Origin of the sequence: Actinomadura sp. WAC 06369 (genome assembly GCF_003947565.1) — a bacterium.
Classification (GTDB): Bacteria; Actinomycetota; Actinomycetes; order Streptosporangiales; family Streptosporangiaceae; genus Spirillospora; species Spirillospora rifamycini.
Genome location: NZ_QHJN01000017.1, coordinates 1 through 56,748, shown reverse-complemented (window position 1 = coordinate 56,748; position 56,748 = coordinate 1). Strand labels below are relative to the sequence as shown.

At 75.7% G+C, this 56,748-nt stretch carries 49 protein-coding genes and 2 riboswitches (1 of these 51 only partly in view); of the genes, 29 read left to right on the top strand and 20 right to left on the bottom strand.

Annotation, left to right across the window (positions count from 1 at the left end; translation table 11 throughout):
- A riboswitch (glycine riboswitch) is annotated at positions 1 to 89 on the bottom strand (it extends 6 nt beyond the left edge of the window).
- A gap of 319 nt (positions 90 to 408) precedes the next feature.
- Entirely contained in the window at positions 409 to 2,880 is a 2,472-nt protein-coding gene (locus DMH08_RS07525) for a lysylphosphatidylglycerol synthase transmembrane domain-containing protein (protein WP_233617459.1), read from the top strand.
- A gap of 54 nt (positions 2,881 to 2,934) precedes the next feature.
- Here DMH08_RS07525 and DMH08_RS07520 read toward each other — a convergent pair whose 3' ends face one another.
- From DMH08_RS07520 to DMH08_RS07500, 5 genes are all read right to left on the bottom strand, one after another.
- The gene (locus DMH08_RS07520) at positions 2,935 to 3,534 is read right to left on the bottom strand and encodes a MerR family transcriptional regulator (protein ID WP_026406114.1); all 600 of its coding nucleotides are present in this window, start codon (positions 3,532 to 3,534) and stop codon (positions 2,935 to 2,937) included.
- Positions 3,535 to 3,989: 455 nt separating this feature from the next.
- Positions 3,990 to 4,460: a bifunctional nuclease family protein gene (locus tag DMH08_RS07515; RefSeq protein ID WP_026406115.1), complete on the bottom strand. Its 471-nt coding sequence runs from the start codon at positions 4,458 to 4,460 to the stop codon at positions 3,990 to 3,992.
- Between the two features lie 154 nt (positions 4,461 to 4,614).
- Entirely contained in the window at positions 4,615 to 5,310 is a 696-nt protein-coding gene (ftsR, locus tag DMH08_RS07510; RefSeq protein ID WP_233617458.1) for a transcriptional regulator FtsR, read from the bottom strand.
- 88 nt (positions 5,311 to 5,398) lie between these two features.
- Positions 5,399 to 5,929 (bottom strand): FHA domain-containing protein, encoded by a 531-nt coding sequence (locus tag DMH08_RS07505; protein ID WP_026406117.1) that lies wholly within the window; start codon positions 5,927 to 5,929, stop codon positions 5,399 to 5,401.
- A 789-nt stretch (positions 5,930 to 6,718) separates the two neighbouring features.
- Entirely contained in the window at positions 6,719 to 7,369 is a 651-nt protein-coding gene (locus DMH08_RS07500; protein WP_026406119.1) for a LysE family translocator, read from the bottom strand.
- A gap of 100 nt (positions 7,370 to 7,469) precedes the next feature.
- Between DMH08_RS07500 and DMH08_RS07495 the strand changes: the two genes are divergently transcribed.
- Complete coding sequence (locus DMH08_RS07495) at positions 7,470 to 8,810, top strand: aminotransferase-like domain-containing protein (protein WP_125612576.1); 1,341 nt, start codon at positions 7,470 to 7,472, stop codon at positions 8,808 to 8,810.
- A gap of 25 nt (positions 8,811 to 8,835) precedes the next feature.
- On the opposite strand, the gene DMH08_RS07490 is transcribed toward DMH08_RS07495, so the two are convergent.
- The 3 genes from DMH08_RS07490 to DMH08_RS07480 form a co-directional block, all read right to left on the bottom strand.
- On the bottom strand, positions 8,836 to 11,334 hold the full coding sequence (locus tag DMH08_RS07490; RefSeq protein WP_026406121.1) for a mannose-1-phosphate guanyltransferase: 2,499 nt from the start codon (positions 11,332 to 11,334) through the stop codon (positions 8,836 to 8,838).
- Positions 11,331 to 12,068, bottom strand: a complete 738-nt coding sequence (locus DMH08_RS07485; protein WP_051301642.1) for a CDP-alcohol phosphatidyltransferase family protein — start codon at positions 12,066 to 12,068, stop codon at positions 11,331 to 11,333. The genes DMH08_RS07490 and DMH08_RS07485 overlap by 4 nt, the downstream gene beginning before the upstream one ends.
- Positions 12,069 to 12,159: 91 nt before the next feature.
- Positions 12,160 to 13,440 carry a sensor histidine kinase gene (locus DMH08_RS07480; RefSeq protein ID WP_199747664.1) on the bottom strand — a complete coding sequence of 427 codons (1,281 nt, stop codon included), beginning with the start codon at positions 13,438 to 13,440 and terminating at the stop codon, positions 12,160 to 12,162.
- 272 nt (positions 13,441 to 13,712) lie between these two features.
- Between DMH08_RS07480 and gdhA the strand changes: the two genes are divergently transcribed.
- The 3 genes from gdhA to DMH08_RS07465 all read left to right on the top strand — a co-directional run bounded on the left by gdhA (position 13,713) and on the right by DMH08_RS07465 (position 18,099).
- Positions 13,713 to 15,089 (top strand): NADP-specific glutamate dehydrogenase, encoded by a 1,377-nt coding sequence (gdhA, locus tag DMH08_RS07475; protein WP_034521833.1) that lies wholly within the window; start codon positions 13,713 to 13,715, stop codon positions 15,087 to 15,089.
- A gap of 197 nt (positions 15,090 to 15,286) precedes the next feature.
- Positions 15,287 to 15,401: riboswitch (TPP riboswitch) on the top strand.
- The gene (thiC, locus tag DMH08_RS07470) at positions 15,393 to 17,126 is read left to right on the top strand and encodes a phosphomethylpyrimidine synthase ThiC (protein WP_125612572.1); all 1,734 of its coding nucleotides are present in this window, start codon (positions 15,393 to 15,395) and stop codon (positions 17,124 to 17,126) included. (Overlaps the previous riboswitch by 9 nt.)
- 307 nt (positions 17,127 to 17,433) lie before the next feature.
- The gene (locus tag DMH08_RS07465; RefSeq protein ID WP_125612570.1) at positions 17,434 to 18,099 is read left to right on the top strand and encodes a TetR/AcrR family transcriptional regulator; all 666 of its coding nucleotides are present in this window, start codon (positions 17,434 to 17,436) and stop codon (positions 18,097 to 18,099) included.
- Here the strand turns inward: DMH08_RS07465 and DMH08_RS07460 are convergent.
- The 3 genes from DMH08_RS07460 to DMH08_RS07450 all read right to left on the bottom strand — a co-directional run bounded on the left by DMH08_RS07460 (position 18,096) and on the right by DMH08_RS07450 (position 20,409).
- Positions 18,096 to 18,938 carry a metallophosphoesterase family protein gene (locus DMH08_RS07460; RefSeq protein WP_125612568.1) on the bottom strand — a complete coding sequence of 281 codons (843 nt, stop codon included), beginning with the start codon at positions 18,936 to 18,938 and terminating at the stop codon, positions 18,096 to 18,098. The genes DMH08_RS07465 and DMH08_RS07460 overlap by 4 nt on opposite strands.
- Before the next feature lie 19 nt (positions 18,939 to 18,957).
- Positions 18,958 to 19,461, bottom strand: a complete 504-nt coding sequence (locus DMH08_RS07455; RefSeq protein ID WP_026406125.1) for an anthrone oxygenase family protein — start codon at positions 19,459 to 19,461, stop codon at positions 18,958 to 18,960.
- Between the two features lie 75 nt (positions 19,462 to 19,536).
- Positions 19,537 to 20,409, bottom strand: coding sequence for an NAD(P)H-binding protein (locus DMH08_RS07450; protein WP_084551282.1), 873 nt, complete (start codon positions 20,407 to 20,409; stop codon positions 19,537 to 19,539).
- Positions 20,410 to 20,490: 81 nt separating this feature from the next.
- On the opposite strand from DMH08_RS07450, the gene DMH08_RS07445 reads away from it, so the two are divergent.
- Positions 20,491 to 21,441, top strand: a complete 951-nt coding sequence (locus DMH08_RS07445) for an AraC family transcriptional regulator (protein ID WP_125612566.1) — start codon at positions 20,491 to 20,493, stop codon at positions 21,439 to 21,441.
- A 55-nt stretch (positions 21,442 to 21,496) separates the two neighbouring features.
- Here DMH08_RS07445 and DMH08_RS07440 read toward each other — a convergent pair whose 3' ends face one another.
- Positions 21,497 to 22,627, bottom strand: a complete 1,131-nt coding sequence (locus tag DMH08_RS07440) for a carbohydrate kinase family protein (RefSeq protein WP_233617457.1) — start codon at positions 22,625 to 22,627, stop codon at positions 21,497 to 21,499.
- Between the two features lie 137 nt (positions 22,628 to 22,764).
- Complete coding sequence (locus DMH08_RS07435; RefSeq protein WP_051301609.1) at positions 22,765 to 24,096, bottom strand: hypothetical protein; 1,332 nt, start codon at positions 24,094 to 24,096, stop codon at positions 22,765 to 22,767.
- Positions 24,097 to 24,281: 185 nt separating this feature from the next.
- Between DMH08_RS07435 and DMH08_RS42315 the strand changes: the two genes are divergently transcribed.
- The 6 genes from DMH08_RS42315 (at position 24,282) to DMH08_RS07405 (ending at position 28,576) form a co-directional block, all read left to right on the top strand.
- Positions 24,282 to 25,013, top strand: a complete 732-nt coding sequence (locus DMH08_RS42315) for a GntR family transcriptional regulator (RefSeq protein ID WP_281173520.1) — start codon at positions 24,282 to 24,284, stop codon at positions 25,011 to 25,013.
- Between the two features lie 167 nt (positions 25,014 to 25,180).
- Positions 25,181 to 26,632: a PTS ascorbate transporter subunit IIC gene (locus DMH08_RS07425; RefSeq protein WP_026406130.1), complete on the top strand. Its 1,452-nt coding sequence runs from the start codon at positions 25,181 to 25,183 to the stop codon at positions 26,630 to 26,632.
- Between the two features lie 32 nt (positions 26,633 to 26,664).
- The gene (locus DMH08_RS07420; RefSeq protein WP_199747663.1) at positions 26,665 to 26,967 is read left to right on the top strand and encodes a PTS sugar transporter subunit IIB; all 303 of its coding nucleotides are present in this window, start codon (positions 26,665 to 26,667) and stop codon (positions 26,965 to 26,967) included.
- Positions 26,964 to 27,413, top strand: a complete 450-nt coding sequence (locus DMH08_RS07415) for a PTS sugar transporter subunit IIA (RefSeq protein WP_051301610.1) — start codon at positions 26,964 to 26,966, stop codon at positions 27,411 to 27,413. Before DMH08_RS07420 ends, DMH08_RS07415 begins: the two co-directional genes overlap by 4 nt.
- Positions 27,406 to 28,182 carry a sugar isomerase domain-containing protein gene (locus DMH08_RS07410; protein ID WP_051301611.1) on the top strand — a complete coding sequence of 259 codons (777 nt, stop codon included), beginning with the start codon at positions 27,406 to 27,408 and terminating at the stop codon, positions 28,180 to 28,182. The genes DMH08_RS07415 and DMH08_RS07410 overlap by 8 nt, the downstream gene beginning before the upstream one ends.
- A gap of 136 nt (positions 28,183 to 28,318) precedes the next feature.
- Positions 28,319 to 28,576: an EF-hand domain-containing protein gene (locus tag DMH08_RS07405; RefSeq protein ID WP_026406133.1), complete on the top strand. Its 258-nt coding sequence runs from the start codon at positions 28,319 to 28,321 to the stop codon at positions 28,574 to 28,576.
- Between the two features lie 104 nt (positions 28,577 to 28,680).
- On the opposite strand, the gene pgi is transcribed toward DMH08_RS07405, so the two are convergent.
- Positions 28,681 to 30,327 carry a glucose-6-phosphate isomerase gene (gene pgi / locus DMH08_RS07400; protein WP_125612564.1) on the bottom strand — a complete coding sequence of 549 codons (1,647 nt, stop codon included), beginning with the start codon at positions 30,325 to 30,327 and terminating at the stop codon, positions 28,681 to 28,683.
- 191 nt (positions 30,328 to 30,518) lie between these two features.
- Here pgi and DMH08_RS07395 point away from each other — a divergent pair, with 191 nt between their 5' ends.
- The gene (locus DMH08_RS07395; protein ID WP_158642267.1) at positions 30,519 to 31,331 is read left to right on the top strand and encodes an acyl-CoA thioesterase; all 813 of its coding nucleotides are present in this window, start codon (positions 30,519 to 30,521) and stop codon (positions 31,329 to 31,331) included.
- 30 nt (positions 31,332 to 31,361) lie between these two features.
- On the opposite strand, the gene DMH08_RS07390 is transcribed toward DMH08_RS07395, so the two are convergent.
- Positions 31,362 to 32,711 (bottom strand): MFS transporter, encoded by a 1,350-nt coding sequence (locus tag DMH08_RS07390; protein ID WP_158642266.1) that lies wholly within the window; start codon positions 32,709 to 32,711, stop codon positions 31,362 to 31,364.
- A gap of 217 nt (positions 32,712 to 32,928) precedes the next feature.
- Here DMH08_RS07390 and DMH08_RS07385 point away from each other — a divergent pair, with 217 nt between their 5' ends.
- From DMH08_RS07385 to DMH08_RS07375, 3 genes are all read left to right on the top strand, one after another.
- Complete coding sequence (locus DMH08_RS07385; protein ID WP_026406136.1) at positions 32,929 to 33,963, top strand: lactonase family protein; 1,035 nt, start codon at positions 32,929 to 32,931, stop codon at positions 33,961 to 33,963.
- A 113-nt stretch (positions 33,964 to 34,076) separates the two neighbouring features.
- The gene (locus tag DMH08_RS07380; RefSeq protein ID WP_125612558.1) at positions 34,077 to 35,459 is read left to right on the top strand and encodes an NADP-dependent succinic semialdehyde dehydrogenase; all 1,383 of its coding nucleotides are present in this window, start codon (positions 34,077 to 34,079) and stop codon (positions 35,457 to 35,459) included.
- Between the two features lie 143 nt (positions 35,460 to 35,602).
- Entirely contained in the window at positions 35,603 to 36,034 is a 432-nt protein-coding gene (locus DMH08_RS07375; RefSeq protein ID WP_233617456.1) for a hypothetical protein, read from the top strand.
- A gap of 6 nt (positions 36,035 to 36,040) precedes the next feature.
- On the opposite strand, the gene DMH08_RS07370 is transcribed toward DMH08_RS07375, so the two are convergent.
- Complete coding sequence (locus tag DMH08_RS07370; RefSeq protein WP_125612556.1) at positions 36,041 to 39,382, bottom strand: hypothetical protein; 3,342 nt, start codon at positions 39,380 to 39,382, stop codon at positions 36,041 to 36,043.
- Positions 39,383 to 39,480: 98 nt separating this feature from the next.
- On the opposite strand from DMH08_RS07370, the gene mgrA reads away from it, so the two are divergent.
- The 3 genes from mgrA (at position 39,481) to DMH08_RS40895 (ending at position 41,376) form a co-directional block, all read left to right on the top strand.
- Positions 39,481 to 40,506, top strand: coding sequence for an L-glyceraldehyde 3-phosphate reductase (gene mgrA, locus DMH08_RS07365; RefSeq protein ID WP_026406139.1), 1,026 nt, complete (start codon positions 39,481 to 39,483; stop codon positions 40,504 to 40,506).
- Positions 40,507 to 40,576: 70 nt separating this feature from the next.
- Entirely contained in the window at positions 40,577 to 41,029 is a 453-nt protein-coding gene (locus DMH08_RS07360) for a YbhB/YbcL family Raf kinase inhibitor-like protein (RefSeq protein ID WP_125612554.1), read from the top strand.
- A gap of 2 nt (positions 41,030 to 41,031) precedes the next feature.
- Entirely contained in the window at positions 41,032 to 41,376 is a 345-nt protein-coding gene (locus DMH08_RS40895; protein ID WP_199747662.1) for a DUF6343 family protein, read from the top strand.
- A gap of 41 nt (positions 41,377 to 41,417) precedes the next feature.
- Here DMH08_RS40895 and DMH08_RS07350 read toward each other — a convergent pair whose 3' ends face one another.
- Together DMH08_RS07350 and DMH08_RS07345 are read right to left on the bottom strand one after the other, a co-directional pair.
- Positions 41,418 to 42,293 (bottom strand): glycosyltransferase family 2 protein, encoded by an 876-nt coding sequence (locus tag DMH08_RS07350; protein WP_125612552.1) that lies wholly within the window; start codon positions 42,291 to 42,293, stop codon positions 41,418 to 41,420.
- Positions 42,294 to 42,314: 21 nt separating this feature from the next.
- Positions 42,315 to 43,202, bottom strand: coding sequence for a glycosyltransferase family 2 protein (locus DMH08_RS07345; protein WP_125612549.1), 888 nt, complete (start codon positions 43,200 to 43,202; stop codon positions 42,315 to 42,317).
- A 224-nt stretch (positions 43,203 to 43,426) separates the two neighbouring features.
- Here DMH08_RS07345 and DMH08_RS40015 point away from each other — a divergent pair, with 224 nt between their 5' ends.
- From DMH08_RS40015 to DMH08_RS07300, 10 genes are all read left to right on the top strand, one after another.
- Positions 43,427 to 45,064, top strand: coding sequence for a carbamoyltransferase family protein (locus tag DMH08_RS40015; RefSeq protein WP_158642265.1), 1,638 nt, complete (start codon positions 43,427 to 43,429; stop codon positions 45,062 to 45,064).
- Entirely contained in the window at positions 45,064 to 46,878 is a 1,815-nt protein-coding gene (locus DMH08_RS07340; protein ID WP_158642264.1) for an HAD-IIIA family hydrolase, read from the top strand. Before DMH08_RS40015 ends, DMH08_RS07340 begins: the two co-directional genes overlap by 1 nt.
- The gene (locus tag DMH08_RS07335; RefSeq protein ID WP_125612547.1) at positions 46,875 to 47,888 is read left to right on the top strand and encodes a glycosyltransferase family 9 protein; all 1,014 of its coding nucleotides are present in this window, start codon (positions 46,875 to 46,877) and stop codon (positions 47,886 to 47,888) included. The genes DMH08_RS07340 and DMH08_RS07335 overlap by 4 nt, the downstream gene beginning before the upstream one ends.
- Positions 47,885 to 48,880 (top strand): glycosyltransferase, encoded by a 996-nt coding sequence (locus DMH08_RS07330; RefSeq protein ID WP_125612545.1) that lies wholly within the window; start codon positions 47,885 to 47,887, stop codon positions 48,878 to 48,880. The genes DMH08_RS07335 and DMH08_RS07330 overlap by 4 nt, the downstream gene beginning before the upstream one ends.
- Entirely contained in the window at positions 48,877 to 50,112 is a 1,236-nt protein-coding gene (locus DMH08_RS07325; RefSeq protein WP_125612543.1) for a glycosyltransferase, read from the top strand. The genes DMH08_RS07330 and DMH08_RS07325 overlap by 4 nt, the downstream gene beginning before the upstream one ends.
- A 290-nt stretch (positions 50,113 to 50,402) precedes the next feature.
- Entirely contained in the window at positions 50,403 to 50,951 is a 549-nt protein-coding gene (locus DMH08_RS07320; protein ID WP_034522034.1) for an SIS domain-containing protein, read from the top strand.
- Positions 50,948 to 52,348: a D-glycero-beta-D-manno-heptose 1-phosphate adenylyltransferase gene (rfaE2, locus tag DMH08_RS07315; protein ID WP_026406149.1), complete on the top strand. Its 1,401-nt coding sequence runs from the start codon at positions 50,948 to 50,950 to the stop codon at positions 52,346 to 52,348. Before DMH08_RS07320 ends, rfaE2 begins: the two co-directional genes overlap by 4 nt.
- The gene (locus DMH08_RS07310; protein WP_026406150.1) at positions 52,345 to 53,022 is read left to right on the top strand and encodes an SDR family oxidoreductase; all 678 of its coding nucleotides are present in this window, start codon (positions 52,345 to 52,347) and stop codon (positions 53,020 to 53,022) included. Before rfaE2 ends, DMH08_RS07310 begins: the two co-directional genes overlap by 4 nt.
- Positions 53,013 to 54,083 carry a glycosyltransferase family 9 protein gene (locus tag DMH08_RS07305; protein WP_233617455.1) on the top strand — a complete coding sequence of 357 codons (1,071 nt, stop codon included), beginning with the start codon at positions 53,013 to 53,015 and terminating at the stop codon, positions 54,081 to 54,083. The genes DMH08_RS07310 and DMH08_RS07305 overlap by 10 nt, the downstream gene beginning before the upstream one ends.
- The gene (locus DMH08_RS07300) at positions 54,083 to 55,039 is read left to right on the top strand and encodes a UDP-glucuronic acid decarboxylase family protein (protein WP_199747661.1); all 957 of its coding nucleotides are present in this window, start codon (positions 54,083 to 54,085) and stop codon (positions 55,037 to 55,039) included. The genes DMH08_RS07305 and DMH08_RS07300 overlap by 1 nt, the downstream gene beginning before the upstream one ends.
- A 140-nt stretch (positions 55,040 to 55,179) precedes the next feature.
- Here the strand turns inward: DMH08_RS07300 and DMH08_RS07295 are convergent, their stop codons facing one another.
- Both DMH08_RS07295 and DMH08_RS07290 read right to left on the bottom strand, forming a co-directional pair.
- On the bottom strand, positions 55,180 to 55,581 hold the full coding sequence (locus tag DMH08_RS07295; protein WP_026406152.1) for a DUF2267 domain-containing protein: 402 nt from the start codon (positions 55,579 to 55,581) through the stop codon (positions 55,180 to 55,182).
- 70 nt (positions 55,582 to 55,651) lie between these two features.
- Positions 55,652 to 56,563, bottom strand: coding sequence for a polysaccharide pyruvyl transferase family protein (locus DMH08_RS07290; RefSeq protein WP_233617454.1), 912 nt, complete (start codon positions 56,561 to 56,563; stop codon positions 55,652 to 55,654).
- Positions 56,564 to 56,748: the final 185 nt, after the last annotated feature.

The window sequence follows — 56,748 nt, the reverse complement described above, 5'->3', positions numbered from 1 at the left end:
CGAGCGGTCCTTTTGCCTGAGAGGTTCCGGGGAGGTTGCCCCTTCGGCGCCCCACGCCGGCTGCGTGAGGTCTCTCCCGCACAGGGTCGACGGCATGTCCGGGACAAACCCTACCCAACCGCGGCGGCCCGCGATCGTCCCGGTGCCGGAACGGGATCTCCACCGCCGTGACCTCGGCGCCGGTGCCGTACCGGCGAGTACCCCGGACAGTACGATATGACCGCCCCGCCGGGCACGCGGCGGGACGGACGACGAGGGGCGACGGGTGGACGGAGCGACGGCCGGACGGGGGTCCGCCGCTCGACCGAGCGCGGCCGGTTCTGGGACGCTGATCACCGGAACACTGAGCACCGGAACGCTGATCGCCGGAACGCCGATCAGCACGCCGGACGGCCGGAGCGGGGACGGGTGACGCGGACGCACGACGAGGCGGTGCGCCCGAGGCGGGGCGCGTCCGCGGGCGTGCCCGTCGACGAGCCCGCGCAGCCGGACCGCATCCGCCGCCCGTCCGACGCGATCCGGTTCGGCGTCTCCTGCGCGGGGCTGGCCGCGGTCATGCTGCTGGTGTCGTTCGCGCAGCAGACCACGCACGGCATCCAGACCGACATCGCCGAGGGCACCGCCCACGCGCCCCAGCTGCTGCTGGCGCTGGCCACCCTGGCGTCGAGCTTCGGCGTGCTGGCCGTGCCGATCGCGTTCGCCGTCGAGCGGCTGTTCCACAAGGACGGCATGCGGGTCGCCATCGCGCTGCTCGCCGCGATGATCGCGCTCGCCGTCACCATCACCCTGGACGACCTGGTCGTGCAGGCCGCGCCCGGCGGCGTGCTCGACTCGCTGATCTGGGGCGGCACCGACACGGCCCCCGTGCACACCGACATCGCCCCGGTGATCGCGTTCGTCAGCGTGGTCGGGATGGCCGGGCGGATCCGCTGGCAGACGGCCACCTGGTCCATGATCGGGCTGGCCGCGCTGACCGGCCTGACCGCCGCCTACGCGTCGGTGTCGGCGCTCGCGGCGACGTACTTCCTCGGCCGCGCGATCGGGCACGGCACCCTGTACGCGGTCGGCACCCCGAACCCGCGCCCGACGGGCATGACGGTGGTGACGGCGCTGGAGCGGCTGGGGCTGTGCCCGCGGCGGGCGGCGCGGCTCGACGATCCCGCGGACGGCGGCGAGGAGGCGCGCCGCTACGGCGTCCTGCTGGCCTCCTCCCCCGCCGGGGCCGACCCGGTCCCGGCGTCCGGCGGGGGCACCGGGGCCTGGCATCTGGAGCTGCGGGTCCTGGACCGCGACCAGCAGACCGCCGGGCTGCCGTACCGGCTGTGGCGGATGCTGCGGCTGCGGCGCACCACGACCGGGCGGACGCTGCGGTCGCTGCGCCGGTCGCTGGAGCAGGAGTCGCTCACCGCGTACGCCGCCGCCGCGGCGGGCGCCCGCACCCCGCGCCTGGTCGGCACGCTCGAGGTGGGGACGCAGGCGGCGCTGCTCGCGTACGAGCACGTGCCGGGGCGGCGGCTGCGCGACGTCCCCGCGGAGGAGGTCACCGACGAGCTGCTGACGGACGTGTGGCGGCAGTTCGGGCTGCTGCAGAAGGGCCGGCTGGCGCACCGCCGCCTGGAGGAGGACGCGGTCCTGGTCGGCGACGACGGCGCCGCCCACCTCGTCGACCTGTGGTCCGGGGAGATCGCGGCGGGCGACCTGGCGCTGCGGCTCGACCTCGCGCAGCTGCTCACGACCCTGGCGCTGCGGGTCGGCCCGGAGCGCGCCGTGCGGACGGCGGTGCCGGTGCTGGGCGAGGAGGCGCTGGCGGCGGCGGTGCCGATGCTGCAGCGGGTGGCGCTGTCCCGGGCGACGCGGCAGGCGGTGCGGCGGGACCGGGAGCTGCTGCCGCGCATCCGGGAGGAGATCGCCCGGCTGAAGCCCGAGTCGGAGGCCGCGCCCGTCCGGCTGGAGCGGTTCCGGCCGCGAACGATCTTCAGCATGGTGGCGCTGTCGATCGCCGCCTACATCGTGATCCCGCAGTTCGGCAGCGTCGACCTGATGCAGCTGGTCGCGAAGGCGACCTGGTGGTGGGCGGGGGTGGCGCTCGGCGGGGCGGCGCTGACCTACCTGGCGGCGGCGTTCATGCTGATGGGCTTCGTCCCCGAACGGCTCCCCCTGTGGCGGACGGTGCTGGTGCAGGTCGCCGCGTCGTTCGTGAAGCTGGTGGCGCCGGCGGCGGTCGGCGGCGTCGCGGTCAACACCCGGTACCTGCAGCGGTCGGGCGTCCGGCCGGGCCCGGCGGTGGCGAGCGTCGGCGCGTCCCAGCTCGTCGGGCTGGTGGTGCACGTCCTGCTGCTGGTGCTGTTCGGCTTCCTGACCGGGTCGACGGGCACGGCGACGAAGGACCTGGCGCCGTCCCGCACCGTCGTGGTCGCGGTGCTGCTGATCGGGCTGGTCGCGGGGCTGGCGATGACGATCCCGCGGGTGCGGCGGGTGGTCACCGGCCGGCTGCGCAGCATGTTCTCGGGCGTGGTGCCGCGGCTGGTGGACGTCCTGCAGTCGCCGCGGAAGCTGTTCACCGGGATCGGCGGCTCGCTGCTGCTGACGGTGGGCTTCGTGCTGTGCCTGGACGCCTCGATCCGCGCGTTCGGCGGTTCGCTGCCGTGGACGACGGTGGTGGTGGTGTTCCTGACGGCGAACGCGGTGGGGTCGGCGGTGCCGACGCCCGGCGGCCTCGGCGCGGTGGAGGGGGCGCTGACGCTGGCGCTGACGATCTCGGGGCTGGGGGCGGAGACGGCGGCGTCGGCCGTCCTGCTGTACCGCCTGCTGACGCTGTGGCTGCCGGTGCTGCCCGGCTGGGCGGCGTTCGCGTACCTCCAGCGCAAGGAGTCGCTCTAGCCGCGGCCTCACGTGCGGCCTGACGTGCGGTGGGCCGTGCGGTGGGACGTGCGGCTAGCCGGTGCGGCGGGCGCGCCGCCGGTCGGCGAGTTCGTCGTGGGGGTGGTCGTCGCGGTCGCTGGTGGCGGCCCGTTCGGCGGGCAGTTCGGCGAGGCTCCCCTCGACCTCCTGCCACACCCGTCCCAGCGCTATGCCGAACACGCCCTGCCCGCCCTGGAGGAGGTCGACGACCTCGTCGGGCGAGGTGCACTCGTAGACGCTGACGCCGTCGCTCATGAGCGTGATCTGCGCGAGGTCCTGGACGCCGCGGTCGCGCAGGTGGGTCACGGCGGTGCGGATCTGCTGCAGCGACACGCCCGTGTCCAGGAGCCGCTTCACGACTTTGAGGACCAGGATGTCGCGGAAGCTGTACAGCCGCTGGCTGCCGGATCCGTGCGCCGACCGCACGCTGGGCTCGACGAGCTTGGTGCGGGCCCAGTAGTCCAGCTGGCGGTAGGTGATGCCCGCCGCCGAGCAGGCCGTCGGGCCGCGGTAGCCGACGTCCTCCGGCGGAGCCGACACCCGCGTGTCGAAGAGCAGGCCCTGCTCTCCGGCGCGCCGGGACGCGACGTGCCTGTCGGGGGTGGCCTTGCCCTCGCCGCTGCTCACCGCCACGCGGACCTCCGGCTTCTATCAGCCCGTGCCGGTTCGTCAAGGGGGTTTGACGAATTACACCACGGGTGTTCCACCAGCACGGTAGGTGCCGGTCAGGGTGTGGTCAACGTTCGCCGTCGGCGCGTCGCATGCCCGGATGAACCGGCTTCACGTGGGCAAACCGCGCACCTTTTCCGCCACTGCGGTCCTACCCCGCCGGACGCCCCCCGGAAACCGCCAACTCCCAGGACGATGTACGACCAATGGCGTCAGACCTCGAATATACCTCGCGGAGTGATATTCCCCACGGGCGCCCCCGTCCCAGGCGTACCTACCCCGCTGCGGCGGCGCAAACGACCCCGCGTCTTTCAAGATCGTTGAGCGGGTTCGTGAAGCCCGGGTCAGCGGTGCGCCTCCGCCCCGCGCGGGAGCGCGCCGACGGGACCGTGCGGGCCCGCGGGAGGCGCGGCGCCGGGTCAGCCGGCGCGGCCGAAGTCCTCGGGGGTGATGGTGTCGAGGAACTCGCGGAACTTCTCGACCTCGTCCTCCTGCTCGTCCGGGATGGCCACGCCGGCCTCTTCGAGGATGTCCTCGCTGGCGAAGATCGTGGCGCCGGTGCGCAGGGCGAGCGCGATGGAGTCGGACGGCCGGGCGCTGACTTCCACGCCGTTGGAGAAGACCAGGTCGGCGAAGAAGATGCCCTCGCGGAGCGCGGTGATGTTCACGGTGCTCAGCTGGACGCTCAGCGCGTCGAGGACGTCGCGGAAGAGGTCGTGGGTGAGGGGGCGCGCGGGCAGCACGCCCTGCTGGGCGAAGGCGATCGCCGTGGCCTCGACGGCCCCGATCCAGATGGGCAGGTACCGCTCGCCCTCCGTCTCCTTCAACAGGACGATCGGCTGATTGGAGGGCATCTCGACCCGGACGCCGACGACCTCCATCTGCTTCACTGCGGCTCCCTGCTCGTTCGCTGTCTCGATCATCCGCGTGCGGCCGGACCGAGTCCCGCCGAGCCCGAAACCCGAGCCCTGTAGCCAACGTACACCCAGGTTCGGACGGAACGCCGCGCCCCGGGGGCGGCAAAATCCTGCGAGGCGCGGGTGATCAGTGGTCGAGGCTTTCCCGGAGGCTCGCCGACAGCAGGGCGGCGTGCAGCTTCACCGACAGCGCGGCGATCTCGCGGGCGGTCTCGGCGGCCTGCTCGTGGGCGTCCGGGCTGCGGCGGCGCAGCTGGGGCGCGACGGTCTGCTCGATGAGCCCGGCCTGCCGGTCGGCGGCGGCCTTGACGGCCCGCAGGTGCCGCACCTCGAAACCGTAGTCGCCGAGCGCGGCGGCGGCGCGGGCGACGGTGAGGGCCTCCGCCTCGTAGTGGGCGCCGCGGCGGCGGATCAGCCCGTACTCCTCCAGGCGGCCGAGGAGCGCCTCGTCGATCCCGGCGCCGTCGAGGAGCTGGCGGCGGGTGAGCCGGACGGCGGCGGTCTCGGCGGTCGCGTCGGCGGCGACGAGGGTGCGGGGGCGGCTCCGGTCGGGCTCGGGGCGGCGGGCGCCCAGCGGCGGGACCGCCTCGCCGCGGTCGCGGGCCTCGAGGTGCTGCCGGATCGCGCGCAGCGGCATGTAGTGGTCGCGCTGCGCGGTGAGGACGAAGCGGAGGCGTTCGACGTCTCCGGCGCCGAACTTGCGGTAGCCCGAGGGGCTGCGCTGCGGTTCGATCAGCCCCTCGGACTCCAGGAACCTGATCTTGGAGATGGTGATGTCGGGGAACTCGGGCCGGAGCAGCCCGAGGACGTCCCCTATCGTCATCAGGGACCTGGCCGGTTGCGCGTTCAAGGCCCCTCCCATCGTGGTCCCGTCATGGCCGCGTCAGGTTCGCCTCCGGATCGCCGGCTCGTCAGCCGTGCTGCGGGTTGGTGAGGAAGACCAGCCGGAACTTGCCGATCTGGACTTCGTCGCCGCCCGCGAGGGCGGTGTGGTCGATCCGCTGCCGGTTGACGTAGGTGCCGTTCAGGGCCCCGACGTCGCGGACGGAGAACGTCCCGCCCTGGCGGAGGAACTCGGCGTGCTTGCGGGAGACGGTGACGTCGTCCAGGAAGATGTCGCTCTCGGGGTGCCGGCCGCAGGAGGTGCGGTCCTGGTCGAGCAGGAACCGGCTGCCGGCGTTCGGGCCGCGCTTGACCACGAGCAGCGCCGTGCCGGGAGGCAGCGCGTCCACGCCCATCTGGTCGGACGGGACGGGCGGTTCCTCGGCGCCCGTGTCGGCGTCCAGCGCCTCGATCCCTCCGATGGAGATCGTGGACGTGGACTCGCCGGGCGACTCGCGAGGGGGCGGCGCGTTCCGCGTCAGCGGGGTGCCGCAGTAGGAGCAGAAGCGGGCATCATCCGGGTTGGCGTGACCGCACTGCGTGCAGTAGACGCTCGGCATCGATCGGCTCGGCCTCCTACCTCGGCGTGCCGCTCGCGGACCTCCGCTCGCCGCGGGAGCCGCGCGCGTCACGCGCATCCTTCAACCAACCCACGCCGGGGACCCGCCCCCGACCACGGTCCATCCTCACCGCCCGCGCTCGCCACGGTCGCCGCAACCGACGGTCGCCGCAACTTACGCGGGTATGACCCGAGGGGTCAACCGGGGCCGGCGAGACCCAAACTACCGCCGCCGATGATCGCAGGTCCATGCCGCCGCGCGGCACGCCTCCGGTCATGACGCACCGGCCGGGTCTCCGGTCCACCACGTCCCCCGTGTTCCCCTCAGGACACGACCGTATCGCGCCCGGGGCGGTCCTCGCGCCCAGGGTGATCAACTTGTCGGAAGGGTCACGTCCGCGGCCGTTTCCCCGTCCTTCTCCCCGGCTTCCCCGATCGGCGGCGCGACGGTCGGGACGGCCCCGCCGCCGGGGACGTCCGCCGCGGCCGCCCGCCCGCCGTGCGCGCGGGCGCACCGGTCCACCGAGGCGGCGGTCGTCGAGGGGATCGGCCGGACGGCGGCCGGTGACGAGCGCGGCGCTCGTCCTGTTCCCGGCGTTCGCGTCGCCGCCGCCGCGCCGGTCATCGAGGTGAAGGTCTTCGCGACGGGGCCGGGCCTCGGGATCCTGCTGGACGCCACCGTGGTGCGGGTGCTGCGCGTCGCGCCGTCCCGCCGCCCGCGCCGCAGGACGGCCCGGAGCGGGTCGCGGCGGGCGTCCGGAGGCGGCCGTCTCCGGTTCCGCCGGTGCGGCTACGGGCGGGCGACGGCGGGGCCGGAGCGGTCGAGGCCGACGTGCAGGGCGAGCCCGGCGAGCACGGAGCCCAGGAGGTACCGCTGGGCGCGCTGCCAGGCGGGGCGCCGTGCGAGGAACGCCGCGAAGCTTCCGGCGCCGAGCATGATGAGGGCGTTCACGGTGATCGCGATGCTGATCTGGACGAGCCCGAGGAGCAGGCTCTGCAGGGCGACGTGCCCGCGTTCGGGCTCGACGAACTGCGGCAGCAGCGACATGTACAGGATCGCGATCTTCGGGTTGAGCAGGTTGGTGACCAGGCCCATGGCGAACAGCCGGCGCGGCGGGTCGGCCGGGAGCTCCCGCGGTTCGAACGCCGACCGGCCGCCGGGCCGGACCGCCTGCCACGCCAGCCACAGCAGGTACAGCGCCCCGGCGACCTTCAGGACGGTGTAGAGGGGCGGGACGAGCCCGAACACGGCGGTGATCCCGGCGGTCGCGGCGAGGACGTAGGCGACGAACCCGGTGGCGACGCCCGCGAGGGAGATCAGTCCGGCCCGGCGGCCCTGGGTGATCGAGCGCGACACCAGGTAGATCATGTTCGGCCCGGGGGTGAGGACCAGTCCGAGGGAGACGAGGGCGATGGCGGCCACCGCGGTGGACGAGATCAATGGGTGCTCCTGCCGTGAGTGTTGCACCGATCGTAAAACTCGGAGCAATCTGGCACAATACGGATATTGATCTCGGTGCAATGTGGGTGAGGGCGGGCAAATGGACGACTACCGGCGTGTGGCCGACACCGTCGCCGCCGACATCGCGGCCGGACGGCTGCGTCCCGGCGACCGCCTGCCCCCGCAGCGCGCGTTCGCCCGCGAGCGCGGCATCGCGCCGTCCACGGCGAGCCGTGTGTACCGGGAGCTGGCGCTGCGCGGCCTGGTCGTCGGCGAGGTCGGGCGCGGCACTTTCGTCCGCGCGGCCCGGCCCGCGCCCGCCCCGGCGCTCGGCGAGCCGGTCGCCGCGCCGGTCGACCTGGAGGTGGGGCACCCGGTGGCGCCCGGGCAGGGCGCGCTGCTGGCGCCGGGGCTGGCGCGGGCGGCCGGAGCGGCGCTCGTCCCGGCCCGCGTCGCCGGGACCCCGGACGTCCGGGAGGCGGCGGCGGCCCTGCTGGCCGTGCCGGGCTGGACGCCCGCGCCCGACGACGTGCTGTTCGCCGCGGGCGGCCGGCAGGCCATCGCGGGGGCGGTGGCGGCGCTGGTCCCGCCGGGCGGGCGGCTCGCGGTGGAGGAGCTCACCTACCCGGTGGTCCGGGCGACCGCCGCGCGGCTCGGCGTCGCGCTCGTCCCCGTCCCGGCGGACGGGCACGGGCTGCGCCCGGACGCGCTCGCCGACGCGCACCGCAGGACCCCGTTCGCGGCCGTCTTCCTGCAGCCCACGCTGCACAACCCGACCGGGACGACGATGCCCGCGCGGCGGCGGGCGGAGATCGCGGACGTCCTCGAGCGGACCGGCGTCCACGCCGTCGAGGACCGGGTCTGGTCGTTCCTGGCCGAGGACGGGCCGCCCCCGCTGGCGGCGTTCGCGCCGGCCCGCACGATCGCCGTCGACGGCCTCGCCAAGCGGCTCGCGCCCGGCCTGGGGGTCGGGTTCGCGGTCGCGCCGCCGGAGCTGCGCGGGCGCGTCGCCGGCGCGCTGCGCTCGGGGGCGTGGGGCCCGGCCGGGTTCGCGCTGGCGGCGGCCGCCGCGTGGATCGCCGACGGGACGGCCGCCGCCGTGGCCCGCGCGAAGCGGGCGGACGCCGCGGAGCGGCAGCGGACGGCGGCCGCGCGGCTGGCGGCGGGGCGGGCGGGGAACGGGACCGTCCGCGCCGACCCGCGCTCGTACTTCTGCTGGTGGGAGCTGCCCGCGCCGTGGCGCGCGGAGACGTTCGTCGCGGCGGCGGGGCGGCGCGGCATCGCGGTCACGCCCGGCGCGGCGTTCGCCGCCGGCGCCGGCGCGGCGCCGCGCGCGGTCCGGCTGATGCTGGCGTCGCCGCCCCCGGACGGGCTGGAGCGGGCCCTCGGCGTCCTCGCCGACATCGCCGCGGGCAGCCCCGACGACTCCCCCGTCGACTGACCCGCCGGCGGGGCCGCGGCGGCCGTCAGGCCCCGGCGCGCTCCACGACGACCGCCCACTCCTCGAGCAGGGCCTGCGCGGCGTCCGCGTCGGGCCCCTCCGCCCACAGGTGCGTGACGGGCTCGGACGGGTCGGGCAGGACGAGCGCCCAGCGGCCGTCGTCCTCGACGACGCGGACGCCGTCGGTGGTGTCGACCGTCCGGGCGCCCGCGGCCTCCACGATGTGCCGCATGACGCTGCCCTTCGCGGCCCACGGCGTCGGGACGGACCGGCGCAGCAGGTGCGCGTCGGGGATGCGGCGGTCGATCTGCGAGAGCGTCAGCCGGGTGCGGGCGACGAGCCCGACGAGGCGGACGAACGCCGCGATCCCGTCCACGGTGCCGCTGAACTCCGGCATGAGGAACCCGCCGCGGCCGTCCCCCGCGAAGATCACCCCGGGCCGGGCGGCGGCCTTGGTGAGGACGTCCTGCGACGTGGAGGTCCACTCGACCTGGACGCCGTGGAACCGGCACACCTGCTCGGCGACGCGGGTCGTGGTGACGGGCAGCGCGACCCGCCCGCCGCGCCGCTCGGCGGCCACCAGGTCGAGCATGACCAGCAGCGCGCGGTCGTCCCCGACCAGCCGCCCGTTCTCGTCCACCAGGGAGATCCGCTCCCCCACCGGGTCGAACCGGACGCCGAACGCGGCCCGCGCCGACGACACCAGCTCGCCGAGCCGCTCCAGGTCGCGCATCCGCTCGGCGAGGGTCTCGGTGGGGTTGGCCTCGTCCAGGCCGTGGTTGCGGGTGAGGACCTCCACGCCGATCTGCCCCAGCAGGGCGGGCAGGACGAGCGAGGACACCCCGCCCGCGCAGTCCAGGACGATCTTGAGCCCGGCCTCGCGGACGCCGCTGATGTCGACGCCGCGCAGCAGCTCGCGGATGTAGGTCTCGACGACGCGCGGCGGGTAGGTCAGCTCGGCGATCTCGCCGGGGAACGCGCGCCGGTACTCCTGGCGGCCGAACACCCGCTCGAGCTTGCGCTGCGCGGCCTGCGACAGGTCGGCGCCGCCGGGGTCCAGGAAGAGGATGTCGACGCCCTGCGGGTCGCCGAGCGTGGTGCGGATGTAGATCCCGCCCGCCGACTCGGCGCGGCCGGTCTCGAACCGGGCGACGGTCAGCGGCGCGGCCTCCAGGTCGCGCACGTTGATCGCGCTGGACGTCAGCGCGCTGATCACCGCGCGCTTGAGCGTGCGCGCGGCCCGCGACACGTCCCGTCCGGTGACGACCGTGGCGCCCTTCTTCAGGGTGGTCGCGTAGGCGCTGGCGAGCCGCACCGCCAGCTCCGGGGTGATCTCCACGTTGATCAGGCCGGACACGCCGCGCGGCCCGAACAGGTTGCGCTGCCCCCGCGACTCCCAGATGACGCTGGTGTTGACGACGGCGCCGGCCTCGATCGTCTTGAACGGGTAGACCTTCACGCCGCTGGAGACGTACGCCTCGGCCTCGATGACGCACTCGTCGCCGACGACCGCGCCCTCCTCGACGCGCGCGCCCGTCATGATGTCGGTGTTCTTGCCGATCACGCAGCCGCGCAGGTTCGTGGAGGGCGCGACGAACACGTTGTCGTGGACGACGGCGCGGTGCAGGAAGGCGCCTTCCTTCACGACGACGTTGCTGCCGAGCACCGTGTACTCGCGCAGTTCGACGCCCGCCTCGACCTTCGCGTAGTCGCCGATGTACAGCGGCCCCTTCAGGACGGCCTCGGCGTCGACCTCGGCGCCCTCGGCGACCCACACGCCGGGCGACATCTCGAACCCGCCGAGGTCGATCCCGACCTGCCCCGACAGCATGTCGGCCTGCGCCTTCAGGTAGCTCTCGTGGGTGCCGACGTCCTCCCAGTAGCAGTCGGCGACGTACCCGAACAGCGGCGCGCCCGCGGCGAGCAGCTCGGGGAACACGTCGCCGGACCAGTCGACCGACTCCCCCGGCGCGACGTGCTCGAGGACCTCCGGCTCCATGACGTAGATGCCGGTGTTGACGGTGTCGGAGAACACCTGCCCCCACGTCGGCTTCTCCAGGAACCGCTGCACGCGGCCTTCGTCGTCCACGATGATGATCCCGAACTCCAGGGGGTTCGGGACCCGCTTGAGCCCGATGGTGACGAGGGCGCCGTTCTCCTCGTGGAAGCGCACCATGTCGGTCAGGTCGATGTCGGTGAGCGCGTCTCCCGAGATGACGAGGAACCGGTCGTCGCGCAGCGCCTCCTCGGCGTTCTTGACGCTGCCGGCGGTGCCGAGCGGGATCTCCTCGGTGGCGTAGCTCAGCGACATGCCGAGCTCCTCGCCGTCGCCGAAGTAGTTGCGGATGAGCGCGGCCAGGAACTGGACGGTGACGACGGTCTCGGTGAACCCGTGCCGCTTCAGCAGGCGCAGCACGTGCTCCATGATGGGCCGGTTGACGAGCGGGAGCAGGGGCTTCGGCTGGTTGGCGGTCATCGGACGCAGCCGCGTCCCCTCGCCTCCCGCCATCACGACGGCCTTCATCGGGGGGTCTCCGCTCCCTTCTGGCCGCCGGCCGGGGGGCCCGCGGCGGGGGCGCGCGACGGATCGCGCGAGGGGCCGCCCGGCGGACCGGAAGCGTCCCCGGCCGGCGGCCCCGGCGGCGAGCCGCGGCCGGCCGACATGAGTCGCCGCGTCTGCGCCCAGTACAGGACGGCCGCCCACCAGTACAGGGCCGTCCCCCAGATCGCGAACGACCAGCCGATGATCTTCGCCGCGGTCGCCGCGCCGCCGTCGTGGTCGCCCAGCAGCAGCAGCGGGAACGCGTACAGCAGGCAGAACGTCGCCGTCTTGCCGATGAAGTGGACCGGGAGCGTCCCGTTGTAGCCGAGCCGCCGGACGAGCGGCGCGATCGGCACGATCGCGACCTCGCGCGCGACCAGCAGCGCGACCAGCCACAGCGGGATGATCTCGCGGATGGTGAGCCCGACGAGGGTGGCGAGGATGTAGAGCCGGTCCGCGGCGGGGTCCAGGACCATGCCGAGCCTGCTGGTCTGGTTCAGCGCCCGCGCCAGCTTGCCGTCCAGCCAGTCCGACAGCCCGGCCGCCACCAGCAGGCCGAGCGCCCACCAGTCGGCCTCGACCAGGACCAGCCACAGGAACAGCGGGACGCCCACGAGCCGCGCCATGCTGAGCACATTGGGCACCGTGAAGACCCGTTCGGCCGCCTCGGACGTCGTCCCCGTCTCCGTGCTCACCGGCGCGCTCGCCTCCCCCATGCCCTTGATGTTGACCTTACAGGTCAGCATTGGAAAGACCCCGGCGCGGATCATGTGAGGGCGGTTACGTCGCGCGGAGCGTCCCCCGAGGTCAGGAAGAGGTGTCGGCGGAGGTTTCGACGGCGCTGTCGGCGGGGGTGCCGGCGGGAGCGGCCGGACGGCCCGCGGGGAGGACCGCGGTGACCGCGAACCCGCCGCCGGGGGCGGGCCCGGCGTCGAGCGTCCCGCCGACGCTGCGGGCCCGCTCGATCATGCCGAGCACACCGAAGCCGGAAGGCCCGCCCCCGCCGCCCCCGGGGCCGCCGGACGGGTCCGCGGCGAGGCCGCGCCCGTCGTCGGCGACCCGCACGACGAGGTCGCCGCCGGCGCGGGTGAGGCGCACGTCCGCCGACGCCGCGCCCGCGTGCTTGACGACGTTGGTCAGCGCCTCCTGGACGATCCGGTAGGCGGCGACGCCCACGTCGGGCGGCGGGCGCTCCCCGGCGGGCCCGGCCGACCCGTCCGCGAACGTCACCCGGAGCCCGCCGCCGCGGGCGGCCGCCACCAGCTCGCCGATCCCGTCCAGCCCCGGCGGCCGCCCGGACACGGGCGCGTCCGTCCCGCGGAGGACCTGCAGGGTGCCGCGCAGCTCGACGCGGGCGTCCCGGCACGTCGCGGCGATGCAGGCGAGGGCGTCGGCCAGCTCGGTGCGGTCCAGCGGCCGGTCCCCGCGGACGAGGTGGGCGGCGGCGCCGGCCCGCACCCCGATCACGGTGATGCTGTGCGCGAGGAGGTCGTGCAGGTCGCGGGCGATGCGCAGCCGCTCCTCGGCGACGCGGCGCCGGGCCTCCTCCTCGCGGGTCCGCTCGGCCCGCTCGGCGCGCTCGGTGATCGCCGCGAGCCGGGCCCGGTGCGACCGCCAGACCTGCACCGCGATCGCCACCGCGACCACGGCCTCGATCACCGCGATCTGCTCCCGGACGCCGCTCCCCCCGGCCCGCATCGCCATCCCGATGACGCAGATCCCCAGCAGGGACGCGACCGCGCCGAGCACGACCCGCACGCGCCGGCCGAACACGGCGTAGGCGAACAGCGCGATGACCTCGGCCGGGACGAGCGCGTGGTGCTGGTACTGCAGCAGGTGGTACGCCAGCGCCAGGGCGACCAGGACCGCGAGCCCGGGGGCCGGGCGGCGCCGGATGGCGGCCAGCGGGAGGTGCGCGGCGGCGAGCAGCACGGCGCCGGGCGCGTCGAGGGGCCGCACGCCCGGCCACGCCAGGGCCGCGGCGACGGCCGCCGCCGCCAGCAGCAGCGCGAGGACCGCGTCGCGCGCGGCGGTCCCGCCGCCCGCGAGGCGTTTCGGAAGTCCGCCGAGCCGGGAGAGGGTCACCACGCGACCATCTTCCCCGACCCCCCGCGATCCGCGCATCCGGCCCGCTCCGGAGGCGGCGCACCGGGTTTGAGCGGCGGCGCGGCGTGGAATGTCCCTGACGGCGCAGATGTTGGCAAACGGGACAGCTTAGCAGCGTCATGCGTACGGCGATCACGTTTTAGAGTGAGAAGGCCGCTTGAGGCCGTGGCGTCCCGGCAATGGGGCCGCGGGAGGTGAACGTCTCGGTCGCCGGCGTACCCGCACGATCACCGTTCGCCGAAAGGAACCACCACATGCCCCTGTCCCCCCGTCTGCCCGGCTCGCCCGACGTCCTGGCCGCGCTCGAGGAGACCTATGACGGCGTCCTGCGCCGCGACCCCGGCGAGCCGGAGTTCCACCAGGCCGTCCACGAGGTGCTCGAGTCGCTGCCCGCCGTGCTGTCCGCGCGGCCGCGGCTGGCCGCGAGCAGGCTGATCGAGCGGCTGATCGAGCCCGAGCGGCAGATCATGTTCCGCGTACCGTGGCAGGACGACGCCGGCCGGGTGCACGTCAACCGCGGCTTCCGCGTCGAGTTCAACGGCGCGCTCGGCCCGTACAAAGGCGGCCTGCGGTTCCACCCCACGGTGAACCTGGGGATCGTGAAGTTCCTCGGCTTCGAGCAGATCTTCAAGAACGCGCTCACCGGGCTCGGCATCGGCGGCGGCAAGGGCGGCAGCGACTTCGACCCGCACGGGCGGTCCGACGACGAGATCATGCGGTTCTGCCAGTCGTTCATGACCGAGCTGTACCGGCACGTGGGCGAGCACACCGACGTCCCGGCGGGCGACATCGGCGTCGGCGGCCGCGAGATCGGCTTCCTGTTCGGCCAGTACCGGCGCGTCACCAACCGCTGGGAGGCCGGCGTCCTCACCGGCAAGGGGCAGGGCTGGGGCGGCTCCGCGGGCCGCACCGAGGCGACCGGGTACGGCAGCGTCCTGTTCACCGCCGAGATGCTGAAGCGGCGCGGCGAGGACCTCGACGGGCAGCAGGTCGTGGTGTCCGGGTCCGGCAACGTCGCCATCTACTCGATCGAGAAGGCGCAGGCGCTCGGCGCGAACGTCATCACCGTGTCCGACTCGGGCGGCTACGTCGTCGACGAGAAGGGCATCGACCTCGACCTGCTCAAGCACGTCAAGGAGGTCGACCGGGGCCGCGTCTCCGACTACGCGGAGCTGCGCGGCGCCTCGGCCCGGTTCGTCCCGGCGGGGCGGGTCTGGGACGTGCCGGCCGACATCGCGCTGCCGTCGGCGACCCAGAACGAGCTGGACGCCGAGTCCGCCCGGATCCTCGTCCGCAACGGGGTGAAGGCGGTGGCGGAGGGCGCGAACATGCCGACGACGCCCGAGGCCGTCCACATCCTGCAGGACGCCGGCGTGGCGTTCGGGCCCGGGAAGGCCGCGAACGCGGGCGGCGTGGCGGTCAGCGCGCTGGAGATGCGGCAGAACGCGGGCCGCGAGTCATGGACGTTCTCGCAGGTCGAGAGCGAACTGGCGCGGATCATGCGCGACATCCACGCCACCTGCTTCGAGACCGCCGAGCGGTACGGCGCCCCCGGCGACTACGTCGTCGGCGCCAACATCGCCGGCTTCGAGCGGGTCGCCGACGCGATGCTCGCGCAGGGCCTGGTCTGACCGGCCTGGTCTGACCGGCCTGGTCTGACCCGTCCCGCGTGACGGCGGGAGGAGCGCCGGCGGCGGTGTAGGACGCCGGCGGCCCGCCCGCCGCGGAACGGACGCGCGTGCCGCCCCCGGTCACCGGGGGCGGCACGCGCGCGTCTACCCCATGCTCCCCGGTTGCGGCAACGGGGGCGGCAGGGGTTACCGTCGATCACGACCGACGCGGGGGCCCGGCGAACCGGGCTGAGATAGCGGCTGGCACGGCCGCTGACCGCATGAACCTGACCGGGTAATGCCGGCGTAGGGAGAGATCGAGTCGTGAACGAATCTGTGGTTCAGGCCGCCCGCAAGACGTACCTGCAGGGCTCCCGGCCCGATGTGCGGGTGCCGATGCGGGAGGTGCCGCTGACCAACGGCGACGCCATGGTCCTGTACGACACGTCGGGACCGTACACCGACCCCGCCTTCGAGACCGACGTCCGCCGGGGCCTGCCGGCCCTGCGGGACGCGTGGATCGCCGAGCGCGGCGACACCGCCGCCTACGACGGGCGCGCCGCGCGCCCCGAGGACGACGGGCGCCGGTCCGGCGATCCGCTGCGGGAGGGCGCGGCGTTCCCCGCGCGGCGGCCGCGCCGGGCGTCCGGCGGGGCCGTCACCCAGCGCGCCTACGCGCGGCGCGGGGAGATCACGCCCGAGATGGAGTTCGTCGCGCTGCGCGAGGGCGTCGCGCCGGAGTTCGTCCGGGACGAGCTGGCGGCGGGCCGCGCGGTGCTGCCGGCGAACGTCAACCATCCCGAGATCGAGCCGATGATCATCGGCCGGAACTTCCTGGTGAAGGTGAACGCCAACATCGGGAACTCGGCGGTGGCGTCCTCGATCGAGGACGAGGTGGAGAAGATGACGTGGGCGACCCGGTGGGGCGCCGACACGATCATGGACCTGTCGACGGGCCGCGACATCCACACCACCCGCGAGTGGATCCTGCGGAACTCGCCCGTCCCGGTGGGGACCGTCCCGCTGTACCAGGCGGTGGAGAAGGTCGGCGGCGACCCGGCCGAGCTGACCTGGGAGGTCTTCCGCGACACCGTGATCGAGCAGGCCGAGCAGGGCGTCGACTACATGACCGTCCACGCGGGCGTGCTGCTGCGGTACGTCCCGCTGACGGCGCGCCGCAAGACCGGCATCGTGTCGCGCGGCGGGTCGATCATGGCGGCGTGGTGCCTGGCGCACCACGAGGAGAACTTCCTGTACACGCACTTCCGGGAGCTGTGCGAGATCTTCGCTGCCTACGACGTCACGTGGTCGCTCGGGGACGGGCTGCGGCCCGGCTCGATCGCCGACGCCAACGACGAGGCGCAGTTCGCGGAGCTGCGCACTCAGGGCGAGCTGACGCGCATCGCGGCCGAGTACGACAACCAGGTCATGAACGAGGGGCCCGGGCACGTCCCGATGCACAAGATCAAGGAGAACGTCGACCTCCAGCAGGAGTGGTGCGACGGCGCCCCGTTCTACACGCTCGGGCCGCTGACCACCGACATCGCGCCCGGCTACGACCACATCACCTCGGCGATCGGCGCCGCGATGATCGGCTGGCACGGCACCGCGATGCTCTGCTACGTCACGCCGAAGGAGCATCTCGGGCTGCCCGACCGCGACGACGTCAAGGCGGGCGTGATCGCCTACAAGATCGCCGCGCACGCGGCGGACGTCGCCAAGGGCCACCCGGGCGCGCAGGCGTGGGACGACGCGCTGTCGGACGCCCGGTTCGACTTCCGCTGGGAGGACCAGTTCAACCTGTCGCTGGACCCCGACACCGCGCGCTCCTTCCACGACGCGACGCTGCCGGCGGCCCCGGCGAAGACGGCGCACTTCTGCTCGATGTGCGGCCCGCACTTCTGCTCGATGAAGATCACCCGGGACGTCCGCCGGTACGCCGACGAGCGCGGCCTGGGCGACACCGAGGCGATCGCCGCCGGGATGCGGGAGAAGGCGGGCGAGTTCAAGGCCGCCGGGGGGCGCGTGTACCTCCCGGTCACGCCGAACGGCTCCTGACCGGTCCGCCGATCGGGTTCGGCCGGGCTCGCTGATAGGGCTCGCCGATCGAACTCGCTGACCGGGTCCGCGGGCCGGGTCCGGCGCGGGGCGTCCACCGCTCCCGCCGGCCCGGCCCGCGGCCGTCCGCGGGGGCTCCCGGCGGCGCGGCGGGCCGCCGGCCGGCACCGGGAGCGGCACCGTCGGCGGGCACGTTGAGCTGGGCGGACGCATGGTTCCGGCAGGGCGCGGATAGTATCGAAGGACCGTTCCAATCCGTGGGAACGGCCGTACACCGCACCCATGCCGAAAGGACAGCGGACCCAAGGTGACCAGCGACGGCGCGTCCCGGCCCCGCCCCCGCGCGGAGCGGTCCGACGTGCGCCGCAACCGCGCGCGGCTGCTCGCCGCCGCGCGCGAGGTGTTCCAGCGGGAGGGCGCGGGCGCCTCGCTGGAGGCCGTCGCGCGGCGCGCCGAGGTCGGCATCGGGACCCTGTACCGGCACTTCCCCACCCGCCAGGACCTGCTCGAGGCGCTCCTCGCGGGCGCCTACGACGACCTCGCCGCGCGCGCCCGGGAGCTGGCGGACTCGCCCGCCCCGGGCGACGCCCTGCTCGCCTGGCTGCGCGCGTTCATCGCGCGGGTCACGGCGTTCCGCGGGCTGGCGGCGTCGGCCGTGGTGTCGCTGCGGGACGAGCGGTCGGCGCTGCTCGACTCCTCGCGGGCGATGCGCGCCGCGGGCCAGCGGCTGTTCGTCCGCGCGCAGCAGGCGGGCGACGTCGCCCCCGGCGCCGACTTCGCCGACGTGCTGCGGCTCGCGGGCGCCATCGCGACCGTCACCGAGCAGGAGCCCGCCGCGGCCGACCGGCTGCTGGCGCTCGCCGCCTGGGGCGTCGCGCCCCGCGCGGACGGCCCGGACGGGCCGGCCGGGCCGGACGCGTTTCGCGGGCCGCGGAACGGCGCGCCGGGCGGGCCCGGCGCGGACGGCGGCTAGCCGGCGTCCTCCCGGGGCGGGGGCAGGACGCGGCGCGGGCCGGGCGGCGCGCCCCGGTGCTTCCGCCACTCGCGCGGGTAGCCCACCGACACCTCGACGTGCGGGACGCCGTCCGCCCAGATCGTCCGGGGAATGTGCAGGTGCCCGTACACCACCGACACCGCGCCGAACCGGACGTGCCAGTCGGCGGTGCGCTCGCTGCCGCACCACTGGGCGAACTCGGGGTACCAGAGCACGCGGGTGGGTTCGCGGATCAGCGGCCAGTGGTTGACGAGCACGGTCCGGGCGCCGGGCTCCAGCTCCGCCATCCTCCGCTCGGTGTAGGCGATGCGGGCGTCGCACCAGGCGTCCCGGGTGGGGTGCGGGTCGGGGTGGAGGTAGACCTCGTCGGTGCACACGACGCCCGCCTCGTGCGCGATCTCGAGGGCCTGCTCCTTGGTGGCGGCCCCCTCGGGCCGGAACGTGTAGTCGTACAGGACGAACAGCGGCGCGATCGTCACCGGGCCGCCGTCGCCCGTCCACACGGGGTAGGGGTCCTCGGGGGTGGCGACGCCGAGCGCGCGGCACATGTCCACCAGCCGGCGGTAGCGGGCCTCGCCGCGCAGCGCCACGGGGTCGTCCTTGATCGTCCAGAGTTCGTGGTTGCCGGGCGTCCAGATCACCTTCGCGAAACGCCCGGCCAGGGTGCGCAGCGTCCACTCGACGTCGTCGAAGCGCTCGGCGACGTCCCCGGCGACGATCAGCCAGTCGCCGTCGGACGCGGGGCGCAGCCCCTCCACGAACGCGCGGTTGTCGGAGAATCCCACGTGCAGGTCGCTGATGGCATAGAGACCGCTCATGCCGTGATCGTAGGCGGCGTCAGGCGTCCCGGCCCCACAGGTAGGCCCCCGCGGCCATCGCGAGCACGCTCGCCCAGCCGGCGACCGCCCGGACGGAGTTCCAGGTCGTCCAGCGGCCGGAGTAGTCGGCCCACACGCGCGCGGCCTCGCCCGGGTCCGCGGGGATCTCGGCCTTGTCCAGCGTCTCGTTCAGCGGGATGTTCACGGCGAAGCTCGGGAACAGCGCGCCGAGGACGTACACGCCGGCGGCGGCGAAGAACAGGATCGCCGCGGCCTTCTGGTCGAGCGTCAGCAGCAGTACCCCCGCCCCCGCGGCGACGACCGGCGTCAGCACGAACATGGCGATGAACAGCGGGTTCTGGATCTTCTGGTTGATGCCCTGCATGGCGTCGATCGCCGCGGACGGCCGGGCCGCGTTCAGCCCCGGCATGACGCCGGTGGAGAACCCGAAGAAGGTTCCGGCCATGCCCGCGGCTCCCACGATGGACACGGCGGCGCAGATGACGGTGAGCAGGTTTTTCATGGTGGTTCTCCGTTCAGGTCGGGGAGGTCCGGCGAGGCGCCCCGGCCCCGGTCCGCCGGGGCCGGGGCGCGCGGATCAGGCGTCCCAGACGCCGCTGGCGGCGGTCTCGCGGGCGTAGTCGGCGAAGTCGCGGGCCTCCCGGCCGAGCGCGCGCCGCACGCCGTCGCCGGGCTCGCCGTTGCGGCCGTCCAGGATCGTGCCGAACAGGTACGTCAGCAGGTCCGCGACCTCGCCGGGCACACCGTGCTCCCGCACCGCGGCGGCGTAGTCCGCGACGCCGACCCGCACGTAGGCGATGTCGCGCCCGGTCGCGCGGCCGATCTCGGCGACCGCCTCGGGGAAGGACAGGGCGCGCCGCCCGGTCACCTCGTACACCTCCCCCGCGTGCCCGTCCGCGGTGAGCGCCGCGACCGCGACGTCGGCGATGTCGTCGGCGTCCGCGAACGGCTCGGGCACGTCGCCCGCCGGGAGGACGACCTCGCCGGCGCGGACCGGGTCGAGGAGGTAGTCCTCGCTGAAGTTCTGCGCGAACCAGCTCGCGCGGACGACCGTCCACTCCAGCCCCGAGGCGCGGACGATGTCCTCGCAGGCGACGGCCTCGGCCTCGCCGCGTCCCGACAGCAGGACCACCCGCCGCACGCCCGCGTCCCGCGCCGCGGCGGTGAACGCCCGGATCGCGTCCGGCGCGCCCGGGGCGGCCAGGTCGGGGGCGTACGCGAGGTAGACGGCGTCGACGTCCCGCAGGACCCGCGGCCAGCCGGCCTCGTCCGTCCAGTCGAAGGCCGGGTCCGCCGCGCGGGAGCCCATCCGGACGGGCACGTCCATGGCCTCCAGCCGCTCCACGACGCGGCGGCCGGTCTTGCCGGTGCCGCCCAGGACCAGCGTGAGGCCCGTGTCGATCTTCGTGTCGATGGTTTCCGGCGTGGTGTTCGGTGCGCTGTTCGTCATGTCCTCAAGTCAACCGGCGGGCCCGTCCGGCCACCATCGTCGAGAAGCTCGCCCGCATTCGCGAGCGTCTAGGCTGGCGGAGTGGACGCGCTCACCGACCTCCTCGACGGCCCCCGGGCGCGCGGCGCGTTCATGCTCCGCGCGACGCTGAGCCCGCCGTGGTCGGTGCGGATCCGGGACGAAGCGCCGCTGACGCTCGTCGCGATGATCAGCGACGACGCGTGGGTGCTGCCCGACGGGGACGCGCCGCGCGCCGTCCGGGCCGGGGACGTCCTGCTCGTCAAGGGCCCGGAGCCGTACACGATGGCCGACGATCCGGCGACCGCGCCGCAGATCGTCATCCACCCCGGCCAGCGGTGCACGACGCCCGACGGCACGAGCCTGTCGGACGCGATGGACCTCGGGGTCCGGGCCTGGGGCAACGACCCGGACGGGTCGGCGGTCATGCTGATCGGCACCTACCAGATGCGCGGGGCCGTGACCCGCCGGCTGCTGGCCGCGCTGCCGCAGCTCGCGATCGTCCGCGGCGACGCCTGGGACTCCCCGCTGGTCGGCCTGCTCGGCGACGAGCTCGGCAAGGACGAGCCCGGCCAGGACGTGGTGCTCGACCGGCTGCTGGACCTGCTGCTCATCGCGGCGCTGCGCGCCTGGCTCGCGCGGGACGGCGCGGAGCGGCCCGGCTGGTACCTCGCGCACGGCGACCCGGTGGTGGGTCCGGCGATGCGGCTGCTGCACGACGACCCGGCGCACCCCTGGACGGTCGCGGACCTCGCCGCCCGCGTCGGGGTGTCCCGCGCGGCGCTGGCCCAGCGGTTCGGGCGGCTGCTCGGGGAGCCGCCGATGTCCTACCTCACCGGCCTGCGCCTGGCGCAGGCCGCCGACCTGCTGCGGGAGAGCGACGCGACGCTCGAGACGGTGGCGCGGCGCGTCGGCTACGGCACCGCCTTCGCGCTCAGCACCGCGTTCAAGCGGGAGCACGGCGTCAGCCCGCAGGAGTACCGCGCGACCCGACCGCCGATCGCCTCCGCCTGACCCGCCGCCCCCGCGGCCGACCGGTCCGTCCGTCGGCGGGGGCCCGGGCCCGGCGCTAGGGGTCGGTGCGGAGGGTGGGCTCGGCGCGGACGACCGTGTTCTCCGCCATGTCCGGGACGAACGGGACCACGAACGCGTAGTCGGCCAGGACCGACTCGGGCACCTCGCCCGACTCCCCGAACGCGGCGATCTCGCCCCAGCACGGCGAGCCGAGCGAACCGCTGCGGTGCCGGACCGACAGTCCCGCGCACAGGTTCGCGAACCGCAGCCGCTCGACCAGCGGCAGCCCCGCGAGCGTGCCGAACACGAACCCGGCCGCGAACACGTCGCCGGCGCCGGTGGCGTCCAGCGCCCGGACGGGCAGGGCGGGGGCCTCGGCGCGCTCCCCCGTGGTGCGGTCCAGCGCGATGGCGCCGTCCGCGCCGCACTTGACGACCACGACCGGCGCGCGCTCGGCGAGGGCCTCCGCGGCGGACGGCGGGTCGCCGGTGCGGGTGTAGGCCATCGCCTCGGCGGCGTTCGGCAGGAACACGTCGACGTGCGCGAGCCGGTCGAGGACCTCGGCGGACCAGGCGCCGGTGGGGTCCCAGCCGAGGTCGGCGAAGATCAGCGCGCCGCGCTCGCGGGCGCCGGCCGCCCACGGGGGGACGGGCCGGTCGACGTCGATGAAGCAGGCGCGGGCGTCCGGCGGGGCGCCGCCCGGCGGTTCCTCGGCCTGCGGCGGGACGGGGCGCGCGAACGTGACCATGCTGCGGTCGGAGTCGTAGGCCATCGACACGGTGACCGGCGTCGACCAGCCGGGGACGCGGCGGGACGCCCGCAGGTCGACGCCCTCCTGCTCGGCGAGCGTCCGCCACAGGTAGGAGCCGAACATGTCGTCGCCGAACGGCGCGGCGAGGCCGACGCGCAGGCCGAGCCGGCTCATCGCGACCGCGATGTTCGCGACGCCGCCCGGCGCCGAGCCGAGCCCGTCGGTGACGATCTCGGTGCCGGGCGGCGGCAGCCCCGGCAGCCCGGTGAAGATCATGTCCATGAAGACCCGGCCGGACAGGAACACGTCCAGGCCGGGGCCGGGTCCGCCGCCGTGCAGCCGCTCCCCCGCCGGTTCCCGCGCGTCGCACGGGTCGGCGAGGGACGGCTCCGGCGGCCGGCCCGGCGCGTCCGGCTCGATGGCCGGGCGGGTCACGCGGCCCCCCGGCGCGGAGCCGCGATGCGTGGTCGCGCCGTCATGGGGCCCACGATATAGGCGATGCCCCGCCTGCGCGGACGTGTCGGCGCGGTCCCTCCGGCCGGTCCCGCGGACCCGGTCCTACCGGCGCGGGCTCACCGGCGCGGGACGTACAGGCGGACGTCGTCCACCTTGGCCCCGCCCTCGTAGAAGTTCATGTGCGGATCTCCGATCATGAATCGGTCCGGGTAGGCGGACCCGGCGGGCCAGGTGTCGCGGTCGACGAGCGTGCCGCCCGGGCCCTCCCAGGTCCAGTCGGCGTTGAACCGGCCGTCGTACTCCTCCGGCTTCTGGTTGTAGTGCCAGATGGGCTCCCCGTCCTCGACGAAGGCGCGGGTGTAGCGGTAGGTGGTCTGGCCGACGTGGGCGAAGACCCCCGAGATCTCCATCGTGTACGCGCCGTCGCGCCGCTCGATCGCGAACCGGTACGGCTTGTCGGGCAGCAGCTCGGGCCGCATGTCGACGGCCGAGACGATCGCGCCGCCCTTGGCGAACCCGCACTCGCTCTCCATCAGGTACTCGGTGCCGGGCATGGCGGCGTACCTGCGGTCGTCGGTCATGAACAGCGCGTTGACGCCGTTGCCGGTGCCGGCCTCGTACGGCTCGTACTCGCCGGTCGCGGGGTTGCAGTACCGCAGCCCCGCCTTGTCGTACTTGTACCGGTTGTAGCCGTCCATGGCGACCTTGCGGTGCGCGTGGACGAACACGTTGTTGTGCGGCGCGACCCGCTCGTAGTCCATGATCGACATGTAGTAGAAGCCGTTGGAGTCGGTGCGGACGTCCGCCCACTCGCACTCGGGCCGGGAGAAGTCCCCGCCGGACGCCCAGGGGAAGTTCGTCTTGCAGCCGTCGGGCGAGTAGCCGTTGATCCGGCCGTCCGGGTAGTCCCACACCCCGTTGCGCTCGCCGCCGAAGTCCAGGCCCCGCAGCGTCATCTCGACGCGGTACTCGGCGGGCAGGTCGCGGGTGGAGCGGATCACGACGCCGCCCTGGTGGGCGGGTTCCGCCATCCGCGCGACGCCCTTCCCCGAGGTGAGCGTCGGCGGGTCGTCGGGGCGGCCGTCGCCGTCGGCGTCGCGGGCCGCGAGCTCGGCCGTCAGCCAGCCCCGCTTGCCGAACGTGAACGACTGCCGGTACGTCTCCATCTTCGCGAGCTGCTCGCGGAACGCGGGGCCGCCGACGGTGTCGAAGTAGGCGCCGTCGTTGTCGTACATGTCGACGTTGTAAGGACTCGACGGGCCGTCGCCGTCCCGGAACCAGGGCTGCCGCCTGCTGTCGAGGTTCCGGTCGAACGACTCGGCGGCGACCAGCCGCCACCCGTCCCGGTGCCCGGGCGGCCCGCTCGCCTCGGCCGGGACGGCGCACAGCGTCGCCGCCAGGACCAGGGGGGACGCCACCGCCAGGGCGCCCCGCACGACTCTTCTCATCTCGCCGCCTTCCTCGCCGCGCGCCCCGCGCGCGGCGCTCCGCCGTCTTTCCGACGATCGGGGCGACCGTAAACCGCGGACGGGGTCGCCCGCCATGGCAAACATCGACAAAGTGGTATTGACCAATTCCGGTGCGGGACATAACGTGTGGCCACACGACATGGGCAGGGCAGGAGGTCGGATCGTTGCGTTCCGCCGGTGAGGCCCGTTCCGGGCACACGAAGCGGCAGACCGTGCAGCGTCGGCTGCTGGAGATGCTGGACGGGCTCGACGTCGGCGACGCGCTCCCGTCCGAGCGCCGGCTGGCGACGGAGCTCGGCGTCTCCCGCCCGACGTTGCGGCAGGCCATCGACGGTCTGGTCGCCGAGGGGCGACTGAACCGCCGGCACGGCAGCGGCACCTATGTCGCCGAGCCCCGGATCGCCGTGCCGCTGACCATGTCCTCGTTCACCGAGGACATGATCCGGCGCGGGATGCGGCCCGGGGGCCGGGTGCTGTCGTTCCGCACGGAGACCGCGGGGGCGCGGATCGGCAGACGCCTGGCCCTGTCACCGGCCGAAGAGGTATTTACCATTCGGCGGCTCCGGCTCGCGGACGGCGCCACGATGGCGATCGAGACGCTGTACATGCCGCGGGCCCTGCTGCCGGACCTGCGGCGCCAAGACCTCGAAGGCGGCTCGTTCTACGAGCTGCTGCGCGCCGACGGCGTCGAGATCGCCTCGGGCACCGAGACGATCGAGCCGACCGTCGTCACCGAGGAGGAGGCCGCCGAGCTGGGCGTGCCGGTGCACATGCCGGCGTTCCTGTTCGAGCGGGTCACCCGCGACGCCGGAGGCAGGCCGCTGGAGTACGTCCGGTCGGTCTACCGCGGCGACCGCTACCGGCTGGAGCTCGACCTGCGGCCGCCCGCCCACTGACCGACCTCCGGTCCCGCCCGCCGGGGCCGGCCGACCCACCGACCCACGAGATGCGACGCACCCACCACGAACGACCGGCGTCCCCCGGGCCCCGCCCGGGACCGGCCACCCGCGCTGACGGGGGCGACAGCGCACCACCCACCCCCGAGAAGTGAGGCGATCTCACCATGGACGTCATCAAGGACATCCTCACCTTCCTGGCGGACAACGTGTTCGGCCAGGTGCCCATCCTCATCGGGCTCATCACGCTCGCCGGGCTGATCCTCCAGCGCAAGCGTTTCGAGGACGTGTTCGCCGGCGCGCTGCGCGCGACGATCGGCGTGGTGATCCTCTTCATCGGCATCGAGATCTTCAGCGGCGGGCTCACCAGCTTCCAGACGGTGCTGGCGAGCGCGATGAACACCGATCCGCCGCAGGCGGACCGCACGCTGGACGGGTTCCTGCAGGACCAGGGCGGCACGATCGCCCTGGTGATCACGGTGGCGTTCCTGCTGCACGTCGTGATCGTCCGGATCTTCCCGGCGGCCCGGTACCTCTACCTGACCGGGCACCTGATGTTCTGGATCAGCACGGTCACCGTGGCGTCGCTGGTGACGGTCGCGCCCGGCTCGAACCAGCTCACGCTCGTGCTGTGCGGCGCCGGGTTCGTCGCCGCGTACTGGACGCTGCAGCCGCTGTGGATGCGCCCGCTGATGCGCCGCGTCATGCCGGACGACCGGTTCGGCTTCGCGCACACCAGCTCGCTGGCCGCGCTGATCACCGGCTACGCCGCGCGCCCGCTGGGCAGCCGGGAGAAGCACGACACCGAGAAGCTGAAGCTGCCGCGGCAGCTGTCGTTCTTCAAGGACGTCAACGTCAGCACCGCCCTGATCATCTGCGTGATCATGCTGATCGGGGTCGCGCTCGCCGACGACAAGGTCGTCAACGAGGCCGCCGCCGCCATGGACGCCAAGCTGTCGCCGTGGGTCTGGGCGCTGCTGGTCGGCCTGCGCTTCGCGGGCGGCATCGCGATCCTGCTGTTCGGCGTGCGGATGTTCCTCGGCGAGATCGTCCCCGCGTTCAAGGGCTTCAGCGACCGGATCATCCCGGGCACCCGGCCCGCGCTGGACGCGCCGACCGTCTTCCCCGTCGCGCCGACCGCCGTCATGCTCGGCTTCGTGGCCTCCACCGTGGTGTTCCTGGCCTGCCTGGGCGTCTTCGCCGCGGCCGGCTGGTTCACGCTCGTCCCGCCCATGATCATGCTGTTCTTCGTGGGCGGCGCGGCCGGGCTGTTCGGCAACGTGGTGGCGGGCTGGCGCGGCGCCGTCCTCGGCGGCGTGGTCAGCGGCCTGATGCTGGCGATCGGGCAGGCCGTCACCTGGGGACTGTTCGAGAAGACCGCGCCGGAGCTGGCCACCCTGGCCGACCCGGACTGGTACGCGATCGCGTGGCTGCTGAAGGCCGCCGACCCGGTGCTCGGCACCGGCACGGTGTGGCTGGTGCCGGTGGCGGCGCTCGCCGCGACCGCCGCGACGCTGCTGCTCGTCCACCGCGGGGAGAAGCGCCGCGCGGTGGAGGACGGCGAGGCCGGCGACGGCCCGGAGAAGACCGGCGGCGCCGTCTCGGCCGAGAAGCCCTGACGGCGCGCATCCGAAACGAGAAGGAGACCGACATGGCACTGGACCGGCAACTGGAGATCCTCGCGGTGTGCGGGGTCGGTATGGGGTCCAGCCTGATGCTGAAGATGACCGCCGAGGACGCGCTGCGCTCGATCGGCGTGGACGCCCGGGTGGAGAACACCGACGTGTCCACCGCGCGCGGCATGAGCCCGGACGTGGTCATCGGGCAGGGCATGCACACGGAGGAGATCGCCGACCTCGCCCCGGTGGTGATCACGATCAGCGACTTCCTGGACAAGGAGGGCCTCGCGGCGCAGCTGCGGGACCGGCTCGGCGAGCAGGGGTGGCTGGCGTGACCGCCGCCGCCCCCATCGTCGCCGCGGCCGACGGGGTCGCCGCCGCCGACTGGCGGGAGGCCGTCCGCGCGGCGGCGTCCGGGCTGGTCGCGGCGGGCGCCGCCGGCGCGGGCTACCCGGACGCGTGCGTGCGGGTGGTCGAGGACAACGGCCCGTACATCGTGCTGACGAAGGGCCTGGCGCTGGTGCACGCGCGCCCGGAGGAGGGCGGTCTGGCCGTCGGCGTCGGGGCGACCCGCCTCGCCGCGCCCGTCGAGTTCGGCCACCCCGACAACGACCCGGTGGACCTGCTGCTCGCGTTCTGCACGCCCGACCCCGACGTGCACGTCGGCACGCTGTCCGGGCTGGCGCGCGCGCTGTCGGGCGGCCTGGCCGACCGGCTCCGCGCCGCGTCCGGTGAGGACGAGCTGGCACGCACCCTGAAGGAGGCCGTTCCCGATGCCTGACCCGTCGACGCCTGCGTCCGCCCCGGCGAACCTCCCCGGGCTCCCCGCCCGGGTGCGGGCGCTGCTCGACGACCTGGACGACGCCGCCGGCCCGGCGATCGGGGAGGCCGCCGGGCTGCTGCTGGCGGCGATCGAGGCCGACGGCATCGTGCACGTCGCCGGGGCGGGGCACTCCCTGGCGATGGTGTGCGAGACGTTCTACCGGGCGGGCGGCCTCGCCCCCGTCCGGCCGGTGTTCGACCCCGCGGTGTTCCCGCTGGACGACGCGCTGCGCAGCACCCGCGTCGAGCGGGAGCACGGGGTGGGGCGGGCCGTGGTGCAAGAGGCGGCGCCCGCGCCGCCGGACGTCGCGGTGGTGTTCTCCACCAGCGGCCGCAACCCGTACCCGGTCGAGGTGGCGCGGGAGTGCGCCGCGCGGGGCGTCCCGGTGATCGCGGTCACCTCGGCGCGGGCGTCGCGCGGCGCGGCGGCCCGGACCGACACGACCCTCGCCGACCACGCGGCGCTCGTCCTGGACACGCGGGTCCCGCCGGGCGACGTCCTGCACCCGGCGGGACGGCCCCGGACGGCGGCGGTGTCGACGGTGCTGGCCGCGTACACGTGGGCGCGCGTCCTGGCCGACCTTGACGATCTCGCGGCGGAGCGCGGCCTGGACCTGCCGCGCTGGACGAGCGCGAACGTGCCGGGCGGCGACGAGGGCAACGCGGCGCTGCTCGCCCGGTACCGGCACCGCGTCCCGGAGCTGACCGGCGGGTCCGCGCCGGATTGAGGCGGTCCGTAACGCACCGGACGGTCGTCCGCCGCAGGGCACCGGGGAACCGGTTCACCACCGGCGGCGTTTCTCCTAAGGACCGGGCCCGCAGCTGTGGCATGATGCGGGCACATCGGACCAGACGAGGAGCGAGATGACGACCAAGCCGACCGAGGACGACCTTCACGCCGTGTTCACGCGGGCGGACCTCGGCGGTGACGACAAGCTCGATCTGATGGAGTTCACGCTCGTCCTGGAGCACCTCGGACTCGCCTGGACGCGGGCCGAGACGCAGCACCGGTTCGAGCAGGCCGACACGAACTTCGACGGCTTCATCTCCTACTCCGAGCTTCGCGCCGTCCTGGACTCGGAGGGCTGGACCGGGGGCGTCGCCCCCGGCGCCCGGGCCTGACCGCACGACGACAAGGGGCGCGGGCCCGCCGGACGTCCGGCGGGCCCGCGCCCCTTCTCCGTCCCGACCGCGCAGGTCAGTCCGCCCGGGTCAGACCGCCCGGGTCAGACCGCCCGGCCGCGCAGCTCCCGGTACCGGCGGACGAGCGCCGCCGTCGACGGGTCCGGCGCGGCGGCGGGCGGCTCGGCGGACGTCAGCGCGGGCGTGAGGTCCTGCGCCATGACCTTGCCGAGCTCGACGCCCCACTGGTCGAAGGAGTCGATGCCCCAGATCGTGCCCTCGACGAACACGACGTGCTCGTACAGGGCGATCAGCTCGCCGAGCGTCTTCGGGGTCAGCTTCGGCACCAGGATCGTGCTGGTGGGCCGGTTCCCCGGCATGACCTTGTGCGGGACGAGCGCGGCGGGCGTCCCCTCGGCGGCGATCTCCTCGGCCGTCTTGCCGAACGCGAGCGCGGACGCCTGGGCGAGCATGTTCGCGGTCAGCAGGTCGTGCATGCCCGCCTCCCCGTCGGCGGCGTGGTCCCGGAACGGCTCGGCGAAGCCGATGAAGTCGGCGGGGACGAGCCGGGTCCCCTGGTGGAGCAGCTGGTAGAAGGCATGCTGCCCGTTCGTCCCGGGCTCGCCCCAGAAGATCGCGCCGGTCTGCGCGACGACCGGGGCCCCGTCGGCCCGCACCGACTTGCCGTTGGACTCCATCGTGAGCTGCTGCAGGTAGGCGGGGAACCTGGCCAGCCGCTGGCTGTAGGGCAGCACGGCGCGGGTCTGGGCGCCGAAGAAGTCGGTGTACCACACGCCGAGCAGGCCCATCAGGACGGGCATGTTGGCGTCCAGCGGCGCCGTGCGGAAGTGCTCGTCGATCTCCCGGAACCCCGCCAGCATCTCGCGGAACGCCTCGCCGCCGATCGCGATCATCAGCGACAGGCCGATCGCGGAGTCGAGCGAGTAGCGGCCGCCCACCCAGTCCCAGAAGCCGAACATGTCGGCGGTGTCGATGCCGAACTCGGCGACCCGCTCGGCGTTGGTGGAGACCGCGACGAAGTGCCGCGACACGGCGGCCGGGTCGCCGAGCCGCTCCACGAGCCAGGTCCGCGCGACCCGGGCGTTGGTGAGCGTCTCCAGCGTCCCGAACGTCTTGGAGCTGATCACGAACAGCGTCGTCGCGGGGTCGAGGTCCGCGAGGGCGGCACCGACGTCCGCCGGGTCGACGTTCGACACGAACCTGCACGCGATGCCGGCGTCCGCGTAGTCGCGGAGGGCCTCGTAGGCCATGGCGGGGCCGAGGTCGGACCCGCCGATGCCGATGTTGACGACCGTCCGGATCCGCTCGCCGGTGAACCCCGTCCGCTCCCCCGCGCGGACCTGGGCCGCGAAGTCGGCCATCCTGTCGAGGACGGCGTGCACGTCCCCCGCGACGTTCTGCCCGTCCACCGTCAGTTCCGCGCCGGGCGGCAGCCGCAGCGCGGTGTGCAGGACCGCCCGGTCCTCGCTGACGTTGATGTGCTCCCCCGCGAACATCGCGTCGATCCGCTCGCGCAGCCCCGCACGTTCGGCGAGGGCGGTCAGCAGCCCGATCGTCTCGCCGGTGACCCGGTGCTTGGAGTAGTCCAGGTGCAGGTCGCCCGCGGTCACGGTCATGCGGTCGGCGCGCCCCGGGTCGTCCGCGAACAGCTCGCGCAGGTGCCGCCCGGCCAGGGCGGCCTGGTGCTCGGCCAGCGCGGACCACTCGGGCGCCTCGGTGATATCAGCCATTGCCTCTCTCATCTCCTCGCCGGGACGGGCGCCGCTCCCCCGGGCGCTTCCCGTACCCGACGCGATCATAGGGCGGCGCCCCGGCACCGCACGAAGGCCGTCCCCGCACCATGGGGGTTCCGCCCCGGATGCCCGTTTCGTTTCCGGCGCGGATAGGGTCGCGCCATCCGGTCCGGCAGGAGGGTGCGTTCATGAGCGACGGGGTCCCGCACGACATCACGCGGCTGTTCGACCTGGCGGCGCTCGGCGAGGACTCGTTCCTGGCCACCGCGCCGTCGGTGGGGCGGCCGCGGCTGTTCGGCGGCCAGGTCGCCGGGCAGAGCCTGCGGGCCGCGTGCCTGACCGCGGGCGGCCGCCCGCCGCACTCGCTGCACGCCTACTTCATCCGCCCCGGCATGCCGGACGAGCCGCTGACGCTCGACGTCGCCCGGACCCGGGACGGGCGCTCGTTCTCGACCCGGCACGTGACGGCGAGCCAGGGCGGCAAGCCGATCCTGGAGCTGATCGCGTCCTTCCACGAGCCCGAGGACGGGTTCGACTGGCAGCCCGGGGCGCCGTCCGGGACGCCGTCCCCCGAGACGCTGCCGCGCGCGGAGCTGCCCGCGTTCTTCAAGCATCCCGTCGGGTTCGACATCCGCGTGCTGAACCCGCCCGCGGAGGGCGAGTTCCGGCTCCCGCACCCGTTCTGGATCCGCGCGTCCGGAACCGTCGGGGACGACCCGGCCTTGCACGCGTGCCTCGTCGCCTACCTGACGGACATGGGCGTGGTGAGCAGCGCCCGCGCGCCCGGCTCCCCCCGCGAGCTCGCCACGGCCGTCACCCTCGACCACGCGGTGTGGTTCCACCGCCCGCCGCGCGTCGACCGGTGGCTGCTGTACTCGGTGGACCCGGTGACGAACCACGGCGCCCGCGGTCTGGCCCGCGGCACCCTGCACACGGCGGACGGCACCCTGCTGGCGTCCATCGCCCAAGAGGCCCTGCTGCGCCCCGCGTCCGGGGGCTGACCGGGGGCCCGCCGAGCGGCGGGCGCCCGGTCACCTCCCGGCGGCCGCCGACGCGGTCGGCTGCGCGGTGGACGCCGCGCTCCGTGCGGGCACGGGCGTCCCGGCGGGGTGCGGCACCGTGACCGCGGTCGGCACCGGTCCGGCGGCGGCCGGGGCCTGCGCCGGGGTCGCGGGGCGGGTGCGGCGGAGGCGGGCGAAGCCGTAGGCGGCGGCCAGCGCGGCGGCGAGGCTGACGGCGCCGGCGAGGACGAGCGCGGTGCGCGGGCCCAGGGTGTCGCACAGGACGCCGAGGGCCGGACCGCCGACGGCGCCGGACGCGGCGCCCACCATGCCCTGCGCGGAGATCACCCGGCCGCGCAGGTGGCCGGGGCTGTCGAGCTGGACGCGGGTGCTGACGGTGGTGTCCAGGACGACCGCCGCCGCGGCGATCGGCAGCATCGCGGCGCCGAACAGCAGGAGGGTGGGCGCGCCGCCGCTGAGCATCTGCCCGGCGGCGCAGACGGTCGCGGCGATCAGCAGGAGGCGCGGCGGGAGGCGGAGGCGGGACGCGGCGTAGACGCCGCCGAGCACGGTGCCGACGGCGAAGGCGACCGACAGCGCGCCGTAGCCGGAGGCGCCGGCGGCCAGCGGGCCCTCCGCCATGGCGGCCATGGTGACCTGGTAGTTGCGGCCGAGGCTGCCGAGGACGAACGCGAGCCCGAACATGATCAGCATGCGGGGGTCGCGCAGCACGTACCGGAACCCGGCGGCGATGCCGCGCTCCCCCGGCTCGGACGGCGGGAGCCGGTGGAACTCCCGGCGGCGCATGAGCGCGAGCGCGACCAGGACGCCGAGGAAGCTCGCGGAGTTGGTGAAGAACGCGCCGGGCACGCCGAAAAGGGGGATCACGACCCCGGCGAGGCTCATGCCGAGGATCCGGCCGCCGGAGCTGAGCACCGAGCCGAGCGCGAGGCCGTTGGACAGGTCCTCCGGGCCGACGACCTCGGCGCCGAACCGGCCGAGGGCGGGCGAGGTGAGGGCGGTCGCCAGGCCGGACGCCAGCGAGATCGCGTAGAGGGCGCCGACCGAGGACGGCTCGCCGAGCGCGATGCAGGCCAGCACCGCCGACAGCAGCGCCTGGACGAGCTGGCCCGCGCCGACGACCGCGCGGACGGGCAGCCGGTCGGCGATCACGCCGCCCCAGGGCCCGATCAGCATCGTCGGGAGCGCCTGCATGACCAGGCCGAGCCCGACGCTGGTCGCCGAGCCGGTGATGGACAGGATGAGCCAGTTGAGGGCGAGGACCTGCATCCATGTCCCCGTGATGGAGACGAAGTCGGCGATGGCCCAGAGCCGGTAGTTGTGATGGCGCAGCGAGCGCAGCATCACCGGGAACGTCAAGGTCCTCTCCCCCCAAGAAACGGCAAAGGGCATTAAACGCGAAGAACTTCGCAGATCTTGCTAAATCGGGCGAGTGTATGGGGTTTGTCACGTTTATCTCCGGCTTCGGGATGCGGGCCGCCGCGCCGCCCGGGAGCCGGACCCGCCGCGTTAGGCTCGCCTGCGGCCGTCCGACCGGACGGCCGGTTCGCGGAACGGCGGGAGACGGGGGTCCGGGGTGGACGAGCGGGCGTTCTGGGTGGGCACGTACACCGGCGAGGCGGGCGGCGGCGCGGGCGTCTACCGGGTCCGGCGCCGCGCCGACGGGACCCTCGCCGACGCGCGGCTCGCCGCCGAGGCCGTCTCCCCCTCCTACCTCGCCGCCCACCCGGACGGCCGCGTCGTGTACGCGGTGCGCGAGGAGGACGCGGGCGGCGTGGCGGCCTTCGAGGTCGACGGCGACGGGCTGCGCGAGATCGGCCGGCGCGACGCCGGCGCCCTGCCGTGCCACGTGTCGGTGACGCCCGGCGGCGGGCACCTGCTGGTCGCCGACTACGGGTCGGGGACGGTCCGGGCCGTGCCGCTCGCGCCGGACGGCGGGTTCGCGGGCGAGCCCGCCGTGGCGGAGGGCCACGGCACGGGCCCCGTGGCCGACCGGCAGGAGGGCCCGCACGCCCACATGGCCGTGTCCGCGCCCGACGGCCTCGTGCTGACGACCGACCTCGGCGCCGACCTGGTCCGCGCGTTCCGGCTCGAGGGCGGCGGCCTGCGCCTCGCCGGCGAGACGCCCCTCCCCGCCGGGTGCGGCCCGCGCCACCTCGCCTTCCACCCGAGCGGGCACGTCTACGTGATCACCGAGCTGGCGGGGACGGTGCTGGTGCTGCGGCCGGTCGCGGGGCCCGAGCACGGGTACGCGGCGCTGGAGGTGCTCGGCGAGTCGCCCGCCCTGGCCTCCCCCGGCGGCGGCCTCGCCCAGTGCGCGGCGATCAAGCTCGGGGACGGCGGCCGGTTCCTCTACACGTCCACCCGGGGCGCCGACGTGGTGACGGCCCACCGGATCGCGGACGGCGGCGCGCGCCTCGAGCCCGTCGCGGACGTCCCGTCCGGCGGCGCGTGGCCGCGCGACCTGCACGTGGACGGCCCGTGGCTGCACGTCGCGAACGAGCGGAGCGACGCGGTCGCCTCCTTCCGGATCGGGGACGACGGCGTGCCGGTCCCGGCCGGGGAGCCGCTGGCGGTGCCCGCGCCGGTGTGCCTCGCGCCCGTCGTGTAGCGGTCCGCGCCGGGCGGGCGCGCCCGCCCGCGGCCCCCGCCCGGGACCCGGTTTTCCGGTGCGCCGCCCGGGCACCTCCCGAATGAATCACAACATTCAGGGAGTGTCCGGACATGACGACGATCGCCACGACCAACCCCGCCACGGGGAAGGTCGAGAAGACCTTCGACGCGGCATCGGACGAGGAGGTCGACCGGCGCGTCGCGCTGGCGGCGGAGACCTTCGCGACCTACCGGAACACCGGCCTCGAGCAGCGGGCCGCGTGGATGAACGCGGCGGCCGACATCCTGGACCGGGAGGCGCGGGAGATCGGTGCCATGCTCACCGCGGAGATGGGCAAGACGCTCGCGGCCGCCGAGACCGAGGCGCGCAAGTGCGCGAAGGCGTGCCGGTTCTACGCCGGGCACGCGGCCGGGTTCCTCGCCGAGCACCGCCCCGCCGACCCCGCGGACGTGGGGGCGCGGGACGCGTACGTCCGCTACGAGCCGATGGGCCCGGTGCTGGCGGTGATGCCGTGGAACTTCCCGCTCTGGCAGGTGATCCGGTTCGCGGCGCCCGCGCTGATGGCGGGCAACGTCGGCCTGCTCAAGCACTCCTCGAACGTCCCGCAGACCGCGCTGTTCCTGGAGGACCTGTTCCGCCGCGCCGGGTTCCCCGAGGGCGCGTTCCAGACGCTGCTCATCGGGTCGTCCAAGGTCGAGCGGATCCTGCGCGACCCCCGGGTGAAGGCCGCCACGCTCACCGGCAGCGAGCCCGCCGGACGGTCGGTGGCCGCGATCGCCGGGGACGAGATCAAGCCGACGGTGCTGGAGCTCGGCGGCAGCGACCCGTTCGTGGTCATGCCGTCGGCCGACCTGGCGGCGGCCGCGCGGACCGCCGCCGACTCCCGGTGCCTCAACAACGGGCAGAGCTGCATCTCGGCGAAGCGGTTCATCGTCCACGAGGACTGCGCCGACGAGTTCCAGGAGCTCTTCGTCGAGGCCATGCGCGGCAAGCGGGTCGGCGACCCCATGGACCCGGACACCGACGTCGGCCCGCTGGTCGGCGAGGACGGCCGCGCCAGCGTCGAGGAGCTGGTCGCGGACGCCGTCGGCAAGGGCGCCCGCGTGCTGTGCGGAGGCGAGCGCCCCGACCGTCCCGGCTGGTACTACCCGCCGACGGTGATCGCGGACGTGACCACCGAGATGCGGATGTTCCACGAGGAGGTGTTCGGGCCCGTCGCGTCGCTGTTCCGGGTGCGCGGCGTCGACACGGCGATCGAGCTGGCGAACGCGACCGGCTTCGGGCTCGGCTCCAACGCGTGGACGCGCGACGACGCCGAACGGGACCGGTTCGTCCGGGAACTGGACGCCGGGCAGGTCTTCGTGAACGGGATGACGACCTCGTACCCGGAGCTTCCTTTCGGCGGCGTCAAGCGCTCCGGGTACGGGCGGGAGCTGTCCGCCGAGGGAATGCGCGAATTCTGCAACGCCAAGACGGTCTGGGCGGCCGCTTAGAATCACCGGCCCGAGTTTTCCCGGCGGAAATCCCGGGCCGCAATCCGCGCGCCGCAATCCGAGCGCGGTTACGCCGCGGGTAATCGCCGCGGTGACCCGCGCGGTCATAGCGTCGTGGCATCGGCCCGAGGAAAGGAATCCCGATGACCACGACCCCTTCCATCACCGAGAACCTCCCCGGCCGAGGCCTGCCCGCCGGCGGCGCCCGCCTGCTCCGCTTCGCGCTCCGCCTCGACGCCGGCGTGACCGCCGCCAACGGCCTCGCCTACCTGGCGCTGGCGGGCCCGGTGGACGACCTCTTCGGCCTCGCCCCCGGGCCCGGACGCGCGCTGGGCGCGCTCCTGCTCGGCTACGCGGCGCTCGTCTGGGCGGTGTCGGTGCCCGCCCGGCCGAACCGGCTCGCCGTCACCGCCGTCGTCGAGGCCAACCTGCTGTGGACCGTCCTCAGCGTCGCGGCGGTCGTGCTGGGCTGGTTCGCGCTCACCACCGCGGGCGCCGTGTGGGCGGTGCTGCAGGCGATCGCGGTGGCGGGCTTCGCGGCGGTGCAGTACACCGCGCTGCGCCGCGGCCGCTGAGCCCGGTCAGCCGTCCGGGTCGGCGTCGATCGCCTGCACCCGGACGTCCACGTGCGGCGAACGGCGCAGGTCGTCCAGCACCGCCCGCCACTCGTCCGGCCACCCCGCCGCGTCGCCCGCGGTGCCGACAGCCCGCATCGCCAGCAGGTGCGCCACCAGGTGCCCTTGTGCGATCAGGCCCCGCACGGCGGGCAGGAGGAGCGGCGGCGGCAGCGGCGTCCGCCGGCCGCGCCGGTGGCCGAAGACGCTCCTCAAGCGCCAGTCCAGCCCCAGCGCCACCGCCGGCCGGTCGCGCAGCAGTTCCGCGAGGGACCCGACCGCCGCGGCGAGCTCGCCCGCCGTGGCCAGGCGGGGCTCGGCCAGTGGCGGGGACGCGAACGCCAGGTCCACGACCTGCTGGAGGTGCAGCGGATGGGGCGCCAGCAGCGCGGCCGCCCGGCGGGCCAGGTCGGCCGCCGCGGGGTCGGCGCGGCCCCGGCCGTGCCTCGCGGCGAGCACCCGCACGAGGGAGAGCAGGCGGCGCCGGGCGGGCCCGCGGGCACCGGCCTCGGGCAGCAGCCGCTCCAGGACGCCGAGGACCTCGCCGCGGACCGCCCCGGCGTACATCAGCGCCTCCAGGACGGGCAGCTCGGCGTCCCCGGCGGGGTCCGCGGGGTCCCCCACGGCGGCGAGCAGGTCGTCGAAGCCGCCCTCGTAGTGGCGCGCCCACACCCCGAACGCCGCCGTCCCGCGCCACCGCACGCCCGGGCCGTCCGCGGCGGCGAGCAGCCGCCTGACCAGCGCGGCGTACCGGGGCCGGACGGCCGGCGCGTACTCCTCCGGCACCGCCTGGAAGAGCGTCCGGAGCAGCGGTTCGGACGCGTACGGCCCGGCGGCGTCCTCCAGGGCGGTGAAGGTCCGGGGGTCCTCGGGGATCCGGCGCAGCGCCGCGGCGACGGCGGCGCGCACGTCCCGGTGCAGGTGCGGATCGCGCCACGCGCCGAGCAGGGCGTCCGCCGCGCCGGGCGGCCGCAGCCGCTCCAGCAGCCGGGCGGCCTGCTTGCGCGCCGTCACCTTCGCGTCCGGCCCGGTCAGCGTCCCCGCCAGCACGGGGCCGAGCGCGGACGGCGCCACCCCGGCGCAGCAGCCCGCGACGGCCGCGACCGCGTACGGCGAGCCCGCGCCGCGCGCGAACCCGAGCAGGAGGCCGAGCGCCTCCGCCGGGCGGTCCGTCCCAGCCATCGCCTCCATCGCGGCCTCGGCGAGGACGGCGTCGGCCCCGCCGGCCCACGCGGCGAGATCGTCGAGGGTCCCGGGGAGGCGGCCGAGGGACGCGACGGCCGCGATCCGCGTGTCCGCCGGCGGCGCGTCGTCGCGCGCGACGCCGTTCAGCGCCTCCCGGACCCGGTCGACCTGGGCGGGCGTCCAGCGTCCCGGGTCCTGCGGACGCACCCGGGACGTCCGCTCCCCGAGGGCGGCGCGCCCCAGCAGGTCGGTGCGGCGGCTCGCGACGACGCGCCAGACCTCGGGCACCTCGACCGCGGCCGGGTCGGCCGCCACGAGCTCCGCCGCGCGGTCGGCGCGGCGGGCCGGGTCCGCCAGCCACGCCTCGGCGGCCGCCCCGGCGAGGTCGCCCGCGCGGTCGAGCGCCCCGGCGCGCAGGTCGTCCTGGATCTCGGCCAGCCGGAAGGCCCGGCGGTCGAGGGACCACGCCAGCTCGATCGCGAGCGCGGGGTCGCGCCGCTCCCGGGCGGCCCGCAGCCGGGGGCGCAGGACGTCCAGCAGGTCGTGCTCGGCGCCGCGCGGCAGGACGAGGTCGAGGTAGTGGTCGTCGTCCCGGAGCTGCTCGGTGCCGCACCGCGCGACCAGCCGGTCGTAGACCCCGTACGCCCACGGCCGCAGGTCCGGGGCGTGGGCGAGCGCGCGGTCGGCCAGGTTCCGCAGCGCCCGCCGCGTCGCCTTCGAGGAGTCGCGGGACTCGACGGCCGCCGCGGCGAGCCCGTCCAGCGGCCCGGCGAGCGCGCCGCCCAGCAGGGCCACCGGGACGGACGCGAGCGCCTCGATCAGCGCGCGCCGCAGCGGGTCCCGCTCGCGGCGGGCGCGGTCCGCCAGCTCGCGGACCACGCCGAGCAGCACCGTGCCGTCGCCGGTGCGGGCCGCCGCCCCGACCAGCAGCCCGCGGGCGAGCCCGCGCCGCTTCGGGTCGCCGGTGAGCGCCGCCTCCCGCAGCGGCCCGGCCGCCTCCGCGTACGGGAGGTGGGCGGTCAGCTTCAGCGGGATGTCGGGATCGTCCAGCCTGAGGCGGGCCGAGTGCCACACCGACCCGTGCCAGTCGAGCATCCGCCGCGCCTCCGCCGCGGCGCGGGCCGGCGGCAGCAGCGGGAGCAGCGGGAACGCCTGCAGGCCCGGGAACGGGCCCCCGCGCCGCTCCACGATCGCGTCGAACAGCGGGCCGCGGCGCCCCGGTCGGATGAGCGCGAACATCCGGGCGAGCCCGTGGCCGTCGGCCGGCAGGGTGCCCAGCAGTTCCCGGTCGGGCAGGGAGTGCAGGTGCTCGTCCCGCGAGAGCAGCCCGCCGTACGGACCGCCCGCGGCGATCGCCAGCCGGCCGGCGCGGACGGCGTCGACCGCGAACAGCCGCCGCGCGACCGTCTTCGGGAGCCGCCCCCGCACGGCGTTGCGGACGTCCTCCCGCTCGAGGAGTTCGAGCAGCCCCGCCGGGTCGTGCCGGGCCAGGGCGGCGAGGGCGGGCCCGCGGCGGCGCAGCCAGCCCCACTCCGCCGCCCGCCGCCGGGCGAGCGCGAGGAGCGGGCCGGGATGCCGCTCGGCGAGGGCCCGCCACGCGGTGACGGCGCCGTCCAGGTCCGGCAGCCACCGGGCGACCGCGCCGCCGGAGCAGGCGGGCAGCAGCGCGGCCGCCTCCCGGTCGCCCCAGCGGGCGCGGACGTCCGGCAGGAGGCGGTCGGCGAGCGCGGCGCGGTCGCCGTGCCGCAGCGTCCGGTAGAAAGCCCGCCGCAGGTCGGCGGGGGCGTCGTCCAGGACGGCCGCCGCCGCGTCGTCGGCGACGGGGAGCGTCCGGACGGCGCGCAGCGCGGCCCGCCGCAGCGCCGGATCGGGGCCCGCGAGGGCGCGCTCGATGAACGGGAGGCGGCGGGCGGCCATCGCCATGTGCAGTGCGGTGCGGCGCTCGTACCGCCCGCCCGCGGCCAGCTCGTCGAGGAGCGCGGTCAGCGCGGGGGTCCCGGCGAGGCGCCGGGCGTGCAGGGCCAGGGCGCGCATGCGCTCCGGGTACGGGAGGGGTTCGACGCGCGCGAGGAGTTCGCCCGCGCGTTCTTCGGCCGGTTCCGGGACCGGCGCGGTGGGGCTCAACGGCCCGGGCGGAGACCGCCCTTCCTGATCGTCATGGCCCGATCATGGACGATGCGGCGCCGGTCCGGCAAGTCCCGGCCGCTGACACAATCGTGGCCATGACCTATGTGGCCGCTGACGATCGATACGACCAGGCGCCCTACCGGCGGTGCGGGCGCAGCGGGCTGCGGCTCCCGGCGATCTCGCTGGGGCTGTGGCACAACTTCGGCGACGACCGCCCGCTGGACGTGCAGCGGGCGATCCTGCGCCGCGCGTTCGACCTCGGGGTGACGCACTTCGACCTGGCGAACAACTACGGCCCGCCGTACGGGTCCGCGGAGAGCAACTTCGGCCGGATCCTGCGGGCGGACCTCGCCCCCTACCGCGACGAGCTGATCATTTCGACGAAGGCGGGCTACGACATGTGGCCCGGCCCGTACGGCGAGTGGGGCTCGCGCAAGTACCTGCTCGCCAGCCTGGACCAGTCGCTGCGGCGGATGGGCGTGGACTACGTCGACATCTTCTACAGCCACCGGTTCGACCCGGAGACGCCGCTCGAGGAGACGATGGGCGCGCTGGACCACGCCGTCCGGTCCGGGAAGGCGCTGTACGCGGGCATCTCGTCGTACTCGCCGGAGCGGACGGCCGAGGCCGCGGCGATCCTGCGGGAGATGGGCACGCCGCTGCTGATCCACCAGCCGTCGTACTCGATGCTGAACCGGTGGATCGAGGGCGGGCTGCTCGACACGCTGGAGGCGGAGGGCGTCGGCTGCATCGCGTTCTCCCCGCTGGCGCAGGGGATGCTGACCGGCAAGTACCTCGACGGGGTCCCGGCGGGGTCGCGGGCGAGCAGGGGCACGTCGTTCTCGCCGGACCTGCTGACCGAGGAGAACCTGCGGCACGTCCGGACGCTGAACGAGATCGCGGCGGGGCGGGGCCAGTCCCTCGCGCAGCTGGCCCTCGCCTGGTCGCTGCGGGACGGGCGGGTCACCTCGGCGCTGATCGGCGCGAGCAGCGTCGCCCAGCTCGAGGAGAACCTCGCCGCCCTGGACCGGCCGGACTTCACCGCCGACGAGCTGGCCGCGATCGACCGGGACGCGGTGGAGGCGGGCATCAACATCTGGGCGGCGTCCAGCGCGGGCTGACCCGCGGCCGCGGGCGGGACGGCCGGAACCGCGCACGGTTCGTCCCGTTCCCTCCGGGCACGGGGTCGGCATGAAGGAGATGACCCTGCGCAGCGGAGCGTTCAACGACCACACGATCATCCCGTCGGAGTACTCGCACGACAGCGGCGACGTGTCCCCGCCGCTGGAGTGGTCGGAGGCCCCCGAGGAGGTCGTGGAGCTCGCGCTGGCCTGCGAGGACCCGGACGCGCCCACCGGCACCTTCGCGCACTGGCTGGTGGCCGGGATCGACCCGGCGACGACCGGGCTGGACCCGGGCGAGCGGCCGACCGGGGCCGTCCTCGGCCGCAACGACTACGGCGCCGAAGGGTACGGCGGGCCCAAGCCGCCGGTCGGCGACGACCCGCACCGGTACTTCTTCCGGCTGTACGGGCTCGCGGAGCCGTCCGGGCTGGGCCGCGGGTTCACCGCGGAGGACCTGCGCGTCGCGATGCAGGACAAGGTCGTGGCGTCGGGGACGCTCGTCGGCACGTTCGCCCGGTAGCCGTGGCGGGCGACGGCGGGCCCGGCCCGCGGCGACCGGAGGACGGCCGGGGCCGCGAGCAGGGACACGGGCAGGGACACGGGCAGGGAGACGGCCGGGGGCACCGTCCGGAGCGCCGCGGACGGCGGCCCGGCACCGAACCGCTCACCGCCCGCAGTCCGCTGCGGCTGCGGGCGGTGCTGTCGTCGGTCGCGCTGGTCGCGGCGGCCGCCGCCGCGATCGTCTTCGCGGTGAGCGCCGCCGCGGACGGCGGCGACGGGGAGTGGGCGGCGGCGGGCCTGTGCGCGGCCGTCGCCGTCGTCGCCGCGCTCGACCTGGTGGTCATCGCCCGCCGCGCCCGCCCCTGACCCGTCCGGGGCCCGGCGGGACGCGGCCGTCCCGCCGGGGTTCAGTAGCTCTCGAGCCGGGCCTTGTCGGCCTCGACCGCGGGCGGCAGGGAGCGGCGGTCGCGCAGCACGCGGGGCAGCACCCGGACGGCGGCGGCGAGCCCGGCGCGTCCGTCCGGGGTGCGCAGCGCGGCCGCGGCGGTGCGGGCGACCACCGCCGGCGGGCGCCGCAGCCACGCGGTCAGGAGCCGGTTGCGGGTCTCCCGGGCGCGGCGCCAGGCCGGGTCGCGGACCTCCCGCGACGGGTGGTGGTGCACGACCAGCTCGGGCACGTACGCCATCCCCCAGCCCGCGGCGGCCAGGTCGAGGGCCAGCAGCTCCTCCTCGCCCGCGAAGTGCAGGACGTCCGAGAAGCCGCCGACGTCGAGGAACGCGTCGCGGCGCACGACGGCCGAGCAGGCGAGGAAGCCGAGGACCGCGGGGCCCGGCAGCCCGTCCGGGCGGCCGAAGGGCGCGGCGGCCATCTCCGCCGACACCGGGTCGAGCCGCTCCTCCGCGCCGACGAGCACGCGGGCCGCGAGCAGCGCGACCCGCGGATGCGCGTCGAGGATCTCCACGGCGCGGGCGAGCGAGCCGGGCGCCCACCAGGAGTCGTCGTCGGCGAACGCGACGTAGCGGGTGCCGGCCTCGACCGCGCCGGCGTTGCGGGCGGCGGCGCCGCGGTTGCCCGGCAGCCGCAGCACCCGGGCGCCCGCCGCCGCCGCGACGTCGGCGGTCCCGTCGGCGGACGCGTTGTCGGCGACGATCACCGGGGCGGCGTGCCGGGCGAGGCTGCGGCGCAGCTCCGGGGCGCGGTCGCGGGTCGCGACGACGATCGTGACCCCGGACGTCTCGGGCGGCCGCACGCGGGCGGCGGCCTCGGAGCGGATATCGGTCATGTGCGGTCCCTCCCGGGCCGGTCAGCTCACGTAGCGGCGGGCCCTGGACGTCCGCTGGGACGCCTCCAGGGTGCGCAGGCGGTCCTCGACGTCGCGGGGCAGCGGGCGGCGCTCCCGCGCGACCCAGCCGAGCCCGGCCGCCGCCTCCGCGAGCGCGGCGGCGGTGACCCGGTCGCGGGGCAGCGTCCGCAGCAGCCCGGCGGTGCGGCGCGCGGCGGCGGGCAGCGGGCGGCGCAGCCAGGTGAACCACAGCGTGTTGCGGATGCCGTGGCGGCGCCGCAGGTGCGCGTCCCGCAGCGGGGACGGCGCGTGGTGCACGACGACGTCCTCGGCGTAGCACAGGTGCCAGCCGCGCGTCATCAGGTCGGCGCTGAGCAGCTCCTCCTCGCCGCCGAGCCACAGCCGCGGCGAGAACCCGCCCGCCTCCCGGAACGCCTCGGCGCGGACCATGGACGCGCCCGCCAGGAACGACCCGAGCGCGGGCCCCGGCAGCCCCGGCGGGCCGGGGACGGGCGAGTCCCGCAACTCGGGGACGATCGGGTCCTCGCGCCCGCCGGGCTCCACCAGGATCCGGCCGGTGACGACGGCGAGCCGCGGGTGCGCGTCCAGCAGCGCCGCCGCGCGGGCCGGGGCGTCCGGCTCCCACCAGGTGTCGTCGTCGCAGAACGCCGCGTACGGCGTCCGCACGTGGTCGACCGCGAGGTTCCGGGCGACGGCCCCGAGGTTCTCCGGCGACCTGATCAGCCGGGCCGCGGGAAACTCCGCGGCGACCGCGTCCGGCGTGCCGTCCCCGGAGGCGTTGTCGACCACGATGACCGGCGGGCCGTCCGGCAGGTCCCGCAGGCGGGCGAGGACGGCCAGCAGGGATTCGCGCCGGTCCCGGGTGATGACGACGACGGTATAGCGCATGGGTCGGCGCTACCCCCGGCGCGGCCCCTCATGCGCCCGCCGAGGCCGGAATCGGCTCTGACGTGCCACGACTCTCACCAGTGCCTTTTCACCTCTACCGCGTTTAGCGTCCCAGTTCTCGGCAATGCCCGGAATTACCTATAGGGGATTTCTCCACCCCAGCCGATGTCTATGACGCAGACATCGCCGTTCCACATCGACCGTGCGCCGAACGGGGCTTTGTCATGCGTGTGCTCGGAATCAATGCGATTTTTCACGATCCGGCCGCCGCGCTGGTGGTGGACGGCCGGGTCGTGGCCGCCACCGAGGAAGAGCGGCTCAGCCGCCGCAAGCACGGCAAGCGGCCGGTGCCCTTCTCCGGGTGGGAACTGCCGGAGAAGGCGGCCCGCTGGTGCCTGGACCGGGCCGGGCTGGAGCCCGGCGACCTCGACGCGGTGGCCTACTCGTACGATCCGAGCCTCGTCGAACCGGACCTCGACGGGCACGACGCGAACTGGGAGCGGCTGCGCACCCTGTACGCGCGGCGCGCGCCGAACTTCCTGGCCACCGCGCTTCCCGGGCTCGACCCCGGCATCGTCCGGTTCGTCCCGCACCATGTGGCGCACGCGGCGTCCGCGGCCCTCGCCGCGCCCGGACCCGGCGAAGGCGACGTCCTCGTCCTGGACGGCCGCGGCGAGTCCCACTCGCACCTCGCCGGGACGTACGCGGACGGCGCCCTCACGCCGCTGCACGCGCAGCGGCTGCCGCACTCGCTCGGGCTGATGTACGAGGACCTGACCGAGCACCTCGGCTTCCTGCGCTCCAGCGACGAGTACAAGGTGATGGCCCTGGCCTCCTACGGGGAGCCGCGGTTCCTCGCCGAGCTGCGCGAGCACGTCGCCGCGACCGGCGACGGCGGCTTCGCGGTCGCGCCCGTCGACTGGGGCTCGCTGGCGAAGGCCCGCACGGCGGACGCCGAATGGACCCGCGACCACGCCGACCTCGCCGCGAGCGTCCAGGCCCGCCTCGAGGAGGTGCTGCTCGACCTCGCGGGCTGGCTGCACGGCCGCACCGGTTCGTCCCGCCTCATGCTGGCCGGCGGCGTCGCGCTCAACTGCGTCGCCAACTCCCGCCTCGCCGAGGCCGGACCCTACGACGACCTGTGGGTGCAGCCCGCCGCGGGCGACGCCGGCACCGCGCTCGGCGCGGCCCTGCACGTGGCGCGCGCGTCCGGCGACGAGATCGAGGCGATGCCGGGCGCCGACCTCGGGCGCGGCTGGGACGACGACGAGATCGCCGCCCGCCTCGACGTCGCGAAGATCCCCTACGAGCGTCCCGCCGACCTGGCCGCGACCGTGGCCGAGGCCCTCGCGCAGGACCGGGTCGTCGCCTGGTTCCAGGGGCGCTCGGAGTTCGGCCCGCGCGCGCTCGGCCACCGCTCGCTCCTGGCCCACCCCGGGCACGCCGCGAACGTCGAGCGGCTCAACGACGTGAAGGGCCGCGAGCAGTTCCGGCCGATCGCGCCGATGGTGTCCCTCGACCGGGCGGCGGAGATCTTCGAGGGCCCGCTGCCCAGCCCGTACATGCTGTTCGTGCACGACGTGCGCCCCGAGTGGCGCGAGCGGATCCCCGCGGTCGTCCACGTCGACGGGACCGCCCGCATCCAGACGGTCGCGGACGACGACGAGCCCCTCGTCGCCCGGCTGCTGCGCGAGTTCGACCGCCGCACCGGGATCCCCGTCGTGATCAACACGAGCCTGAACACGGCGGGGCGCCCGATGGTCGACGATCCCCGGGACGCGCTCGAATGCTTCGGGTCCGCCCCGGTGGACCTCCTCGCCATCGGCCCCTTCGTCGTCCGGCGCCGGGAGGTGCACGCCTGATGGGTTACACCGTGGTCGTGCCGACCGTCGGGCGGGAGAGCCTGCGCGGCACGCTGAGCGCGCTGCTCGCCGCCCTCGGCGGCGCCGCGCCCGCGCCGCACGAGATCATCGTCGTCGACGACCGTCCGGTCCCGGGCGCGCCGCTGCCGCTGCCCGACACCGGGGAATCGGACCTGCGCGTGCTGCGCTCGGGCGGGCGCGGCCCGGCCGCCGCCCGCAACACCGGCTGGCGGGCCGCCGCGACCGAGTGGATCGCGTTCCTCGACGACGACGTCGTCCCCGGCCCCCGCTGGCCGGAGCGCCTCGCCGCCGACCTCGCGGACCTGCCGCCCGAGGTCGCCGGCTCGCAGGGCCGCGTCGTCGTGCCGCGCCCGGAGGGCCGCCGCCCCACCGACGGGGAGCGCGGCACCATCGCGCTCGAGACCGCCGAGTGGATCACCGCCGACATGGCCTACCGGCGCGGCGTCCTGGCCGAGGTCGGCGGCTTCGACGAGCGGTTCCACCGCGCCTACCGGGAGGACGCCGACCTCGCGCTCCGCGTCCTCGACACCGGCCGCGTCCTCGTCCGGGGCGACCGCGAGGTGACGCACCCGGCCCGTCCCGACGGTTTCTGGGCGTCCGTCCGGGCGCAGGCGGGCAACGCCGACGACGTCCTCATGCGGCGCCTGCACGGCCCGTCCTGGCGCTCCCGCGCCGGCGAGGGCCGCGGCCGCCTCCGCGAGCACGTCCTCACCACCGCCGCGGCCGCCCTGACCCTCACCGCGGCCCCGCGCCCCCTAGCCACCGCACGCGTCCGAAAGGCGGCCACCCGGCCCGCAAGACTTCCGTTCGCAGCATCGGCCACCGCACCCGTCCGGCCATCAACCCACGGCTCAGCACCCTGGCGCCGGACGGCCACCCGGCCCACGAGAATCCCGTTCGCAGCATCGGCCACCGCACCCGTCCGATCGGCGGCCCACGGCTCGGGCCCCTGGCGCCGGGCGGCCGCCCGGCGTGGCGGGGGGCCGTCGGCGGGGCAGGGCACCGCGCTTGTCCGGACGGTCGCTCGGCCCGGGTTCGGGGGGTCGGGACGGCGCGGGAGGCCGGCGGCCGGGAAGGTCGTGGCCGTGGCGGCGGGAGCGGCTTGGGCCGCGCTGACCGTGCGGTTCGCGGCGGAGCGGATCCGTCCGGGGCCCCGGACGCCCGGCGAGATCGTCCGGATGGCCGTGACCAGCGCCGTGATCCCGCCCGCGGCGGTGCGGCACCGGGTGCGGGGGCTGCTCCTGCACGGGCGGGCGCGGCCGTGGGCCGGGCCCCGGGTGGTGCTGTTCGACCGCGACGACACGCTCATCAGGGACGTCCCGTACAACGGCGACCCGGCGCGGGTCGAGCCGATGCCGGGGGCGCGGCGGGCGCTGGAGCGGCTGCGGCGGCACGGCGTGCGGATCGGGGTCGTGTCGAACCAGTCGGGCGTCGCCAAGGGCCGCATCACGGCGGGCGACGTCCGCCGGGTGAACGCGCGGGTCGAGGAGCTGCTCGGACGCATCGACGTGTGGGAGTTCTGCCCGCACGACGGCGGCGACGGGTGCGGGTGCCGCAAGCCGGCGCCCGGCATGATCGAGCGGGCCGCGCGGCGGCTCGGGGCGCTGCCGTCGGAGATCGCCGTGATCGGCGACATCGGGCGGGACGTCGAGGCCGCCGCGGCGGCGGGCGCGCGCGGCATCCTGGTGCCGACCGCGCGGACGCTGCCCGCGGAGATCGCGGCGGCGAAGGAGACGGCGCCGACGCTGCGCGCGGCCGTCGAGCTCGTGCTGGGCGGGGGGCGGCGCCGATGAGGGTCCTCGTCGCACGCCAGGACAACATCGGCGACGTGCTGCTCGCCGGGCCCGCGGTGCGGGCCGTGGCGGAGCGCGCCGACGAGGTGGCGTTCCTGTGCGGGCCGCGCGGCCGGCCCGCCGCCGACCTGCTGCCCGGCGCGGACCGGGTGATCGAGTGGTGCGCGCCGTGGATCGACCCCGAGCCGGGCCCCGTCCGGCGGGACGACGTCGACCGGCTCGTCGAGCTGGTGCGGGGCTTCGACCGGGCGCTGATCCTGACGTCGTTCCACCAGTCGCCGCTGCCGCTGGCGCTGCTGCTGCGGCTGGCGGGCATCCCGTGGATCGGGGGGATCAGCGAGGACTACCCCGGGTCGCTGCTGGACCTGCGGCACCGGCCCGACGCCGACATCCCCGAGCCGCTGCGGATGCTCGCGCTGGCCGAGGACGCCGGGTTCCCGGCCCCGGCCGACACCCGGCTGCGGGTGCGCGGGCCGCTGCCCGACACCGCCCACCTGACGGGCGGCCCCGGCTACGTGATCGTCCACCCCGGCACGTCGGTGCCGGCGCGGGCGTGGCCGCCGGAGCGCTGCGCCGAGGCCGTGCGGCTGCTGGACGCGGCGGGCCACCGGGTCGTCGTCACCGGGCACGGCGACGAGAAGGAGCTGACCGCGCGGGTCGCCGGGGAGTGCGGCCTGGACCTGGGCGGACGGACGACGCTGCCGGAGCTCGCGTCGGTCCTGGCGGGCGCGCGGGCGGTGGTCGCGGGCAACACCGGGCCCGCGCACCTGGCGGCGGCCGTCGGCACGCCGGTGGTGTCGCTGTTCGCGCCGACGGTCCCGGCGGCGCGGTGGGCCCCGTTCGGGGTGCCGATGGCGCTGCTGGGCGACCAGCAGGCCCCCTGCAAGGACACCCGCGCCCGCGAGTGCCCGGTCGACGGGCACCCGTGCCTGGCGTCCGTCACCGCCGACGAGGTCGCCGCGGCCGTGGAGGTCGTGGCCGCCGTACCGGAGGAGGCCCCGGCCCGATGAGAGTCCTGATGTGGCACGTGCACGGTTCGTGGGCGACCTCGTTCGTGCACGGCCCGCAGACCACGCTCGTCCCCGTCGTCCCGGACCGGGGGCCGGACGGGCGCGGCCGCCCCGGCACCTTCACGTGGCCGGACCGCGCCGTGGAGGTCCCGCACGACCGGCTCCGCGGCGAGCACGTGGACGCCGTCGTCCTGCAGCGCCCCCACGAGCTGCGGCTCACCGAGGAGTGGCTCGGCCGCCGGCCCGGGACCGACGTCCCGGCCGTCTACGTCGAGCACGACACCCCCCGCCGCACCCCCGCCGACGCGAGCCTGCCCGAGGAGGTCGTCCCGGACAGCCGCCACTTCCTGCACGACCGCGACGACATCCCGGTCGTGCACGTCACGAACTTCAACCGCCTCTTCTGGAACTGCGGCCGCGCCCCCGTCACGGTCATCGAGCACGGCGTGGTGGACCCCGGCTACCGGTACACCGCCGAGCTGCCCCGCGCGGCCGTGGTGATCAACGACCCGCTGCGCCGGGGACGCGTCACCGGCGCCGACCTGCTCCCGGAGCTGGCCGCCGCCGTCCCGCTGGACCTGTTCGGGATGAACGTGATGGACGCGCCCGCACGGCTCGGCGTCCCTCCGGAGTCGCTGTGGACCTTCGAGGACCTGCCGCAGGCGCGGATGCACGCGGAACTCGCGCGCCGCCGCGTCTACGTCCACCCCTACCGGTGGACCTCGCTCGGCCTCGCGCTGATCGAGGCGATGATGCTCGGCCTCCCCGTGGTGGCGCTCGCCACGACGGAGGCGGTCGAGGCGGTGCCGCCGGAGGCGGGGGTGCTGTCGACCCGCGTCGGCGCGCTGGCCGGCGCGGCCGCGGCCCTCGCCGCCGACCCGCCGCGCGCCCGCCAGCTGGGCAAGGAGGCGCGGGCCTTCGCCGTGGAACGGTACGGGCTCCCGCGGTTCCTGCGCGACTGGCAGCGAACACTCACGGAGGTGACGCGATGAGGATAGCCATGGTCTCCGAGCACGCCAGCCCGCTGGCCGCCAAGGGCGGCCTCGGCGGGGCCGACGGCGGCGGGCAGAACGTGTTCGTCGCGGAGCTGGCCGCCGAACTGGGACGGCAGGGGCACTACGTCACGGTCTACACCCGGCGCGACGCGCCCGCCCCGCCGCGCCGGGTGCGGCTCGCGCCGGGCGTGACGGTCGAGCACGTCCCCGCGGGGCCGCCCGAGCGGATCCCCAAGGACGACCTGCTGCCGTGGATGAGCGATTTCGGCCGGTACCTGCGGGACCGCTGGTCCTCGGAGCCGCCGGACGTCGCGCACGCGCACTTCTGGATGAGCGGGCTCGCGGCGCTCCAGGCGGCGGACGCCGCGGCGGAGCGGCACGTCCCGGTCGTGCAGACCTACCACGCGCTCGGCACCGTCAAGCGCCGCCATCAGGGCGGCAAGGACACGAGCCCGGCGGGGCGGATCCGGCTGGAGCGGGCCATCGGCCGCGGCGCCGACGCGGTCATCGCGACGTGCTCGGACGAGGTGGAGGAGCTCACCGCGATGGGCGTCCCGGGCGAGCGGGTGTCGGTCGTGCCGTGCGGGGTGGACCTGGAGCTGTTCGGCCCCGGCGACCCGGCGGGCGGCCCGCCCGGCGGCGCGCGGCCGGGCGGCCGGCACCGGCTGGTGGTCCTGTCCCGGCTCGTCGAGCGCAAGGGCGTCGACACGGCGATCCGGGCGCTGGCGTACCTGCCGGACGCCGAGCTGGCCGTCGCCGGGGGCCCGCCGCACGGCGACCTCGACGCCGACCCGGAGATCCGCCGGCTGCGCGGCGTCGCCGCGGAGGCGGGCACGGCCGACCGGGTCGACTTCGTCGGGCGGGTCGCCCGCGCGGACGTCGCGCCGCTGCTGCGGTCGGCGAGCCTCGTGGTGACGCTCCCCTGGTACGAGCCGTTCGGCATGGTGCCGCTGGAGGCGATGGCGTGCGGCGTCCCGATCGTCGCGACCGCCGTCGGCGGGCACCTGGACACCGTGGTGGACGGCGGCACCGGGCTGCTGGTCCCGCCGCGCGACCCGGAGGCCGCCGCGAAGGCGGTCCGGGAACTGCTGGACGATCCGGTGCGCCGCGCCGCGATGGGCATCGCGAGCGCCGACCGGGCCCGCACCCGCTACTCGTGGGCGCGGGTCGCCGCCGACACCGCCGGCGTGTACCGGCGGGCCGCCGAGCTTTGCGAGGTCGCCGCATGACGGAACGGAGCCTGCGGAGTGACGTCATGCGGCGGCTTTTGCCGGGGGGCGTGGGGGGTCGCCCCCCACATGAGGCAGGCATGACGGAACGGAACTTGCGTAGTGACGTCATGCGGCGGCTCTGGCCGGGGGGCGTGGGGGGTCGCCCCCCACATGAGGCAGGCATGACGGAACGGAACTTGCGTAGTGACGTCATGCGGCGGCTCTGGCCGGGGGGTGCGGTGGGTCGCGCCCCGCAGGAAGCGGGCGTGACGGAACGGGGGCTGCTCGCCGCGGCGCAGGACGCGCGGCTGGAGGCGCTGGCCGAGGCGGCGCTCGCGTTCCGCGAGCACGTCCCGCGGATCACCGTGTGGGGCCGCCGCCTCGCCCGCGTGCTGGATTCCGGCGGGCGCCTGCTGGCCTGCGGGAACGGCGGCAGCGCGGCGGAGGCGCAGCACCTGACGGCCGAGCTGACCGGACGGTTCGAGGACGAGCGGCGGCCGCTGTCGGCGATCCCGCTGCACGGCGACACGTCCGCGGTGACGGCGATCGGCAACGACTACGGGCCGCTGGACGTGTTCGCCCGGCAGGTGCGGGCGCACGGCCGCCGCGGCGACGTGCTGATCTGCCTGTCCACGAGCGGGAACAGCGCGAACGTGATCGAGGCGGCGCGGGCGGCGCGGCGGGCCGGGATGGCGGCCTGGGCCGTGACCGGCCCGGGCCCGACCCCGCTCGCCGCCGCGTGCGACGACGCGATCGCGGTCGACGCCGGAACGACCTCGACCGTCCAGGAGATCCACCTCGCGGCGATCCACCTGCTGTGCGGGGTGGTCGACGAGACCCTGGGGGTGGGTTCATGACGGGACCGCTGGTGGTGATCGGGGACGTCCTGCTGGACGTCGACATCGTCGGCAGCAGCAGCCGGCTGTGCCCGGACGCGCCCGTGCCGGTGGTCGAGCAGGCCGAGGAGCGGCCGCGTCCGGGCGGCGCCGGAATGGCGGCGCTGCTCGCGGCGGCGGAGGGCCGGGACGTGGTGCTGGTGACGGCGCTCGCCGACGACGATCCGGGCCGCCGGCTGCGCGCGATGCTGGAGCGGCACGTGGACGTCGCGGCGTTCCACCTGCACGGCGGCACGCCGTGCAAGCTGCGGATCCGGTCCGGCGGGCAGTCGGTGGCGCGGCTGGACGCCGGGGAGGGCGAGGCGATGGACGGGCCGGTGGGCCCGCGCGTCGCCGAGGCGATCTCCGGCGCGGGGGCGGTGCTGGTGTCCGACTACGGCCGGGGCGTCACCCGGCACCGCGCCGTCCGCTCGCTGCTCGCGGACCTGCCGCCGGGCGTCCCGGTGGTGTGGGACCCGCATCCGCGCGGGGAGCCGCCGGTGCCGGGGGTGGTGCGGCTGCTCACCCCGAACGAGGAGGAGGCGGCGCGGCTCGCCGCCGCCGACGGCGCCGACATCTCCGGGTTCGGGCTGTCGGCGGCGGGCCGCCGCGGCCGGCATCTCGGCCGGTCGTGGGGCATCGAGGGCGTCGCGGTGACGCTCGGCGCGGAGGGGGCGCTGCTGTGCGACGGGTCGGAGACGCCGTTCCTGGCGCCCGCCGAACCCGCCCGCGGCGACTCCTGCGGGGCGGGCGACAGCTTCGCCGCCGGGGCCGTCCAGGCGCTGGCGGACGGCGGGGCGCTCACCGCGGCCGTCACCGAGGGGGTCCGGCGGGCCTCGGAGTTCGTCCGGGCGGGCGCGGCGGCGGGCGTCGCCGCGCAGCTCGCCGAGACCGGCTCGGCGCGGCTGGTGCCCGAGCGCGGCGAGGACGCCTGGGACGTCGTCGAGCGGACGCGGCGCGCGGGCGGGACGGTGGTGGCGACCGGCGGCTGCTTCGACCTCCTGCACGCGGGCCACGTCAGCATGCTGCAGCAGGCGCGGCGGCTCGGCGACTGCCTGATCGTGTGCGTGAACTCGGACGCGTCGGTGCGGCGCCGCAAGGGGCCGTCCCGTCCGGTGACGCCGGCCGCCGACCGCGTGCGGGTGCTGGAGGCGCTGAGCGACGTGGACGCCGCCGTCGTGTTCGACGACGACACCCCGGCGCCGCTGCTGGAGCGCCTGCGGCCGGACGTGTGGGTGAAGGGCTCCGACTACGCCGGGACGACGCTGCCCGAGGCGGAGACCGTCCGGGCGCACGGCGGCGAGGTCGTCCTGCTGCCGCTGCTCGAAGGGCGCTCCACGACGCGCCTGCTGTCGACCACGAAGGGACATGCCTCATGAACGTGCTCATCACCGGCGGCGCGTCCGGGCTCGGCGCGGCCGTGGCGCGGCGCGTCGCCGCCGACGGCGGGAAGCCGCTGATCCTGGACCTGCATCCGCCGAAGGACGACTTCCCGTGCATGCAGGCGGACCTGGCGGACCGGCACTGCGCCGAACGGGCCGTGCACGGGCTGGCCCGCGCCAACGGCGGGCTGCACGCCGTCGTCACGGCCGCCGGGATCGACGCGTGCGGCGCGCTGAACGACGTGCCAGCCGAGGACTGGGAGCGGGTCGTGCAGGTGAACCTGCTGGGCACCGCCGCGGTGGTCCGCGCCGCGATCCCGTACCTGGAGAACGAGCCGAAGGGGCGGATCGTGACGGTCGCGTCCACGCTCGGGTTCCGCGCGTTCCCGGACGCCACCGCGTACTGCGCGTCGAAGTTCGGGGTGGTCGGGTTCACCCGGGCGCTGGCGGCGGAGCTGGCCGGGCGGGTCGGCGTGACGATGGTGGTGCCCGGCGGCATGGACACGGCGTTCTTCGACGGCCGGGACCCGCGGTACCGGCCGGGGCCGGACGCCAAGCTGAACCGGCCCGAGGACGTCGCGGCGACCGTGGCGTTCGCGCTCGCCCAGCCGGCGGGCTGCGAGGTGCGGGAACTGGTGGTCGCGCAGTCCGAGGAGACCTCGTGGCCGTGACCCCGGCCCCGGCGGGAGGTGACCCGGCGGACGGCGGGCCGGCGCGCGGCGATCCGGGGGGCAGGGCTCCCGCGGGGCGGATGCTGGTGCTGCGGGCCCTGGGGCTCGGGGACCTGCTGACCGCCGTCCCGGCGCTGCGGGCGCTGCGGCGCGGCGCCCGGTCCGCCGGCGGGCCCGGCGCCCGGATCATTCTCGCCGCGCCGGACGCGCTGGCGCCGCTCGCCCGCGCGACGGGCGCGGTCGACGCCGTCCTGGACAGGTCCGGGCTGGCGGGCCCGCCGCTCCGGGCCGGGCCGGTCGACACGGCCGTCAACCTGCACGGCAGCGGACCGCGGAGCCACCGGCTGCTCGCCGCCGCCCGGCCGCGGCGGCTGCTCGCGTTCGCCCGCCCCGGCCTGCCGGAGTCCGGCGGGCCGGAGTGGGACGCCGGCGAGCACGAGGTGGCGCGCTGGTGCCGGCTCGTCGGCGCGTACGGGTTCGACGCCGATCCCGGCGACCTGGACCTGCCGCGCCCGCGGACGGCGTCCCCGGCGCCCGGCGCCGTCGTCGTCCACCCCGGCGCGGCCTACCCGGCGCGCCGCTGGCCCGCGGAGCGGTTCGCGGCCGTCGCGGCGGCGCTGCGGGACGCCGGGGAGCGGGTCGTCGTGACCGGCGGCCCCGGCGAGACGGCCCTCGCCGGGCGCGTCGCGGTAGGCGCCGGGCCCGGCGCCGCGGCCGATCTCTCCGGACGCACCCCGCTCCCGGCGCTCGCCGCGCTGATCGCCGGCGCGCGCCTGGTGGTGTGCGGGGACACGGGCGTGGCGCACCTGGCGACGGCGTACCGCACGCCGTCGGTCGTCCTGTTCGGCCCGACGCCGCCGGATCTGTGGGGTCCGCCGCCGGACCGGTCCGAGCACACGGTGCTGTGGGCCGGGCGGCGCGGCGACCCGCACGGCGCGGCGCCGGATCCCGGCCTGCTGGAGATCGGCGCGGACGAGGCCGTCCGCGCGTCCGTCCGGGCCCTCGCGGCGCACGACCGCCGGACAGGGCACCGCGACACCGCACTGCTGAGGGGGACATGATGAGACATCCACGCGCCGTCGTGACCGGGGGCTCGGGCTTCCTCGGCTCGCACCTGTGCGAGGCGCTGCTGGCCCAAGGGATCTCCGTGGTGTGCATGGACAACCTGCTGACCGGGACGTCCCGCAACATCGCGCATCTGACCGAGCGGGGCGACTTCCGGTTCGTCAAGCGCGACCTCACCGAGCCGGTGCACGTGCCGGGCGACGTCGGCTACGTGTTCCACCTCGCGTCGGCGGCGTCCCCCGCGGACTACCTGCGGCTGCCGGTCCAGACGATGGAGGTCGGCAGCCAGGGCACCCGCCACGCGCTGGACCTCGCCGAGAGCAAGGGCGCCCGGTTCGTGCTGGCGTCCACGTCGGAGGTCTACGGGGACCCGCTCGTCCACCCGCAGCCCGAGTCGTACTGGGGGAACGTGAACCCGGTCGGGCCGCGCAGCGTGTACGACGAGGCGAAGCGGTTCGGGGAGGCGCTGACGTCGGCGTTCCGGCACGCGCGGGGGCTGGACGCCGCGATCGTGCGGATCTTCAACACCTACGGCCCGCGGATGCGGCCCGACGACGGCCGCGCCGTCCCGACGTTCCTGCGGCAGGCGCTGACCGGGGAGCCGCTGACCGTCACCGGGGACGGCTCGCAGACCCGCTCGATCTGCCACGTCGACGACACCGTCCGCGGCATCGTCGCGCTGGCGCTGTCGGACCATCCGGGGCCGGTGAACATCGGCAGCCCGTACGAGGTGTCGATGGCGGAGCTGGCCCGGCTGGTCATCGAGCTGACCGGGTCGCGGTCGACGCTGCGGTTCGTGGACCGGCCGGAGGACGACCCGCGCGTGCGGCGGCCCGACACGACGCTGGCCGAGGAGGTGCTCGGCTGGCGGCCGCGCATCGGCGTCGAGGAGGGGCTGCGCACCACGATCGAGTGGTTCGCCCGCGAGCTGCCGGTGGCGCGCCCGGCCTGACCGGCCGCGCCCGCCCCCGGGACGCGGGGACGAGCGGACAGGGAAAAGCGGACGGCCGCGGCGAGGATGCTCCTCGTCGCGGCCGTTCCGCTTTCCGAACCGTCCGCCCGTCTCCGGCCGGCCGGTCCGCCGGTCCCGTTTCAGCCGGAGTGGCCGGCGGTCATCAGGTCCCTGATGTCGGCGGGCAGCGCGTCCCCGACCTTGCGCATGGTGGCCCCCTCGGTCGCCTCGTCGGTGACCTCCAGCACCACCCGCGCCAGGTAGGCGGCGCGCGGGTCGTCGGTGCCGGCGCGGGAGGCGATCCGTTCGACGAAGTCGTGCCGGTCGAACCGCTCCCCGCTGCCTCCGCCGCCGTAGACCTCGGTCCGGCGCAGGTGCTCGCCGATCTCGTGTGGCAGCTGCGCGGCAAGGTTGTCGGCGAGGCCCTCCGGGACCCGTTCGCCGAGCGTCTCCAGGACGGCGCGCGTCGCCCGCTCCGCCTGGCTCCAGCCGGAGAGGCGGGCGCGGTCCTGCACCTGGCCGATGAACTCCTCGTGCCGCATGGCGGACTCCTTCCTGTCCTGCCTGCAGTGATGTGCCTGAAATGCAGAAACTGCCCGATATGTCGGGCCGTTAACGTGCGCCGAGGACGTCCAGAAGCTCGCCGAGCATCGTCCCGGACGGCGGTTCCGCGGACGCGCGCCCGGCGCCCTCGGCCGACAGCGCCCAGTCCCACCACCGGTCCAGCTCCGCCCGGTCCAGCAGCGGCGCGCCGTCCCCCGGCGGGGCGCCGCGCGGGACCGTCACGACCGCCGGCCACCCCCACGCCCGCGCCTGCGCGGCGACCTTCGCGCCGCCCGCCACGGGGTCCACGGCCAGCGCGGGCACGCCGTTCTTCAGCGCCAGGACGAGGCCGTGCAGCCGGGTCGTCACGACGAGGTCGAGCCGCCGGAACGCCGACTCCAGCTCCGCCGCCGCGGTGAACAGCCGCCAGTCGCGCGGATCGAGCCGGGTGTCCAGGACCAGCCGGGCGCAGGACCGCTCCCCGAGCCACCCGGTCAGCTCCTCCTCGACGGCGCCGTGCCGCCGCCGGTCGCCGTACTCGTGCTGCCCCGGCGCCAGCACCACCCCGACCACGGGCACGGACACGGTCGGCGGCAGCGCGGCCAGGTCCTGCCGCGGGCCCGCCGCGGGGGCGTCCCGGGCGAGGACGGCGTCGAACCCGGTGACCGCCGGGTCGTCCGGGTCGACCACCGACACGCCGACGGCGACGCGGCGGCACCGGGCGTACCGGCGGTGCAGGCCGCGGACCTGCTCGCCGTGCGCGGGCCCGCACACGAACACGACGTCGGTGTAGTCGTCCGGGTCGGCTCCGTCCAGATCGAGCCCGCCCGGCCGGAAGACGGGGCTCCAGGCGAGGTCGCACGCCACCCCCGCGCCGGTCAGCGCCCGCCGGACCGCCTCCATCGCCAGGACGTCCCCTGCGGTGGCCTCGCCGTGCAGGAAGCTCGGCCACCCGGTCACCAGGACGCGGGGCGCGCTCACCGCCCCTCCGCCCACCGCCGGCCGGGGGCGGCCCGCTTCCGCCGCGGCGGGGGCGCCGGACCGGGGCCGGCGGGGGGCGGGGGGGGGGGGGGGTGGCTCTTATAACAATCTGAAGCGGCCGACGATAGGAATAGTGGTGTGTTCGGTGGGAGCCGCAGCCTATGAAAAAACAGAACAGTCGATGC

Coding starts and splice junctions, on each gene's coding strand:
- ftsR (WP_233617458.1), bottom strand. CDS start 5,310: ATGACGATAGGGGACGTCCTCGGGCTGCTCCGGCCCGAGTTCCCCGAC.
- DMH08_RS07505 (WP_026406117.1), bottom strand. CDS start 5,929: ATGCCGAGCGTCTACTGCACGCAGTGCGGTCACGCCAACCCGGATGAT.
- DMH08_RS07495 (WP_125612576.1), top strand. CDS start 7,470: ATGGACGACTACCGGCGTGTGGCCGACACCGTCGCCGCCGACATCGCG.
- DMH08_RS07490 (WP_026406121.1), bottom strand. CDS start 11,334: ATGAAGGCCGTCGTGATGGCGGGAGGCGAGGGGACGCGGCTGCGTCCG.
- DMH08_RS07485 (WP_051301642.1), bottom strand. CDS start 12,068: ATGGGGGAGGCGAGCGCGCCGGTGAGCACGGAGACGGGGACGACGTCC.
- gdhA (WP_034521833.1), top strand. CDS start 13,713: ATGCCCCTGTCCCCCCGTCTGCCCGGCTCGCCCGACGTCCTGGCCGCG.
- DMH08_RS07460 (WP_125612568.1), bottom strand. CDS start 18,938: ATGAGCGGTCTCTATGCCATCAGCGACCTGCACGTGGGATTCTCCGAC.
- DMH08_RS07455 (WP_026406125.1), bottom strand. CDS start 19,461: ATGAAAAACCTGCTCACCGTCATCTGCGCCGCCGTGTCCATCGTGGGA.
- DMH08_RS07450 (WP_084551282.1), bottom strand. CDS start 20,409: ATGACGAACAGCGCACCGAACACCACGCCGGAAACCATCGACACGAAG.
- DMH08_RS07435 (WP_051301609.1), bottom strand. CDS start 24,096: ATGAGAAGAGTCGTGCGGGGCGCCCTGGCGGTGGCGTCCCCCCTGGTC.
- DMH08_RS07425 (WP_026406130.1), top strand. CDS start 25,181: ATGGACGTCATCAAGGACATCCTCACCTTCCTGGCGGACAACGTGTTC.
- DMH08_RS07420 (WP_199747663.1), top strand. CDS start 26,665: ATGGCACTGGACCGGCAACTGGAGATCCTCGCGGTGTGCGGGGTCGGT.
- DMH08_RS07410 (WP_051301611.1), top strand. CDS start 27,406: ATGCCTGACCCGTCGACGCCTGCGTCCGCCCCGGCGAACCTCCCCGGG.
- DMH08_RS07405 (WP_026406133.1), top strand. CDS start 28,319: ATGACGACCAAGCCGACCGAGGACGACCTTCACGCCGTGTTCACGCGG.
- pgi (WP_125612564.1), bottom strand. CDS start 30,327: ATGGCTGATATCACCGAGGCGCCCGAGTGGTCCGCGCTGGCCGAGCAC.
- DMH08_RS07395 (WP_158642267.1), top strand. CDS start 30,519: ATGAGCGACGGGGTCCCGCACGACATCACGCGGCTGTTCGACCTGGCG.
- DMH08_RS07380 (WP_125612558.1), top strand. CDS start 34,077: ATGACGACGATCGCCACGACCAACCCCGCCACGGGGAAGGTCGAGAAG.
- DMH08_RS07375 (WP_233617456.1), top strand. CDS start 35,603: ATGACCACGACCCCTTCCATCACCGAGAACCTCCCCGGCCGAGGCCTG.
- mgrA (WP_026406139.1), top strand. CDS start 39,481: ATGACCTATGTGGCCGCTGACGATCGATACGACCAGGCGCCCTACCGG.
- DMH08_RS07360 (WP_125612554.1), top strand. CDS start 40,577: ATGAAGGAGATGACCCTGCGCAGCGGAGCGTTCAACGACCACACGATC.
- DMH08_RS07350 (WP_125612552.1), bottom strand. CDS start 42,293: ATGACCGATATCCGCTCCGAGGCCGCCGCCCGCGTGCGGCCGCCCGAG.
- DMH08_RS07345 (WP_125612549.1), bottom strand. CDS start 43,202: ATGCGCTATACCGTCGTCGTCATCACCCGGGACCGGCGCGAATCCCTG.
- DMH08_RS40015 (WP_158642265.1), top strand. CDS start 43,427: ATGCGTGTGCTCGGAATCAATGCGATTTTTCACGATCCGGCCGCCGCG.
- DMH08_RS07340 (WP_158642264.1), top strand. CDS start 45,064: ATGGGTTACACCGTGGTCGTGCCGACCGTCGGGCGGGAGAGCCTGCGC.
- DMH08_RS07335 (WP_125612547.1), top strand. CDS start 46,875: ATGAGGGTCCTCGTCGCACGCCAGGACAACATCGGCGACGTGCTGCTC.
- DMH08_RS07330 (WP_125612545.1), top strand. CDS start 47,885: ATGAGAGTCCTGATGTGGCACGTGCACGGTTCGTGGGCGACCTCGTTC.
- DMH08_RS07325 (WP_125612543.1), top strand. CDS start 48,877: ATGAGGATAGCCATGGTCTCCGAGCACGCCAGCCCGCTGGCCGCCAAG.
- rfaE2 (WP_026406149.1), top strand. CDS start 50,948: ATGACGGGACCGCTGGTGGTGATCGGGGACGTCCTGCTGGACGTCGAC.
- DMH08_RS07310 (WP_026406150.1), top strand. CDS start 52,345: ATGAACGTGCTCATCACCGGCGGCGCGTCCGGGCTCGGCGCGGCCGTG.
- DMH08_RS07300 (WP_199747661.1), top strand. CDS start 54,083: ATGAGACATCCACGCGCCGTCGTGACCGGGGGCTCGGGCTTCCTCGGC.
- DMH08_RS07295 (WP_026406152.1), bottom strand. CDS start 55,581: ATGCGGCACGAGGAGTTCATCGGCCAGGTGCAGGACCGCGCCCGCCTC.